Origin of the sequence: Sphingomonas sp. CFBP9019 (assembly GCF_034045155.1) — a bacterium.
GTDB lineage: Bacteria > Pseudomonadota > Alphaproteobacteria > Sphingomonadales > Sphingomonadaceae > Sphingomonas > Sphingomonas aerolata.
Genome location: NZ_JAXCWK010000001.1, coordinates 343,903 through 401,573 on the forward strand (window position 1 = coordinate 343,903; position 57,671 = coordinate 401,573).

At 66.9% G+C, this 57,671-nt stretch carries 40 protein-coding genes and 1 tRNA gene (2 of these 41 only partly in view); 18 read left to right on the top strand and 23 right to left on the bottom strand.

The window, feature by feature from the left end; genetic code table 11:
• A protein-coding gene (locus SOM18_RS01445; protein WP_031439281.1) for a TonB-dependent receptor crosses the window boundary here: on the bottom strand, positions 1-921 show its 5' end (the start). 2,136 nt of this gene lie to the left of the window's left edge; the window shows 921 of its 3,057 coding nt (coding positions 1-921); the start codon lies at positions 919-921; its stop codon lies beyond the left edge, outside the window.
• Positions 922-1,124: 203 nt separating this feature from the next.
• Here SOM18_RS01445 and SOM18_RS01450 point away from each other — a divergent pair, with 203 nt between their 5' ends.
• Together SOM18_RS01450 and SOM18_RS01455 are read left to right on the top strand one after the other, a co-directional pair.
• Positions 1,125-3,422, top strand: a complete 2,298-nt coding sequence (locus SOM18_RS01450) for a beta-glucosidase (RefSeq protein WP_320481176.1) — start codon at positions 1,125-1,127, stop codon at positions 3,420-3,422.
• Between the two features lie 83 nt (positions 3,423-3,505).
• Positions 3,506-4,729 (top strand): MFS transporter, encoded by a 1,224-nt coding sequence (locus tag SOM18_RS01455; protein ID WP_235188304.1) that lies wholly within the window; start codon positions 3,506-3,508, stop codon positions 4,727-4,729.
• 34 nt (positions 4,730-4,763) lie between these two features.
• Here the strand turns inward: SOM18_RS01455 and SOM18_RS01460 are convergent, their stop codons facing one another.
• Together SOM18_RS01460 and bamA are read right to left on the bottom strand one after the other, a co-directional pair.
• On the bottom strand, positions 4,764-5,600 hold the full coding sequence (locus SOM18_RS01460; protein WP_320481177.1) for a glycoside hydrolase family 16 protein: 837 nt from the start codon (positions 5,598-5,600) through the stop codon (positions 4,764-4,766).
• A 206-nt stretch (positions 5,601-5,806) separates the two neighbouring features.
• Complete coding sequence (gene bamA, locus SOM18_RS01465; protein ID WP_081874178.1) at positions 5,807-8,410, bottom strand: outer membrane protein assembly factor BamA; 2,604 nt, start codon at positions 8,408-8,410, stop codon at positions 5,807-5,809.
• Between the two features lie 225 nt (positions 8,411-8,635).
• Between bamA and SOM18_RS01470 the strand changes: the two genes are divergently transcribed.
• The 4 genes from SOM18_RS01470 to SOM18_RS01485 all read left to right on the top strand — a co-directional run bounded on the left by SOM18_RS01470 (position 8,636) and on the right by SOM18_RS01485 (position 13,034).
• The gene (locus tag SOM18_RS01470; protein ID WP_031394510.1) at positions 8,636-8,962 is read left to right on the top strand and encodes a hypothetical protein; all 327 of its coding nucleotides are present in this window, start codon (positions 8,636-8,638) and stop codon (positions 8,960-8,962) included.
• Positions 8,963-9,351: 389 nt separating this feature from the next.
• Positions 9,352-12,174 (top strand): TonB-dependent receptor, encoded by a 2,823-nt coding sequence (locus SOM18_RS01475; RefSeq protein ID WP_031439837.1) that lies wholly within the window; start codon positions 9,352-9,354, stop codon positions 12,172-12,174.
• A gap of 152 nt (positions 12,175-12,326) precedes the next feature.
• Entirely contained in the window at positions 12,327-12,503 is a 177-nt protein-coding gene (locus SOM18_RS01480) for a hypothetical protein (protein ID WP_156360410.1), read from the top strand.
• 27 nt (positions 12,504-12,530) lie between these two features.
• Positions 12,531-13,034 carry a Spy/CpxP family protein refolding chaperone gene (locus SOM18_RS01485; protein WP_037532176.1) on the top strand — a complete coding sequence of 168 codons (504 nt, stop codon included), beginning with the start codon at positions 12,531-12,533 and terminating at the stop codon, positions 13,032-13,034.
• 9 nt (positions 13,035-13,043) lie between these two features.
• On the opposite strand, the gene SOM18_RS01490 is transcribed toward SOM18_RS01485, so the two are convergent.
• Genes SOM18_RS01490 through SOM18_RS01500 form a run of 3 tightly spaced genes read right to left on the bottom strand, consistent with a single transcriptional unit; the run spans position 13,044 to position 15,879 of the window.
• The gene (locus tag SOM18_RS01490) at positions 13,044-13,760 is read right to left on the bottom strand and encodes a hypothetical protein (RefSeq protein ID WP_320481178.1); all 717 of its coding nucleotides are present in this window, start codon (positions 13,758-13,760) and stop codon (positions 13,044-13,046) included.
• Between the two features lie 26 nt (positions 13,761-13,786).
• Positions 13,787-15,163 carry an ATP-binding protein gene (locus SOM18_RS01495; protein WP_192008747.1) on the bottom strand — a complete coding sequence of 459 codons (1,377 nt, stop codon included), beginning with the start codon at positions 15,161-15,163 and terminating at the stop codon, positions 13,787-13,789.
• Positions 15,160-15,879: a response regulator gene (locus tag SOM18_RS01500; RefSeq protein ID WP_031441087.1), complete on the bottom strand. Its 720-nt coding sequence runs from the start codon at positions 15,877-15,879 to the stop codon at positions 15,160-15,162. Before SOM18_RS01500 ends, SOM18_RS01495 begins: the two co-directional genes overlap by 4 nt.
• Positions 15,880-16,020: 141 nt before the next feature.
• On the opposite strand from SOM18_RS01500, the gene SOM18_RS01505 reads away from it, so the two are divergent.
• Positions 16,021-16,863 carry a response regulator gene (locus SOM18_RS01505; RefSeq protein ID WP_037528420.1) on the top strand — a complete coding sequence of 281 codons (843 nt, stop codon included), beginning with the start codon at positions 16,021-16,023 and terminating at the stop codon, positions 16,861-16,863.
• 162 nt (positions 16,864-17,025) lie between these two features.
• Positions 17,026-18,876, top strand: a complete 1,851-nt coding sequence (locus SOM18_RS01510; protein WP_081874326.1) for a glycoside hydrolase family 15 protein — start codon at positions 17,026-17,028, stop codon at positions 18,874-18,876.
• A 54-nt stretch (positions 18,877-18,930) separates the two neighbouring features.
• Here the strand turns inward: SOM18_RS01510 and SOM18_RS01515 are convergent, their stop codons facing one another.
• Positions 18,931-19,167: a hypothetical protein gene (locus SOM18_RS01515; protein ID WP_037528414.1), complete on the bottom strand. Its 237-nt coding sequence runs from the start codon at positions 19,165-19,167 to the stop codon at positions 18,931-18,933.
• Between the two features lie 86 nt (positions 19,168-19,253).
• Complete coding sequence (locus tag SOM18_RS01520; protein WP_031441090.1) at positions 19,254-19,562, bottom strand: hypothetical protein; 309 nt, start codon at positions 19,560-19,562, stop codon at positions 19,254-19,256.
• Between the two features lie 214 nt (positions 19,563-19,776).
• On the opposite strand from SOM18_RS01520, the gene SOM18_RS01525 reads away from it, so the two are divergent.
• On the top strand, positions 19,777-20,268 hold the full coding sequence (locus tag SOM18_RS01525) for a nucleoside deaminase (protein WP_031441091.1): 492 nt from the start codon (positions 19,777-19,779) through the stop codon (positions 20,266-20,268).
• A 36-nt stretch (positions 20,269-20,304) separates the two neighbouring features.
• Here SOM18_RS01525 and SOM18_RS01530 read toward each other — a convergent pair whose 3' ends face one another.
• The 6 genes from SOM18_RS01530 to SOM18_RS01555 all read right to left on the bottom strand — a co-directional run bounded on the left by SOM18_RS01530 (position 20,305) and on the right by SOM18_RS01555 (position 30,698).
• Positions 20,305-21,807, bottom strand: coding sequence for a tryptophan halogenase family protein (locus SOM18_RS01530; protein WP_031441092.1), 1,503 nt, complete (start codon positions 21,805-21,807; stop codon positions 20,305-20,307).
• 11 nt (positions 21,808-21,818) lie between these two features.
• Positions 21,819-22,850, bottom strand: a complete 1,032-nt coding sequence (locus tag SOM18_RS01535) for a cupin-like domain-containing protein (protein ID WP_031441093.1) — start codon at positions 22,848-22,850, stop codon at positions 21,819-21,821.
• Positions 22,851-22,855: 5 nt separating this feature from the next.
• A complete protein-coding gene (locus SOM18_RS01540; RefSeq protein WP_320481179.1) occupies positions 22,856-23,575 on the bottom strand; it encodes a SapC family protein in 720 nt (239 codons plus the stop codon).
• 137 nt (positions 23,576-23,712) lie between these two features.
• Complete coding sequence (locus SOM18_RS01545; RefSeq protein WP_042467328.1) at positions 23,713-26,823, bottom strand: TonB-dependent receptor; 3,111 nt, start codon at positions 26,821-26,823, stop codon at positions 23,713-23,715.
• Positions 26,824-27,252: 429 nt separating this feature from the next.
• Positions 27,253-28,491: an SGNH/GDSL hydrolase family protein gene (locus SOM18_RS01550; protein WP_031441096.1), complete on the bottom strand. Its 1,239-nt coding sequence runs from the start codon at positions 28,489-28,491 to the stop codon at positions 27,253-27,255.
• 62 nt (positions 28,492-28,553) lie between these two features.
• Positions 28,554-30,698, bottom strand: coding sequence for an alpha-glucuronidase family glycosyl hydrolase (locus SOM18_RS01555; protein WP_320481324.1), 2,145 nt, complete (start codon positions 30,696-30,698; stop codon positions 28,554-28,556).
• A 166-nt stretch (positions 30,699-30,864) separates the two neighbouring features.
• Here SOM18_RS01555 and SOM18_RS01560 point away from each other — a divergent pair, with 166 nt between their 5' ends.
• Genes SOM18_RS01560 through SOM18_RS01570 form a run of 3 tightly spaced genes read left to right on the top strand, consistent with a single transcriptional unit; the run spans position 30,865 to position 35,744 of the window.
• Positions 30,865-33,234 (top strand): glycoside hydrolase family 3 N-terminal domain-containing protein, encoded by a 2,370-nt coding sequence (locus SOM18_RS01560; RefSeq protein ID WP_031441098.1) that lies wholly within the window; start codon positions 30,865-30,867, stop codon positions 33,232-33,234.
• Between the two features lie 9 nt (positions 33,235-33,243).
• Positions 33,244-34,455 (top strand): D-mannonate dehydratase ManD, encoded by a 1,212-nt coding sequence (manD, locus tag SOM18_RS01565; protein ID WP_031441099.1) that lies wholly within the window; start codon positions 33,244-33,246, stop codon positions 34,453-34,455.
• Positions 34,443-35,744 carry an MFS transporter gene (locus SOM18_RS01570; protein ID WP_235188397.1) on the top strand — a complete coding sequence of 434 codons (1,302 nt, stop codon included), beginning with the start codon at positions 34,443-34,445 and terminating at the stop codon, positions 35,742-35,744. The genes manD and SOM18_RS01570 overlap by 13 nt, the downstream gene beginning before the upstream one ends.
• A 37-nt stretch (positions 35,745-35,781) precedes the next feature.
• On the opposite strand, the gene SOM18_RS01575 is transcribed toward SOM18_RS01570, so the two are convergent.
• Entirely contained in the window at positions 35,782-36,366 is a 585-nt protein-coding gene (locus SOM18_RS01575; protein WP_235188398.1) for a globin domain-containing protein, read from the bottom strand.
• 169 nt (positions 36,367-36,535) lie between these two features.
• Between SOM18_RS01575 and SOM18_RS01580 the strand changes: the two genes are divergently transcribed.
• On the top strand, positions 36,536-38,314 hold the full coding sequence (locus SOM18_RS01580) for an IlvD/Edd family dehydratase (RefSeq protein ID WP_031441102.1): 1,779 nt from the start codon (positions 36,536-36,538) through the stop codon (positions 38,312-38,314).
• 79 nt (positions 38,315-38,393) lie between these two features.
• On the opposite strand, the gene SOM18_RS01585 is transcribed toward SOM18_RS01580, so the two are convergent.
• The 4 genes from SOM18_RS01585 to SOM18_RS01600 are packed head-to-tail and all read right to left on the bottom strand — an operon-like array spanning position 38,394 to position 42,737.
• Positions 38,394-39,839, bottom strand: a complete 1,446-nt coding sequence (locus SOM18_RS01585; protein ID WP_042467329.1) for a sugar porter family MFS transporter — start codon at positions 39,837-39,839, stop codon at positions 38,394-38,396.
• 55 nt (positions 39,840-39,894) lie between these two features.
• Positions 39,895-40,773, bottom strand: a complete 879-nt coding sequence (locus SOM18_RS01590; protein ID WP_031441104.1) for an SMP-30/gluconolactonase/LRE family protein — start codon at positions 40,771-40,773, stop codon at positions 39,895-39,897.
• Positions 40,774-40,776: 3 nt separating this feature from the next.
• A complete protein-coding gene (locus tag SOM18_RS01595) occupies positions 40,777-41,562 on the bottom strand; it encodes an SDR family NAD(P)-dependent oxidoreductase (RefSeq protein WP_031441105.1) in 786 nt (261 codons plus the stop codon).
• 23 nt (positions 41,563-41,585) lie between these two features.
• Complete coding sequence (locus SOM18_RS01600; RefSeq protein WP_031441106.1) at positions 41,586-42,737, bottom strand: fumarylacetoacetate hydrolase family protein; 1,152 nt, start codon at positions 42,735-42,737, stop codon at positions 41,586-41,588.
• A 196-nt stretch (positions 42,738-42,933) separates the two neighbouring features.
• Here SOM18_RS01600 and SOM18_RS01605 point away from each other — a divergent pair, with 196 nt between their 5' ends.
• Positions 42,934-43,269, top strand: coding sequence for a hypothetical protein (locus SOM18_RS01605; protein ID WP_107933366.1), 336 nt, complete (start codon positions 42,934-42,936; stop codon positions 43,267-43,269).
• 52 nt (positions 43,270-43,321) lie between these two features.
• Here the strand turns inward: SOM18_RS01605 and SOM18_RS01610 are convergent, their stop codons facing one another.
• Entirely contained in the window at positions 43,322-44,632 is a 1,311-nt protein-coding gene (locus SOM18_RS01610; RefSeq protein WP_031441107.1) for a metal-dependent hydrolase family protein, read from the bottom strand.
• A 186-nt stretch (positions 44,633-44,818) separates the two neighbouring features.
• On the opposite strand from SOM18_RS01610, the gene SOM18_RS01615 reads away from it, so the two are divergent.
• Positions 44,819-47,362 (top strand): PepSY domain-containing protein, encoded by a 2,544-nt coding sequence (locus tag SOM18_RS01615; RefSeq protein WP_031441108.1) that lies wholly within the window; start codon positions 44,819-44,821, stop codon positions 47,360-47,362.
• Between the two features lie 73 nt (positions 47,363-47,435).
• On the opposite strand, the gene SOM18_RS01620 is transcribed toward SOM18_RS01615, so the two are convergent.
• A complete protein-coding gene (locus tag SOM18_RS01620; RefSeq protein WP_320481180.1) occupies positions 47,436-50,885 on the bottom strand; it encodes an amidohydrolase family protein in 3,450 nt (1,149 codons plus the stop codon).
• Positions 50,886-51,494: 609 nt separating this feature from the next.
• On the opposite strand from SOM18_RS01620, the gene SOM18_RS01625 reads away from it, so the two are divergent.
• Positions 51,495-54,587, top strand: coding sequence for a TonB-dependent receptor plug domain-containing protein (locus SOM18_RS01625; RefSeq protein ID WP_320481181.1), 3,093 nt, complete (start codon positions 51,495-51,497; stop codon positions 54,585-54,587).
• 96 nt (positions 54,588-54,683) lie between these two features.
• On the opposite strand, the gene SOM18_RS01630 is transcribed toward SOM18_RS01625, so the two are convergent.
• Together SOM18_RS01630 and SOM18_RS01635 are read right to left on the bottom strand one after the other, a co-directional pair.
• Positions 54,684-56,462, bottom strand: a complete 1,779-nt coding sequence (locus tag SOM18_RS01630) for a hypothetical protein (protein WP_031441111.1) — start codon at positions 56,460-56,462, stop codon at positions 54,684-54,686.
• A gap of 292 nt (positions 56,463-56,754) precedes the next feature.
• Positions 56,755-56,844 (bottom strand) — tRNA-Ser (locus SOM18_RS01635).
• 37 nt (positions 56,845-56,881) lie between these two features.
• Between SOM18_RS01635 and SOM18_RS01640 the strand changes: the two genes are divergently transcribed.
• A complete protein-coding gene (locus tag SOM18_RS01640) occupies positions 56,882-57,259 on the top strand; it encodes a hypothetical protein (protein WP_320481182.1) in 378 nt (125 codons plus the stop codon).
• 82 nt (positions 57,260-57,341) lie between these two features.
• On the top strand, positions 57,342-57,671 hold the 5' portion of the coding sequence (locus SOM18_RS01645) for a glucose 1-dehydrogenase (protein ID WP_031441113.1). It continues 468 nt past the right edge of the window; only the first 330 of its 798 coding nucleotides appear in the window; its start codon is at positions 57,342-57,344; its stop codon lies beyond the right edge, outside the window.

Consider the following 57,671-nt stretch of genomic DNA (forward strand, 5'->3'; position numbering starts at 1 on the left):
ATTGGCGCTTTGCGGAATTTCGTAGACGTCGGTCGGGCCGGGACGGTTGGTGATGTTCGCACCGCCGGGCGTGCCGGGCTGGGCGAGCGTGCCCCAGTTGTTCTCCGCGCCGAGAAAGCCGTCGCGGAAGCCGACGCCCGCCGAATTGTTGCTCGCCTTGCGCCGCTGATACGCGCCGCTGAGCAGGACGCCGATGCGGTCGTCGGCAAAGGTGGTGGACAGGATGCCCGACACTTCGGGGGTGATCGGATCCTTGCCGTTGCGCGAGCTGTCGAGCACGCCCTTGACGGCGACGCTGCCGCGCGTGCCGGGCTTGTCGATCGGACGCGGGGTGCGGATGTTAATCGACGAGCCGATACCACCTGACGGGACCGCGGCGCGACCGGTCTTGTAGACCTCGACCGCGGCGACGCCTTCGGAGGCGAGGTTGGCGAAGTCGAACGAGCGCGAGGCGGGTGCGCTGGCCCCGTCGCCGAGCGTCGAGGTCGGCATCTGGCGACCGTTGAGCGTGACGAGGTTATATTCGGGACCGAAGCCGCGGACCGTGACGGTCGAGCCTTCGCCGTTCGAGCGATCGATCGAGACGCCGGTGATGCGCTGGAGCGATTCCGCGAGGTTGGTGTCGGGGAACTTGCCGATATCCTCGGACGAGATCGCGTCGACCACGCCCTGGCCGTTGCGCTTGATGTCGATCGCCTCGCGCAGCGATGCGCGGATGCCGGTCACGACGATGTCGTCGGTGACCGCGTTCGGATCGGCGGGCGTGGCGGGTGCGGCCTGCGGATCGATGTCGGACGGGCCGGGATTGCCGACCGTGGCTGCGGCATCCTGCGCCAGAGCGACGCCGGGAATGGCGGCGAGCGCCAGTGCCGATGTGCCGATGACAAGACGCGAAAGCGAGCGAGCCGTGAAGCCACGCATGGTAATCCTCCCTGTAGCCGACGCTATGAGTGCGCCTTCCGTGTGAACGTTCACTTTCCCTTTTCGCGATTCGTGTCAAGGATTTGGACTGCTGGTTGTGAACGTTCACTAAATATGCTGAGAACAGTGACAATGGTGCCACAGCCCGGCCGGATGCGTGTCGCAGTCTGCAGGGGGAGGCGGAAAACCGGAAGGGAATGAGGATGTCGACGGGGTATCGGGCGCTGATGCTGGGCGTATCGCTGATGGGGATCGCCGCCATGGTCGAGGCGCGCGAGACGCCTGTGAAGGTTGCTCCGCCCAAGGCGCCAGCGACGGCGGCGCAGGACGCCGGACCCGATGCGCGACGGCGGGCCGAGGCGATCGTCGCGCGGATGACGATCGACGAGAAGATCAAGCTGGCACACGGCCTGTTCCCGCCGATGGCGGCGGGCAAGACGACGGACACGCTGATCCCGTCGGCGGGTCATATCGACGGCATCGCGCGGCTAGGCGTGCCGCTGGTCCGCGAGAGCGACGCGTCGCTCGGCGTCGCCAACCAGGTGGAACAGCGCAAGGGTGACGTGGCGACCGCGCTGCCGTCGGGACTGGCGACCGCGGCGAGCTTCGACCCCGAAATCGCGCGCGCAGGCGGCGCGATGATCGGCGCGGAGGCGCGGGCGAAGCGGTTCAACGTGCTGCTGGCAGGGGGCGTCAACCTGACGCGCGATCCCTGGAACGGGCGCAACTTCGAATATCTCGGCGAGGATCCGCTGCTGGCAGGGTCGATGGCGGGAGCGCATATCGCCGGGGTCCAGTCGAACCACATCGTCTCGACGGTCAAGCACCTCGCGCTCAATGCGCAGGAGACCGGTCGCATGGTCGTCGACGCGCGGATCGGCGAGGCCGATCTGCGGATGAGCGACCTGCTCGCGTTCCAGATCGCGATCGAGCGCGGGAAACCGGGATCGGTGATGTGCGCGTACAACAAGGTCAATGGCGACTGGGCGTGCGAGAACAAGCATCTGATGACCGACGTGCTCAAGCGCGACTGGGGCTATCGCGGCTGGGTGATGAGCGACTGGGGTGCGGTGCATTCGACCGCGAAGGCGGCCAATGCGGGGCTCGACCAGCAGTCGGGACAGGAACTCGACAAGGCGATCTACTTCGGCGCGCCGCTCAAGGCCGCGGTGGCCGACGGCAGCGTATCGCGGGCGAGGCTCGACGACATGATCGTCCGCTATCTGACCGGCCTGATCGAAACCGGCGCCTATGACACGCCGATGCCCGCCGCAGAGGCGCCGATCCCCTATGCCCGTCATGCCACCGTTGCGCAGGACGCGGCGGAAGCGGGGATCGTGCTGCTCAAGAACGACCGCGACATGCTGCCGATCGCGCTCACCGCCAAACGCATCGTGCTGATCGGCGGACGAGCGGACGTCGGCGTGCTGTCGGGCGGGGGATCGAGCCAGGTCCGCTCGGTCGGTGGCGCGCCGATCGAGATCCCGCTGACATCGGGGGCGGCGATGTCGTTCGCGCGCTATACCTATCACGCCTCGTCGCCGCTCAAGGCGATCACCGCGGCGATGCCGGGCGCGGTGGTGACCTTTGTCGACGGCAAGGACACGGATGCGGCGGCGCGCGCCGCCCGCGACGCGGACATGGCGATCGTCTTTGCGACGCAGTGGACGACCGAGGCGCAGGACGTGCCGACGCTGTCGCTGCCCGACAATCAGAACGCGCTGATCGCGGCGGTGGCGAAGGCGCAGCCGCGGACGGTGGCAGTGCTCGAAACCGGCGGACCGGTGCTGATGCCCTGGATCGATGCGGTGCCGGCGGTGCTGCAGGCCTGGTATCCGGGACAGCGCGGCGGCGAGGCGATCGCGAACATCCTGACCGGCAGGGTGTCGCCGTCGGGCCGGCTGCCGATCACCTTCCCCGCCGCCGCGTCCCAGGCGCCACGCCCGGCGCCGGTCGGTCTCGACCGGCTGACGTCGGTCGAGGCGCAGGCGGCCGCCAATCCGGCGAACGCCGCCGCGATCCAGCTCGAAAGCTTTCCCGTCGACTATGTCGAGGGCGCGGACGTCGGCTATCGCTGGTACGAAAAGCAGCGCCAGCGGCCGCTGTTCGCTTTCGGTCACGGGCTGAGCTTCACGAGCTTCGCCTATCGCAACCCGGTGGTAACCGGCGGCCGGCGGCTCAGCGTGACGTTCGACGTCGTCAACACCGGGCGCCGTGCGGGCGCGGACGTCCCGCAAATCTATGTCGCGCAGGCGGCGGCGGACGGGGCGGGGACGGCGACGCCGATGCGGCTGGCGGGTTTCACGCGGCTGACGCTGAAGCCGGGCGAGTCGCGGCGCGTGACGCTGACCGCGGAGCCGCGGGTCGTCGCGCAATATGACACCGCGCTGCCGGGCTGGCGGATTGCCGGGGGCCGCTACCGCGTCGCGCTGGCGCATGATGCCGCGGACCGGTCGCAGCTGCTGACGACGACGCTCGAGCCGATGACGATGAAACCCTGACGGGGGCGTAGACCAGCCGCGGCGGCGGCGGGGGTGGTTCGGGAGTTGCCCGACGGCGGCGAGCGGGTCACAAGGGCGCCATCGTGCCGCGTACCGTTCCCTTCTCCCCGCATGGCCGGTCGCCGTCACCCGCGCCGCGACCGGCCGCTTTCCTCCTCGTCTGCGCGCTGGCTTATGCGGGGGCGGTCGTCGGCTATCTGCCGCTGCTGACGCTGCTGCTGCCGATCAAGGTCGATCAGGTCGCGGGCGACGGTCGGCTCGATCTGCTGACGGTGACGGTGATCGCGGGAGCGATCGCGGCTAGCGTGGCGAATATCGGCTTTGGCTGGCTGGGCGACCGGTTGGTCATCCGGGGCGGAGGCCGCCGCGGGATCATGGCGGGGGGCGTCGTTGCGACGATGGCGTCTTATGCGGGGCTCGCGGCCGCGACCACGCCTGCCTTGCTGGTGGCGGGGATCGTCCTGTTCCAGGTCGCGCTGAACGCGGTGATCGCGCCGCTGATGGCGATCATCGCCGAAGAGGTGCCCGATGGCCGCAAGGGGGTCGCGGGCGGGCTGCTGGCGATGGCCAATCCGGTCGCGGCGACGCTGTCCGCCGCGCTGGTCGGGGCGAGCCGGTTCGGCGAGCCGGCGCGGTTCGTGGTCATCGCGGTCACCGTTGCCATGTGCACGCTTCCGCTCGTGATCGTGCGCGGGACGCGGCAGGCGGGAGCGCCGCCGCCGGTGTTGCGGTCGATGCTGCGGCGCGATCTGCTGCTCGCCTGGACCGCGCGGCTGCTCGTGCAGGTCGCGGGCAGCGCGCTGTTCGTCTATCTGCTCTATTATTTCGAAACCGTCGCGCCGTCGGTACCGGAGTCGGTGCTCGCCGCGCGGATGGGGACGGTGATGATCGTCGCCTATAGCGTGCCGCTGCCGATCGCAGTGCTGGTCGGCCGGCTTGCCGACCGGACCGGGCGGACCAAGCCGTTCCTGTTCGCGGCAGCGCTGATCGCGGCGGCGGGGCTGATCGCGATGATGGCGGCGCGCGACTTCACCAGCGGTGCGGCGGCGTTCTGCGTCTATACGGGCGGGACGTCCGTCTTCCTGGCGCTGCACGCGGGCTTTGCGATGCAGCTGTTGCCGAGCGCGCGGCACCGGGGACGCGACCTCGGGCTGCTCAACCTCGCCAACACCCTGCCCGGGCTGCTCGGGCCGGTGATCACCTGGGCGCTGGCGACGCCGCGCGATTTCGATGCGGTGCTGGTCGTGCTCGCGGTGCTGACGCTGGGCGGGGGGATGATCCTGCTCGCCGCGCGGGGGCGGCGCTGAGGCCGATCCGGGCCCGGCCTCGGCGCAGCCGCGATCAGCGGCGTGACCGGCTCGGGGCAGGGCGCCAGTAGCGGACATAGTCGACCGCCATGCGCTGCGGGAAGGCGGTGTCGTCGATCCCCTTCTGCCCACCCCAGTCGCCGCCGACCGCAAGGTTGAGGATCAGGTCATAGGGCCGGGTGAACGGCCAGGCCGCCTTGCCGCCGGGCTGGTCATTGGCGACGCGCATGACCGCGCGGCCGTCGACGCCGATCGTGATGACATCGGCGCGCCAGTCGAGCTGATAGCGATGATAGCGGGTGCAGGCGGTCGGCACGCGCTTCTGCGCGCCGCGCTGCGTGCCCTTGGTGTGGTTGAACGCGCCGCTGTGCACCGTCGCATGGACGACGTTCGGGTCCCATCCGACCAGCTCGACGATGTCGATCTCGCCCTCGTCGGGCCAGCGGCCGCCGCTCGGCAACAGCCAGACCGCGGGCCAGCTGCCGCGACCGCAGGGCAGCATCGCGCGGACTTCGTAGAAGCCATAGCCGCGAGGCACCCGCGAGACGAGCTTAGCCGAGCTGTAGCTCTGGCCGCCCCAGTCGGGGAAGCGTGCCTTGGACAGCGTCTCGCGACGCGCCTCGATGATCAGCGAGCCCTTTTCGATCCGCGCATTCCGGGGCCGGTCCTTGGCATAATATTGGCGCTCGTGATTGGCCCAGCCCTCGGCATTGCGCGAGGTGTCGAACCGCCATTTGCGGCGATCGATCGTTCGCCCGTTGAATTCGTCGGCAAAGGCGGGCGTCGTTTTGGGTGTCGGCATCGGTGCGTCGAGCCCGTAATTGGTCGCGCCGAGCGTCGCGGCCTGCGCGGCCAGCAGCAGGAGGATCATCGTGTCACCGCCGTCGGGAAGTTCGCGGGTTTGCGCTTCGGGGCGGGGTCAAAACACATGGGGGACGCTCTCCATCATGCCCCGGATCGTCGCCGCGACGTGCGGACGCGAGCCGGTGGCGTGACGGGTCTAGGGCAGCTCCGCGGCAAGCTCAACCGGGCGGCTTCCCCACGCGCAGGGCGTTTTGCAGGAGGACGCCGTGCACACTAGAACTGGCCGCCGATATTGAAGGTGATCAGCTTGCTGTCGTCGCCATCGGCCTTGAGCAGTGCCTTGGCGAGATCGATCCGCAGCGGGCCGAACGGGGAGGCCCAGTTGACGCCTATGCCGACAGACAGCCGCGGGCTGGCGCTATTGCCCGTATAGGTCTCGCGATAGGCGCCGAGCGAATAGCTGTAGGGCGTGCCGGTGTTGGTCGTGGTGCTTGCGCCGGCGGAATCGAGATAGAGCAGATTGCCGGCGCTGTCGGTATATTGGCGGGTCGCGGCGACGCACGCGATCGAGGTCGCGTTCGCGGCGGCACAGCTGTCGGTCAGCGTCGGCGTCCTGCCGCCGAACACCGCGCCGACGTCCATGTAGACGGAGGGGCGCAGGCCGAGTTCGCGCGCGCCCGAGCCCAGCGGGAGCTCGACCTCGAGGCGGGCCTGGTAATAGGCGGTGCCGCCCAGCGCGGTCTGCGTGTTCGAACTGCTGTCGGTCGAGATCGTCGCGGGGATCGTGCTGGTGTCGTAATAGGTCCGCGTCACGCGCGGCCCAACGCCGCGGATATCGAAGCCGCGCATCTGCGGGTCGCCCAGATAGAAGCGGTCGGTCAGTCGCACCTGTTGCCCGAGCCCCCTGATATAGCCGCCCTCGGCATGCGCGGTGAGGATGAAGCGCGAGCCGAGATCGACATATTTCGAATAGTTGGCGGTGCTGCGGAGATACCGCGTGTCGCCGCCGAGGCCGGCGAAATCCTGGCTGACGCTGAATTTGCTGCCCTTGGACGGGCGGGTGCGGCTGTTGGTGCTGTCGAACACCAGCGAATAGCCGATCGACGAGGTCCAGCGATTGCCGACCGCGTCGCACAGATACTGGCCGGCAACCGCGGGATCGCACGCGCCGTTGGTGTAATAGGTGTCCGCATCGAGCGTGACCTGATCATAGGACAGGCCGTAGCGTGCGGTGGCCGACCAATATTCGGTCAACGGTACCGCCGCGCGGATCTGGAATCCGGTCGAGATCTGTTCATAGGTCGTGCTGTCGGTGTCGCCGGTGGTGCTGTACGAGCTGTAATCCCGTCGGAATATGTCGCCGCCCAGCGCGATGTTGGTGTCGAACAGATAGGGTTCGGTGAAGCCGAGATTGACCGATTTCGAATAGCTCGAATAGCTGACCCCGGCCCGTAGCTCCTGTCCCATGCCGCGGAAGTTGCGCTGGGTGATCGTGGCGGACGCGATGAAATTCTCCAGACTGGAATAGCCGGCCGAGAGCTGAAGCTCGCCGCTCGATTTTTCCTCGAGGTTGGTCTCGAGGATGACGCGATCGGGCGCGGAGCCGGGCTTCTGCTTGATCTCCGTCTTGTCCTGAAAATAGCCGAGCGAATTGATCCGGTCCTCCGAGCGTTTGACCTGGAAGCTGTTGAACGCGTCGCCCTCCGCCAGGCGGATCTCGCGCCGCACGACCTTGTCCTTGGTTTGTGTGTTGCCGTTGATCTCGACGCGTTCGACATAGGTTCGCTTGGCTTCGGCGATGTTGAGGTTGATCCCCATCGTCAGCGTGTCGGCGTCCTTCTGGAACTCCGGATTGACCTCGGTGAAGGCGTAGCCGAACAGGCCGGCGGTCTGGCTCAGGCTGTCGACCGCGTCCTCGACCTGCTTGGCGTTGTACCAGGCGCCTTTCTTGAGCGGCAGCGTCGCGGCGAGCTTGCTGCTGTCGAAGTCGCGGATCTGGCTGTCGACGGTGACGTCACCGAATGTGTAGCGTTTGCCCTCCTCGACCACATAGGTGATGATGAAGTCCTTCTTGTCCGGGGTGAGTTCGGCGACCGCGGACGTCACGCGGAAGTCGGCATAGCCCTGCGTCAGGTAGAATTGCCGCAGCTTCTGCTGGTCGTAGCTCAGGCGATCCTGGTCGTAGCTGGTTGCGGACGACAGCATGCGGCTGAGCCGTGCCTGTTTGGTCGCCATCTGCCCGCGAATTTGTGCGTCCGAAAACACGCTGTTGCCGAGGATGTTGATCTGGCGGACCTTCGATTTCGGGCCCTCGCTGACCTCGAAGACGATGTCGACGCGGTTCTGATCGAGGCTGACCATCTTCGGATCGACCATCGCGGCGAAGCGGCCCTGCCGGCGATAGAGTTCGACGATCCGCGCGACATCCTGCCGCACCGCGCTGCGCGTGAAGATCTGCCGCGGTGCGAGCCTGATCTCCTTGGTGATCTTGTCGCTCTTGAGCGCCTTGTTGCCCTCGACGACGATGCGGTTGACGATCGGGTTCTCGCGGATGCGGACGACGATATTGCCGTCCTCGACGCCGGCGATCGAATAATCGGCGAACAGGTCGCTCGCCTGAAGATCCTTGAGCGCCTGATCGAGCGTCTCCGCCGTATAGGGGATGCCGGCGCGCAATTTGGTGTAGCTCAGCACGGTCTCGGGCTCGATCCGCTGCGCGCCCTCGATGCGCAAGGTTCGGATCGTCCGGACGGCGGCACCGGCTGGTGGCGTCGGGGCGGGGGGCTTCGCATGCTGGACGGGCGCTGCGACCGCCGTGCCGCCGATCGTGCCGGCCAAGGCTAGGGCCATCGTACTGGCGCCAAATTCGAACATCATGGGGAGGTCTCCGGGTGAGACCGGGCGCCTGGGCGGGCGATGTTTCCGGCGGATGGCGCGCGCCGGCCGGATTGCAACACTGGGTCACCAACGAGCGCGACCGCGCGGTCGCCGGGACCGGCTGACACATGGAGCAAGTGGCGGGAAATGTTCGGGACATGGTCGCTGGCTAGAGCGCCGTGCGGGCCAATCGGCTCGCCCCTTCATCCTGCGAGGACCATCGCCATGCGTGTCGCCATCAAATCCGTCCCGTCATCCGCGCCGATCAGCGCGCCGACGCTGCCGCCGCTCGTCGACAATCCGTTCGCGCCCGAAGTCTTCGCCACGGGGCTCGCCGGGCTCGCCAATCTGTCGGGCGTGATCGTGCTGACGCTGGAGAGCGCGCGGTGCGATCACACGCGCGACGCGCCGTCGGTCGAGCGGGTCGTCGTCGGGCGGGTCGCGCTGACCAGCGGGGCTGCGCAGGATCTGGTCGCGGCGCTGAACCAGTTCCTCGAGCAGCAGGGGCTGAGCCCAAGCAAGGCGATGGCCGCCGGGTCGACGTTCCAATGAGCCGCGCGACCGTGCCGCCCCAAGCCGGTATCCGCGGGTCGTCGGCCACCGGCTTGGCCGTGGCGATCGAAGCGCTGCGGTTTGGCGTTCGAGTACAGAGCCGAGCTGTGGGTCAACGCGTGCGGAGCGTGACCGTCGTGTTCCGCCGACCGGCGGCGTGATGCTTGGCTGATGTCCGCGCTGCGATCAAAGACACGATACAGTCTTGCTTGCGACATGGTTTGTAACAAACCGTGGCTGCCTAACAACAGGTCGAACGCATGACGGTTCGATGACGACTTAGCCGTTGTCGACCCCGTCAAATCCCTGCAGCTTTGCCGGACGGACCATATCCGTCATCGCAAAAAATGCCGCGCAACCCAAAGTGTTGCGGCTCAGGGAGTATCACCATGCGTCTGGACTTTCGCAAACGCCTTCTGGCGTCCACGCTTCTGCTTGGCTTAAGTGCACCGGCCGTCGCGCAGACCGTCGACCCGGCTACGCAGGCGGTGCCTGACGACGCTGCGCCGGCCGATGGCGAGACGATCGTCGTCACCGGATCGCGGCTGGGCGGTCTCCAGTTGCAGCAGGCGTCACCGATCGCGGTGGTCAGCGCGCAGGACTTCGCACTGTCGGGCCAGCCCAATGTCGAGAATGTCCTGAAGGACCTGCCGCAGCTCGTGCCGAGCACGACGGGGGCGTCGAACAACCCCGGGGGCGGCGTGGCGACCGCGGATCTGCGCGGGCTGGGTTCGACGCGAACGCTCGTGCTCGTCGATAACCGTCGCTACGTCGCCTATGACTCGAACCAGGTCGTCGATCTGAACACCATCCCCGCCGGGCTGATCGAACGCGTCGACATCGTCAGCGGTGGCCGGTCCGCGGTCTATGGCTCCGACGCGATTTCGGGCGTGATCAACTTCGTCATGAAGAAGGATTTCAGCGGCGCGGAGGTGAATGCGAACTACCGCATCAACGAAGCGGGCGATGGCGGCACGTTCAACGGCAATTTGCTGCTCGGGGGCAATTTCGAGGACGGGCGCGGCAATGCGACGGTCTATTTCGATTATACCAAGCGCAACGGCATCCTTCAGTCGGCGCGCGACTATTCGCGACAGGCGCAGGTCGATGATGGCGAGGGTGGCCTGATCGCAGGCGGGTCGGGCTCGATCGAGGGCACGCGGTTCGCGATCGGCGGGGTGAACCGCAAGTTCGAACGCGACGGGAGCTTTTCCGCCTATAGCGCTGCGACCGACGCCTATAATTATGCGCCGTCCAACTATCTGCAGGTCCCGCAGGAGCGGTTCCTGATGAGCGCGCAGACGCATTACGACGTCAGCGATGCGCTGACCGTCTATGCCGAGGGCCAGTTCATCAACAACCGCGTGAAGAACCAGCTTGCGCCGACGCCGTTCACCGGGTCGGTCTCGCTCGACGCCGATTCCTCGTTTCTCTCCGCAGGCTCGCGCGCGCTGCTCCAGGGGCTCGATACGGATGGCGACGGCTATGTCACCTCGACCATCTACCGACGGCTGAGCGAGGTCGGCAATCGCGTGTCGAGCCTCGACAACACCGCCTATCGCACCGTGCTGGGCGCGAAGGGCGATATCGGTGGCGGCTGGAACTACGACGCCTATTACAGCTATTCGCGGACCAAATCGATCGAGAGCCAGACCGGCAACGTCTCGCGCAGCCGCGTGCTCCAGGCGCTGCGGACGACCTATGACACCGGCGGCAATCTGGTGTGTTCGGATACGAGCAACGGCTGCGTCCCGCTGAACATCTTCGGGGCGGGCAACATCAGCGACGCGGCCGCTGCGTTCATCACCATCCCCGTCCAGAATTCGAGCACGATCAGCGAGCAGGTCGCCAGCGCGTCGATCTCGAACCGCGAGCTGTTCGATCTGGGTGCGGGCCCGGTCGGGATCGTGTTCGGGACCGAATATCGCCGCGAACAGGGCAGCTACAATCCCGATTTCTCGCTGTCGTCGGGCGACGTGGTCGGCTTCAACGCGGGCGAAGGCCTGGGCGGCGGGTATAACGTCAAGGAAGTCTATACCGAGGTCGCGGTACCGTTGCTCGCGGATCTGCCCTTCGTGAAGAAGCTCGAGGTCAACGGCGCCTATCGCTATTCCTATTATTCGACCGCGGCGAAATCGGTGAACACCTATTCGGGTGGTGCGGTCTGGTCGCTGATCGACGACATCGCACTGCGCGGCCAATATTCGAGGGCAGTGCGTGCGCCGACCGTTTCGGACCTGTTCAGCGGCGCGTCGCAGGATTTTCCCGCCGCGACCGATCCGTGCACGACCGCGGTGGCGCTGACGAACACCAATCTGAATGCGAGCTGCCTGTCGAACGGTGTCGCGGCGTCGGTGATCGGCACCGCCTATGACGGCGGCAGCACGCAGATCCAGACGGTGAACGGCGGCAACCCCGCGCTGCGCGAGGAGACGTCCGACACCTATACCGCGGGCATCGTGCTCCAGCCGCGCTTCCTGCCCGGCTTCTCGTTCACCGCGGATTACTACAAGATCAAGATCGCGAACTATATCTCGACGGTCGGCACCACCAACCTGATCCGCGCCTGTTACGGCGACGCGGACAATGGCTACACGCCCTATGACGCGAGCTATTGCGGATCGTTGCCGCGCGACGCGAACAGCTTTGCGATCACCGATGCGGCCAACACGCTGGCCAATACGGGGGGCGTGACGACGCGCGGGGTCGATTTCGAGGCGCGCTACGGCCTGCCGCTCGGCTTCGGCGCGTTCGGCAGCGACACCAGCCGGCTCGACCTGCGCTTCAGCGGTACGCGGCTGATCGCGTTCGACTATAACCCGCTGGCGGCGATCCCCGACCTGACGATCGACTGTGCGGGCAAGTTCGGCCAGACCTGCGGCAATCCCTATGCGAAATGGCGGCTGTCGACGCGGGCGACCTATTCGACCGGGCCGATGACGGTATCGGTGCTGTATCGCCATCTGTCGGCGGTGAAGGACGACGACAGCGCGACGACCTATGCGGTCGAGCGGATCAAGGCCTATGATTATTTCGACCTGACCGCGGCGTTCCGGATCAAGGACGGCTTCACCTGGTCGGTCGGGGTCAACAACCTGTTCGACAAGCAGCCGCCGATTCTGGGCGACAACCAGCAACAGGCGAACACCTATCCGTCGACCTACGACCCCTATGGCCGTGCCTTCTTCGTCAGCACGAACGTAAAGTTCTAGGGGAGGCGAACCGTACAACTGTTAAAAGCCCCGCCATCCAGCGTGATGGCGGGGCTTTTTCCCGTCTGTCGTCCGGGGGGCAGCTCGCTGAAATATTCGGGACAAACCGCGCTGCGATATCCGGCCCGACGGAATGAACCGGGGAGCCAGCCATGTCGATGCCATCACCGCGCACCACCGATTGCAGCGTCGGGCGTCATCTGCCCCGGTCGCGGCACCGCGATGTCGCCGGCGCGTCGATCCAGCGCGCCGCCTGCCGTGGATGCGGGGCGACGATCACCAAATCCGCGCTGAGCCGGCGCTGGATTATATCCGGGATGCTCGGCTGACACCGGCGCCGGAACGGGGAAAGTACGATGACGATGATTATGACGAAACCGCGTTCGGCACGCTGGCTGGCCGCGATGCTGCTGCTCGGTGTGACCTGCACTGCCAGTGCCGAGCGCCCGCGTGGGCCGGAGCGTGGGCCCGCAAATGTCGACGCGATGCAGGCCCGGGAGGCTGACGATATCGCGCTGCTGCTGCACCTGCGGCCCGATCAGCGTGGCGCGCTCGTTGCGTTTCTGTCCGCCTGGGGGCCGCCTCCGCCGCCGCGCGATGGCGGGGAGGGGCCGAACATGCGCCCGGGCCCGTCGATGCCGGGTGGCGAGGATTTCGCCCGCCATCTCGAACGGTTCGAAGCGCAGGCGACCGCGCACGCAGCGCATGACCGGTCGCGCTTGATGGCAGCACGCAGCTTCTACGACAGTCTCGACACGCCGCAGCGCGCGGGGTTCGAGGCGCTGATGCGGCTTCGCCATGCGCCCCCCGGTCCGGGTGGGCCGGGTGGTCCGTTGGGGGCCGGGCCGCCACCCGGCTGATGCGGCATGTCAGCGCGCGGGCGTCAGCGTTGGAGTCTCGAGTTGGTCGTCGCCGTTGCGCCAGGTGTCGCCGCCCGCGCGCGGCACTTCGCGACGCCGGATCGCGCCGTCGCCATTGCGGTCGAGCGCGGCGAACCGGTCGGCGGCGGCCTTGGCGAACTCTGCCCGGTCGACGCCGCGGTTGAAATCCAGATCCGCCGACGTGACCGGCTCGGGCAGGTCGAACAGCCCGAAGCGACCCGCGCCGATCCGCAAGGTCGCGTCGGCGGTGCTGGTGCGGCGGCTGGCGGCGTTGCCACGCTTGCCGGATCCGGTGTCGGGACGTCCCCCCGATCCGCCGCGTCCTCCACCGCGGACGCGGATTTCGGGGACGAGGATGTTTTCGTACCAGGCGATGTCCTCAGGATCGATCTCGCCATCGCGGCCGCGGTCGAGATGCGCGAAGACCCGGGTCGCATCGGCCTGAAACTCCGCGCGGGTGATCCGGCCATCGCCGTCGCGGTCGGCGCCCTGGAACCATAATGCCTGCGCGGCGCCGGCCTTCTGGGTCGAGCGGAACGGCTCGCCCATCGGGCTGATGAACAGCTGGCCGCGGCCCTGTTGCGGGCGCTGCCGGGCAGGTCGCGCCGGCTCGGGGCTCAACTGCGCTGTTGCCGCGGCATTCGGGGCGGGCGCCAGCGCGGCCAGCATCCCGCCGGCGATCACGGTCCATGCGCGCATCGACATCGGTCTTCTCCTGTTTCGGCGCCGGATCATGCCGGCAGAATGACGCGCACGATCAGACCGCCTTCGGGGCGATTCTCCAGTGACGCGGCACCGCCATGCGCATGCGCCACCGCGCGGACGCTGGCGAGCCCGAGGCCAGTGCCACCGGTATCGCGGTTGCGCGACCGCTCCGCCCGGAAGAACGGCTCGAAGGCATGCGACGCATCGGCGGCGGAGAGGCCCGGACCACGATCGCCGACCTCGATCACCACCGTGTCGCGGTCGCGGTAAAGTTGGACCTCGGCATGCCCGGCATATTTGACGGCATTGTCGACCAGATTGACCAGCAACGCCTTGAGCGCGGGGGCATCGCCGTCGATCGCGAGCGACGGACCGGGAGCCAGCACCACCTGCTCGCCGCGGTCGGCATAATCATCGGTGATGCTTTCCGCGAGCGAGCGCAGGTCGAGCCGCTGGCGGCGGACATGCCGGGTCATGTCGCGGACGAACGCCATCGCCGCGCCGATCCGCTGGCTCATCTCCTGGATATCCTCCTCGCTCGCCTCGCGGATCTCGTCCGGCGCCTTTTCGAGCCGGAGCGCGAGACGCATCAGCGGCGTGCGCAGATCGTGTGCGACCGCGGCGATCAGCGTCGTGCGATCCTCGACATAGCGATTGAGCCGCTCCTGCATGACGTTGAAGGCGGTTGCGGCCTCCATGATCTCGGGCGGTCCGGTCAGCGGGATCGGATCGGCGCGGGGATCGCGACCGAGCCGGTCGGCGGCGGCGGCGAACAGCGCGACGGGCCGGGCGATGCGCCGCGCCAGCACCAGCGCGACCGGTGCCGCGACTGCCATCGCGACGAGGAACCACAGGATCAGCCGCGCCTGCCACAAGCCGAACGCCGGCCGCGCCGGGCGGATCGTCCGCCACTGGCCATCGGGGGCATGGACCCAGACGACGAACGCGCCGAACAGCGTGTTGTCGACGACCGACTGTGGCGGCATCTTGGGCATGCCCATCGGCATGGGCGGACGAAACGCGCCCGCCATCAAGGGGGGGCCATAGCGCCGCGCCTCGACGATCACCGCGCGTGCCGGCACGCCCAGATCGGCGGCGATCACCCGGCCGAGATGGCGATCACGCGCATCGCCCTGCTCGGTCGGCGGGGCGGTCGCGACCGCGATCGTCAGCAGCCCGCTCGGGTCGCGTCCGGCACGCACGACCGAGGCGATCCGGCTGGTCGAATAGACCACCGGCGTCGGCGGCGGGACGAGCAGGACGGCGGCGAAATTGAGCAGCTGGACGAGCAGGACGGTGAACAGGATGAACGCGAAGATCCGCAGGAACAGCGGCCAGCGTCGTGGATGCCCGACCCTAGCGCCGACGGGTGTCGCGCCGGCCGTGCGTGGCGGCGTGGTCACAGCCGGATCACGCGGGGAACGAAGAAATAGCCTTCGTTGCGGATCGTCCGGATGATCTCGTCCCCGCGCGAACGCAGCTTGCGTCGCAGCCGGCTGACCTGGACGTCGATCGCCCGGTCGAACGCGTCGGTGTCCGGGCCCCGCGCCGCCTCCAGCAACGCGTCGCGCGCGAGCACGCGTCGCGGACGCTCGACAAAGGCGCGCAACACCGCGAATTCGCCATCGGTCAGGTCGACGAGCATGCCGTCGCCGTCGAGCAATTCGTGCGCGGCGAAATCCACCCGCCAGCCGAGAAAGCCATAGCTGCGTCCGGTCTCGGCAGCCGCGCCATTGCGTTCACGCAGTGCGGCGCGGACCGTCGCGAGGATCTCGCGCGGGCTGCACGGCTTGGTCAGATAATGGCTCGCGCCGATCTCGAGCCCGAGAATCCGGTCGGGTTCGTCGCCCAGCGCGCTGAGCATGACGACGGGGGGGGCGCCCTTGCGGGTCAGGCGGCGACAGGCCGCCAGACCGTCCTCGCCCGGCATCATCACGTCGAGCAGGATCAGCGCGATCGGATGCCGTGCGAGCGCGACGTCCATTTCCTGCGCATTGGTCGCGGTTTCGACGCGGTACCCGTGCATCCCCAGACTCTGCGCGAGCAGCGTCCGGATCGCATGGTCGTCATCGACCACGAGCAGCATCGTATCGGCGGGTTCGGGAGCGGCGCAGTGCATCGCCGGCCACTATGCCACGTATGTGTTCGCGATGTTTCAGCGATTTCGCATCATGCCACGCCACCGCCGGTCGTTGCCGGCGCGACGGATTGCGCAACATCCAGACATATGCCGGAAAGAACTGACCTGCAGGCGAGGCGCATGATTTTGACCAACAGCGTTTCCGTCGCCGTGCCCGGCCCTGATCTCCATGCCGGCACGCGAGGGGCGGATGACAGCGCGCGGATCGTCATCGTCGACGACGATCCCGGGCTGCGCGAGTTGCTGACGGGGTTTCTGGTCGATCACGGCCTGCGCGCCGAAGCCGTGGCGAGCGGCGCCGCGCTGCGAACCCGGCTCGCGCATCGCCCCTGCGATCTCGTCGTGCTCGACATGATGATGCCCGGCGAGGACGGGCTGTCGGTGCTGCGCGCACTGACCCAGACGCAGGATCCGCCGCGGGTGATCATGTTCTCCGCGCTGTCGAGCGAGATCGACCGGGTCGTCGCGCTCGAGCTGGGCGCGGATGACTATGTCACCAAGCCGTCGAGCCCGCGCGAGATCCTCGCGCGGATCCGGTCGGTCCTGCGGCGGCAACGGGCGCAACTGGCCAGCGGCGCGTCGCCCGATCCTGCCGACCCCGCGCCGATCGAGCGACCCGTTGGCGCCGCAAGTCCCGTGCAGAGCCACGATCTGGTCGGCTTTGCGGGCTGGGCGCTGAACTGCCGGATGCGGACGCTAACCGCACCCGACGGCACCAATGTCCGGCTGACCGATGGCGAGTTCCAGATGCTGCATCTGTTCGTGGCGCAACCGCAGACGATCCATTCGCGTGACGACATGATCGCGACGCTGGGGCGCAGCGACGGCCCGGCGAAGGGACGCACGATCGACGTCAATATCAGCCGGCTGCGGCGCAAGGTGCAGCGGCACGACCGCACCGAACTGATCCGGACGGTACGTGGCAACGGCTATATCTTCATGCCGGACGTGTCCCCGCTCTGAGCGGCGGACGGACCCGGTCGGCGCGTTGCGGGCTGCGGCCAGGAAAATAGCGTTGGGGCGGGATATTGGCGCACGCCGCGACGTTCATGTCCGACCACGGCTTCCCCAGCGTCGAATACCCGGCCTGGTGGGGGGCAGAGACGCGATCGGACAGATACTTCCATGGCCAAGACCCTTGCCGCATTGGCCAGCGACGTGCTGCGCTCCACAACCCGACCCGCGCGCGACGATGTACGCGACGGGGTGCGCTATGACGGCTATCTGCGGCTGGAGGATTATGGCGCGCTCGGTGACGGGCGGTCGGTCGCGCTGTCGGGGGCGGACGGGTCGATCGACTGGTGGTGCGTGCCCAATCTCGATTCTCAGCCGCTGTTCGACCGGCTGCTCGATCCGGAGGAGGGGGGACGGTTCAGCATCACCCCGACCGAGCCGTTCACCGTCGAGCGCCGCTATCTGCCCGGCAGCAACGTGCTCGAGACGCTCTTCATCACGGATGGCGGTCGCGCGCGGCTAACCGAATCGATGAACAGCGGTACGGCCGGGCGGCTGCCCTGGACCGAACTCGCACGCCGGATCGACGGGCTCGACGGTGCCGTCCGGTTCAGAATCGAGATGCGCCCGGGGCGCAGGGCCAGCGGGGCGAGCCCCTATCAATCGAAGATCGGCGAATATCCGGTCTTCCATGTCGACCGTGTGCTGGGGCTGTTCCTGCACAGCGACGGCGTCGTCGTGAAGCGCGCTGACGAGGCGGTGACGGGCGTGCTGACGGTCGCGCAGGGGCAGCGAGAGGTCGTCGCGATCGTTGCGGGTGAGGACGAGCCGCTGGTCGTGCCGACGATCGCCGACATCGACGAGCGGATCGATATCTCCGACGCGGAATGGCGGCAATGGTCGCAGCGGATCGACTATGACGGCGAACGGCGCCCCGCGTTCATCCGCAGCGTCCTTGCGCTGAAGCTGCTGCTCTATTCACCGACCGGTGCGATCGCAGCCGCCGCGACCACCTCGGTTCCCGAAGGGATCGGCGGCAAGAAGAATTACGACTATCGCTACGCCTGGATCCGCGACGCCGGCTATACGATCAAGGCGTTCCTTGCCGCGGGGGCGCAGATGGAGGCCAAGGCGGCGTTCACCTGGCTGTTGAAGCGACTGGCCGAACACGGCCCGCGCGTCTGCTATACGCTTGAGGGCGCGCTGGTCCCCGATCTGAGCGAAATCGACGTGCCGGGATATCGGCGGTCGAAACCCGTGCAGGTCGGCAACACCGCGACCGACCAGAACCAGCACGGCGTGTATGGCGACATATTCGAGACCGCGGCCCGCTTCGTCAGTTGCGGCAATATCCTCGACGCGTCGAGCGCCGAGCTGCTGTCGCATCTCGCGGACCGGTGCGCGGACGCGTGGCGGCAGAAGGATGCCGGCATCTGGGAGCTCGAGGAGTCGCAGCATTACACCATGTCGAAGATCAGCTGCTGGCAGGCGCTGGCGCGCGCGGTCGAACTGGCGGACCAGGGGCAGTTGCCGACCACGTGCCGCGACCGCTGGTCGCGCGAACGCGACCGGATCGCGCAGTGGATCGAGGATGAATGCTGGTCCGAGACCAAGCAGGCGTTCGTCTTCTACCCCGGCAGCGACAAGCTCGACGCGTCGCTCGCGCTGGCGGTGCGGTTCGGCTTCGACGGGCGCGAGCGGCTGGAAAAGACGCTCGACGCGATCGACCGCGAACTGGGGGCGGGGCCCTATCACTATCGGTACAGCGACGTGTGGGCCGAAGAGGGGTGTTTCCTGGCGTGCACCTTCTGGATGATCGAGGCTCGTGCGCTGCTTGGCCAGCGTGATCGGGCAGAGGCGGCGCTTGCGGGCATTTCCGAGGCGCTTGATCGCGGCGTCGGGATCATGACGGAGATGGCCGATCCGAAGACGGGCATGTTTCTCGGCAACCTGCCGCAGGGACTGTCGCACCTTGCGCACGTCATGGCGCTCGACGTGCTGGGCGGACAGGACGCCTGCTAGCGGCGGGGCGGCGAGGCGTTTTGCAGCCCCGCCGTCGGCCTGTCGTCGGACGTGTCAGCCCGCGTCGACGCCCTGTTTGCGCGCGCCGGTGATCATGCGCGCGGCGATCTGACGCACGCCGGCATCATCCTTGGTCTCGTCGGTCGCCGGGTCGCCGAGATGGTCGAGGCTGGCTTCCATGAAGTCGAGCAGCCCAGGGTGCTGCGCCTCGACATATTCCATCAGTTTGAACAGCAGATGTTCGGACGCGATCTCGCGCTGGCGGGCCATGATGGCGGTAGTGTCGGTCATGTCGAATTCCATGGTGTCGGGGAGGGAGTAAAGACGGTCGCAGGGGCGGGGCGGTCACCGTGTCGTCCGCCCCGCCCTCACGGCGTTTAGCGCTCGGCCACCTCGGAGGCGTCGAACTCGGCGAATGCGGCCTTGATGTCGCTGGCGCGCCCGGCGTCGGCGATATCGACCGAGACGATGATCTTGCCCTCGAGCGCGGCGTCGGCGCGCGACGCGGGCGTGGGATTATCGCCTGCGGTGTCGGCGCCCGCGCGTTCGTCGCCAGCGCTGTTGTCCGCGCCGTCGGTCGTGATGAAGATGTCGGTCCGCTCGACCTGCATTTCCTGGACGAGACGTTCCACCGTCATCTCGGCTTCGCGGCGCGTGTCGAACTTGGCTTTGAGAGTGGTCGGCATCAATGGCTCCTCGGGATGCGAAAGGTCCTGCACGACGGGCTTTCGGCCGTCCTGCAACGCGTGATGACAACGCGCATCGCCGGATTTCGCCCAGCCGTTTCGAAGAATTTGACCCGGCGGCAAAGGCCGATCGCCGATTTAGGGCTCGCTCTGCCGAACCGGGCGAACAAGACCTGCTTCCGCGCGTTACACGGTGATTCCGGGAGGTGACGCCATGATGCAGGATGATGAACGCTGGATGCGCGAGGCGATCGCGATCGCCCGGTCGAAGGGATCGGATCCGTCGACCTCACCGCTGGGCTGCGTGATCGTGCTCGACGGCAAGATCATCGCGGGCGAACGCAACCAGACGCACGAGCTTCCCGACGCGACCGCGCACGCGGAGATGATGGCGATCCGACGCGCCTGCGAGGATACGGGCGAGCTCGAATTGCGCGGGGCGACGCTCTACTCGACGCTGCAACCCTGCGGGATGTGCACGATGGCGTCGATCTGGTCGAAAGTCGGGCGCGTCGTCTACGGCGCTGGCCGGGACGACGTGCATCCGATGTATTTCGAGGCGAAGCACGTCGACACGCTCGCCTTCATTCACGACGCCTATCGCGACGACATCGTCATCGAGGGCGGGTGCCTGAAGGCCGAATGCGCCGTGCTTTATTATGGCCCGGACGCGGAGCTGCCGACCGACGAACAGGCCAATCTCTGACCTGAGGCGATGCGTCGGGTCGGGGTTTGCCGACGCTCATGCCGCAACCTCGGTCGCGGCCTGGGCACAATAGCGATCGATGAACACCTGATGCGCGGGCAGCCGCTCCACCTGTTGCGCGATCCCCGCCTTCAGGTCCGCGAGTGACGATCCGAGCCGCTCGGGCGGCATCATCCGCGCGAGGCGATGCCAGTCGCGCGGCTCGAGCCGCTGGCCCAGCATGACCTGTGTCCAGGAGCTGACGCGGAACAGGTCGTCCGGCGACTGATAAGCCTGCGCGGCATCGGTGAACAGCGCGATGCGCTCCGCCAGCGTGTCGGGGATCGGCATTGCGGCACAGGCCTTCCAGAACGGTTCGCTGCGCTGATTCAAATGATAGTGGAGGATGACGAAATCGCGCACGCCTTCGATCTCGCGCCGGGTCTGCGCGTTGAACTGCGCGACGACCGCAGGGCTGATCCCGTCGAAGGGGAAGGCGCGGAGCAGCCGCGTCAGCGCGGTCATGACGAGGTGGATGCTGGTCGATTCGAGCGGTTCGACGAACCCGCCGGCGAGGCTCAGCGCGATGCAATTGCCCTCCCACGCGCGCAGGCGACGACCGGTCGTGAAGCGCAGCAGGCGCGGGTCGGTCAGCGGTTGGCCCTGGACGGACGCCAGCAGTCGGTCCTGGGCCGCATCATCGGAGAGGTACTCGCTCGAATAGACGATGCCGTTGCCGACGCGGTGCTGCAGTGGGATCCGCCACTGCCAGCCGGCATCGTGCGCGATCGCGCGGGTGTAGGGCCGGGCGGGCTCGACCGACGTCGTCTGCACTGCGAGCGCACGGTTGGCGGGAAGCCAGTGGCTCCAGTCTTCATAGCCGACACCCAGCGCATCACCGATCAGCAGGCCGCGAAACCCGCTGCAGTCGAGAAACAGATCGCCTGCGACACGCGAGCCGTCGGCGAGGATGACCGCATCGATATGGCCGGTCTCGGCCGAGCGATCGATCCCGGCGATCCGTCCCTCGATCCGGGTCAGCCCCGCGGTCTCGCAGCGCTCGCGCAGGAAGCGGGCATAGCGGCCCGCGTCGAAATGATAGGCATAGTTGAGCTGCGGACCCTGCTGACCGATGGTGAAGCGGCGCGCCTCTGCGGCCTGGAGTTCGAGGCAATAGTCGCCAAAGTCGCCGGCCAGACCGTTGGCGCGCGCTTCGAGCCAGAAATGCTGGAAGTCGCCCATCCAGGTGGACCGCCCGACATCGCCGAACGAATGGACATAGCGATCGTCGGGGCGTGCCCAGCCCTCGAACGCGATGCCGAGTTTGAACGTCGCGCCGGTGGCGGCCATGAACGCGCGCTCGTCGAGGCCGAGCAGTGCGTGAAAGGCCTGGACCGTGGGGATGGTCGCTTCGCCGACGCCGACGGTGCCGATTTCGTCCGATTCGATCAGCGTGACGTCGACCAGCGCGCCGAGTTGTCGCGTCAGCAGCGCCGCGGCGAGCCAGCCGGCGGTGCCGCCACCGGCGATGATCACGCGGGTCTTTGGCGGGGTATCCATCGCATATCCCTTCATCGATTGAGCCGTTGCAACAGCGTGGCGCGCAGCCTTCGCGCGGCCATCGCATCCAGCGGTGCGAGTGCGCCGCGCGCGTCTGCCGGCAGATGCGCGCCGGCGCGTGCCGCATCGCCAAAGACATAATAGTCGAACAACGCCTGCCACCCGCGCTTCTCATGCTCGGGCCGGTCGCGCAGGCTGAGCAGGCCGTGCAGCAACGTGTTCTGCGGCGTGTCCATGAAGCGCGGCGTCGGGTTCCACCAATAGTTGATCATCGCGTTGAACGGATCGAGCGCCTCGACCTGATGCCACCACAAGGCCGGGTAGATGAGCGCGTCGCCGGGCTCCATCTCCGCGACTTCGGCCACCGCCAGCGCATCGGCAAAGCCGGGATGGCGGGTGAAGTCGGGGGCGTCGAAATCGACCATCGAAACGACTTGGCCCGCGGGCGTCGGTTCGAGCGGCCCCGGATAGAGGTTGGCGACCTGATCGGGCGGGAAGAGCGTGAAGCGCCGCCGCCCGACCAACGTGACCGCAATGTTGTTCGACATGTCGTGATGCGCCGACGCGGTCGTCCGGTTGCCGATCCAGATGCTGACCAGCGGTGGATGCGCGACGAGTTCGGGATCGCCGAAGGGGAGCACTGCCTGGTCCCGGAGGCCGGGGAGATACTGATCGATGTCGGTCGAGCCGATATAGATGCTGGGTGCGGCAGGATCGTCGATGCTGGCGAGAAGCTGGTCGAGATAGGCGGACAACGACCCGCGCTCGCGAGTGAAGTTGAGCGCGGTGCAGTCGGCCGTGTATCCGAAGCGGCCGCCGATGGCGGGGTCGCCGATATAGGCCGTCACCGGCTGGCCGCCATCGAACTGCTTGAGCCAGCCGACCGCGGCCGCGGGACCCTGACGCGCCGCAGCGACGAGCGGGACGTCGCGGGCGAGCCCTCGCAGGATCGTCGGACGGCCCTCCGCGATCAGATCGGCGACGGGCAGGGTCCGCGCGTCCGCCCCTTCGATCACGCGGGTCCGGCGGGTGATGGCGGGCACCGGGGTCAACCGACTGCCGCGAGCCGCTGTTGCTTGTGTGCAATCAGCTGCTGGATATTGCCGAGCGATGACGCGGCAAGGATGGCGAGCCGCAGGATGCCCGAACGATGCAGTTGTTCGAGCGGGGCGCCGTTCAGCGCCGCAAGCTGCTCGAGGTCGACGACGAGCACGTCGGGTACGGTGTAGCGGCGCTCATCGCTGACATCGATGGTGAGCGTGACCGGCGCGAGCAGGCCGGTTTCGTCAAGCGCGGCATAGGCGGCGGGCGCGGATCCCATCCCCTCGTACAGCAGCCGCAACACGCCGGTGACGTGATCGAGATAGGGGGTGTTGCCGCCATGCTCGAGGAACAGCGGCAGGCCGGCCGGGTCACCGACGCGCGGATCGTCGAGATCGACCTGCAACATCGCCTCGCCGACATCGTCCTGTGCGGACCGGGTCATGCCGATGGAGAAGGGACCGCGCCGGTGGCTGGCGGGAACGTAGCGGCTCGTCCAGCGGTCGTCGGTGAGAAAGAGATTCTCGTCGCGGTCGAGCCCCAGCAGCGCATAGGCCTGAAGACCCTCGTCGCGGCGGCGGAACACGATTGCGAATTCGCGTTGCAGTTCCTCGAATTCGGCGGGGAAGACCAGCGCCTGATTGGCCGCGTCATTGAATGCGGCGCCCGCGCGCGGGCTGACGCGCAGGTCGGCATGATCGATATTATTGATCTGTACGGGGTTCATCCGCTCCGGTCCCTTTTTGTCCGGGTCTATCAGCCAGGCGGCGACGGACAACAGGAAAAGGCCGCGGCACGGTGCTGCGGCCCTTCCAATGTCCGATGCGGTGGCCGGCGCGCGCCGAGGCGCACGCCGGCCTGTGCTCAGAAGCGGTAGCGCGCGCCCAGATAGAAGCGCGGCTTCAGTTCCTGCACATAGACCAGATTGGTCTCGGTGCGGGCATATTGGCGGAACGGCTCGCTCGTCAGATTGACCGCCTCGAGCGAGATCGAGAAGCTCTGCGCGATGTCGTAGCTGATGCTCGCGTCGAGCGTCCCGAAGGCTGCGGTGAAGAGCGGGTTGCGGTTGCCGCCCTGGTTGGTGCCCGACAGATATTTGTCGCGCCAGTTGTACGAGACACGCGCCGAAAGCCCGTTCTTGTCATAGATGCCGGTCAGGTTCGCGCTGTCGCCGAGGCCGGTCAGTGCGAAGATGTTGACGTTGGGATCGGCATAGGGATCGACGTTCACGTCGCCATTGACCTTGGTGTACGACACCGCAAAGCCGAAGCCGGTCTGACCGAAGAAGTTGGTCCAGGCGACTTCGAACCCGTGGATGTTGCCCTCGCGGTTGTTGACCGGGCCGCTAATCGCGAACTCGAACAGGGGATCGTTGGGATCGGCAACGATATCGACCGCATTGGCCAGATCGACGACGAACTGCGTCCTCAGGCCACCCGTCGCGGGATCGATATTGTTCTGGAACGCGGCGGATGCGGCCGCCTGGTTGCCGTTATTCTGCGTCAGCAACGCGGTGTAGGAGAACAGGTTGATGTCGCTGAGCGGCAGCCCGTTGGCCTGGAGATAGGCCAGCGCGGTACCCGAGCGCGAACCGGCAGCGCCCGAACCCGGGTCACGCAGTCCGAACAGATTGCCGCTGGTGACCTGGTTGCCGATGAAGTTGCGGACGTCCTTGTTGAAGAAGCCGACCGACACGAAGCTCGTCGGCTTGTAATACCATTCGAGCGACACGTCGAAATTGTCCGAGACCAGCGGCAACAGCGCCGGATCCTGACGCGTTGCGCCCGCAGGGGCCGCACCGAGCGCGGTCGGGCGGTTCGGCGCCCCGGCGCTGACGGAGGCAAAGAGGTTGCCATAGTCGGGACGGGCGAGCGTGCGGCTGAACGAGGCGCGCGCCATGACGTTGTCGATCGGTTCGATGTTGAAATCGAGCGATGGCAACAGATTGTCGTAGCTCGCCTTGACCGTGACGGCGCCGCTGGGCGGCCCGCCATCGACCGCGAAGTCATTGTCCTGCGACCAGCGAATGCCGCTCGGCACCGACTGGATGCCGATCGACTTGACCCGCGTCTTTTCATAGCGGGCGCCGATCAGCGCATTGGCGCGGCGTCCGCCGAGTTCACCGGCCCAGGTGATCTGGCCATAGGCCGCCCAGGTCTTCTCACCGACGGTATCGTCCGAGGACGGGCTCGGCGAGACCGCGTTGCCGCGGGCGGCGTAGAAAGGCTCGAAGACGTCGAGCAGATCGACCGCGTTGGCGCGGAAGGCGACCAGTGACGAGCCTGTCGACTTCGGATCATATTTGTCGAACTTGCAGGTCAGGCAGAAGGTGTCGACGAGATCGCCGGCGAGTTCTGCGACGCGACCGGTATCCGTGATGCCCCAGTCGCCGAGGGTCTGGATCGTGTTGACCGTGGTCGAGCGCATGTTCGCGTCGATATAGTTGCCGCCGACGTTGAACTTGCTGCCCCCGCCCAGGTCCCAGGCGACGTCGCCGCCGAACTGGTTGATCCGGGCTTCCTGGGTCGACGTGATCTTCCGTGCGACCTGGCTACCCAGATCCGCGATGTCGAGCGTGTTGTTGCAGTTGCCGCCGCGACCACCGTTGGTTGCGGTGCAGTCGTTGATCGTCTCGGACTGCTGCGGGAAGCCGGTGGTGAAGTCGACCTTGTGCGAGGAGCGTACCGGCGCACCGATCGAGATCGTCGTCGCCGAGGTTCCGTTCGCGTTATCCGGATTGGTCTTCGACTTGGCATGGTTGGCGTCGAGCGTCAGTCGCAGATTGTCGGTGAAGTCCCACTTCACATTGCCACCGACTGAATAGAGCTCGGTCTTGGTCGCGAAACGCTGCTGCTCGTAACCCTTGTCCGCCTGGATCGACTCGGCGAGGATCACCGCGCTCTGCATCTGCTTGTTGTCGTCGAAGGTGACTTCGGTGAATGGGCGCTGGAACCAGTTGGTCTGCTCGCTGCGCTCTTCGCTCAGCTTGTTCCGGGCATACATGCCGTCGATCGAGATTTCGAACCGGTCGGACGGCTTGAACTGGATGTTGGCCTGGCCGTTCAGACGCTCGCGGCGGTTCTCGGAGAACTGGTACCGGCTGTCGTTCGGTATCTGGACATATTCAGTCGTCGGGCGATTGGTGATCACCGTCGTCGGCCGGATATAGGCGCCCGCCGTGTTGAGGAAATCGGCCAGCGGCACGATGTTCCAGTAATTGGGGTTGGACTGAACCGAAGCGGATTCGCGCAGCTGATAGCTGCCGAACACATTGACGCCGAAGGTTTCGTTCGGGTTCTTGTAGTTGATGAGGCCGGACAGCTCTGGCGTGATCTTGCTCAGATCGCCTTCCGCCTTCTCGACCGAGCTGTCATACAGCCCCTTGGCACCGATCGACCCCGAAAGGCCGCTCTCGCTCGACGACAGCGGTCGGCGGGTGACGACGTTGATCGCCGCACCGATGCCGCCCGACGGGATGTTGGCGCGGCCGGTCTTGTAGACCTCGAGCGTGGCGACACCCTCGGATGCGAGATTCTGGAAATCGAACGAACGACCCGTACCGGTCGCAAACGCGTTGCCGGTGCTCGTGTCGATGCTGGTCGCCGGAAGCTGGCGGCCGTTCAGGGTGACGAGGTTGAAGCCGCCGCTGAAGCCGCGGACGGCAACCTGCGAGCCTTCGCCGTTGGCGCGGCTGATCGAGACGCCGGTGACGCGCTGCAGCGATTCCGCGAGGTTGGTGTCGGGGAACTTGCCGATATCCTCGGCCGAGATGGCGTCGACGACGCCGGCCGAGTTGCGCTTGATGTCGATAGCGCGACCAAGGCTGGCGCGGATGCCGGTGATGACGATCTCGTCCCCGGGGGCCGATTGTGGATCCTGGCTCGCGGTCTGCCCTGCGTCTTGCGCGGTGGATGTCGCCGGAAGCGCTGGCTGCGCGGCAGTCGCAGGCGACCCTGTCTCGGTGCCTGGCGCCATTTGCGCGAAGGTCTGTGCCGGATTCAGCAGGCAAACGGCAACTGTGGCAATCGAACTCGAACGCACGAGTGCATTGAGTATGGACGAACCCCTCATCATTCTCTCCCCCTTTGCGGCATGACCGCAGCCCTTCCGAAACCGCTCTTATTGGCGGTGTGTGATAGGGCTACCATGGGCACGAATACTGTCAACGGTAATCTGTATTCTGTGTCGCGTATTTTAGACACAGTGGCAGTAAAGCCATAGCCGATAAAATAACTTAAATATGATTATTTAATACTTGAGACAGGGAGAGACCTGCCCCGTCATTGGAAAGCGGGGCGGGGCCTGTTCAGGCAGGTTCGGACCAACCGCAGGAACGGGCGAACTGATCACCCGGTCCGGCGGCACAGGCGGGGGACCGGCGCGACCGTCATGCCGGGCGCGTGCTCAGCGCTGCGGCGTGGTGAACAGCGCGAGCGGCACCGCGGCACCCATCGCCCGATAGCCCGCTTCGGACGGGTGAAGATGATCGCCTGAGTCGAACGCCGGCGCGAGACGGTCGGGACGGCGCGGATCGCGCATCACCCGGTCGAAGTCGATCACCGCATCGAAGACGCCCGAGTTGCGGATGAAGCTGTTGACCGCCTGGCGATCGGCCTCGAGCGCGGCGTCCGGGTGATAATAGTCATTGCCGCCGAACGGCATCACCGTGCCGCCGATGATCTTGATACCATGTGCATGCGCGCGGTCGGCCAGCTGGCGGAAGCCGGCGGTCAGTTGCGCGACGAGCGCCGCATGGTCTTCGGGCGATGCCGGAGCGTCGCGCGTCAAGACGCCGAGATCGTTCACCCCTTCGAGCAGGATCGCCCAGCCGACGCCGCTGCGCGCGATCACGTCGCGGTCGAACCGGGCAACAAGGTTGGGACCGAGCCCGTCGAGCAATATCCGGTTGCCGCCGATGCCGGCATTGACGACGCCGAGCGGGCGTGTCGCCGGTGCCGCGCGCAGCCGTTCGGCGAGGATGTCGGGCCAGCGGGTGTTGCGTTCCGGGGCGACGCCATAGCCATCGGTGATCGAATCGCCGATCGTGACGATCGTCGTCGGGCGTGCCGCGCCGGTGACCTGGGCGACGCGGGGCCCCGCCACCTCGACATCGGCGAGCGCATACCAGTGCGGTGTCGCGGTCGCGCCTGCGAGAAGCGGGTCGGCGACGTGATTGCCCGCGACCGTGAAGCTGGTGGCCCGCGCACCGGGATGCCCGGTCTGGGGCGTGGTGGGATCGGGCAGATAGAGGCTGACGGCGAGGTCGGCCCCGGGCGCGAGCGCGAGCGCGACCGGATCCGAATAAATCTCCCCACCCGCCGGGATGACCGCCGTCATCTGACCGGCAAAGCGAAGCGTCGTGCCGCCCGCGATACGCGCGGTGCCGAGAGCGGTCGGCCGTGCAATATGCGCCGCGCCGATCCTGAGCGGGTGCGTGCCGAACGCGTTGGACAGCCGCACGCGGACCTGTGTGCCGCCAGCCGACAGACGGACGACCTGTCGGAGCGTGATCGCGCCGGCGCGGTCGGCCGGCAGCGCATTGTCGCCGGTCGCGATCATCTGCGCAGAGCCCCAGCTCCCGGTCCACCGCTGAGTCGGCGCGGCGCGCTGGGCATCCGCGCCGGTCGCGAGCAATGCTGCCAACAACCACGCCGTCGGCCTGGCTACCGAAGATCCTACCGTCAGCGCTTTCTCCATAAGGCCGCTCATTGCGGGTTGCCCGGGGCAAAGGCGGCGTGCTGCGCCTTGTACCAGTCGAGGTCATGCGCGGGGGCAGCGGCGCCGGCCGGCAGCGACCGGCCGTTCACCGACATCCAATAGGCGAGGCTGGCATCGCGCCACCACCGCGCCTCGCGCTCCTGTATCCCCAGATAGGTCGCGGTCTTGGCCCAGCGTTCGGCATCGACCTGGCCGCGCAATCCGTCCCAGCGCTGGCGCATGTCCGCGACATAGCCGACGCCGCGATCATAATCATGGACCATCTCGGCCCAGAGGCTGCGCCCCGATGCCATCGGCCGGTCCCATGACACGTGATGGAACCACAGCAGGTCACGCTCCGGCGTCGTCGCTGGATCGGCCAGACGGCGGGCAAGCTCTGGCGCATATTGCGCGACGGCGTTGCTACCGGTGCGCGTCCGGTCGAAGCCGATTCCGGCCTTGTCCGCGCGGTGATAATAGACAGGATTCCATTCCGGACGCTTCAGGTCGGCGACCCACGGGCCGGGGCCATAATGATGGCCCGTCGCCATGACGTGCGCGAGCCCGAGCGGCGTCATATAGTCGACCACCGCCTCGCGCGAGCCCATCATCATGTCCGTCACCGGTGCGACGATCGCGGGGTTCGGCCCGAAGGTCATCGCCGCCCATTCGCGCGCAACCGGCTGTGCACCGATCGTCGGATCCCAGGCCATCCGCCCGAACGCGAACCAGTTCGCCTGATTGAACGTCGATCCGGCCCAGTCGCGGTCGCGGCCGATATTGGCGACCCCCGCCATGCCGGTCAGCGCGTGGCGATTGCCGCTGCCCTCGACGATCTGGGCGACCGTCGCGCGCTTGCCGCCGGCGAAGGTCTCGCTGCCCAGCGTCTCGGCGAAGAGCGGCCCGAGATAGGCGAGGTGCGTCGCAAAGCCGAGATATTCCTTCGTGATCTGAAACTCGAGCATCAGCGGTGTCCTGGGCATTGCCCCGAACAGCGGATGGAACGGCTCGCGCGGCTGAAAGTCGATCGCGCCGTTCTTGACCTGGACGATGACGTTGGCGGCGAACTTGCCGTCGAGCGGCTTGAACTCGGTATAGGCCTGTTTCGCGCGGTCGTCCGAGTCGGTGTCGGCATAGACGAACGCCCGCCACATCACGATGCCGCCACCCGGTGCGACTGCCGCTGCGAGCATGTTCGCGCCGTCGGCGTGGCTGCGGTGATAGTCGCGCGGCCCCGGCTGCCCCTCGCTATTGGCCTTGACGAGAAAGCCGCCGAAATCCGGAATCGCGCGGTAGATCTCGTCGCTCTTCGCCTTCCACCACGCCGCGACCTGCGGATCGAGCGGGTCCGCCGTCTTCAGTTTGCCAAGCTCGATCGGCGCCGAGAAGCGGGCCGACAGATAGACCTTGATGCCATAGGGGCGGAAGACATCGGCGAGCGCGGCCGCCTTGGCGATATAGCTGGCGGACAGGCTGTCGGGCTTGGCGTTGACGTTGTTGAGAACCGTGCCGTTGATGCCGATCGACGCATTGGCGCGCGCATAGTCGGTGTAGCGGGGATCCTTGAAGTCGGGGAGCGTCCACCAGTCCCAGAGCGACTGGCCGGCATAGCCGCGCTCGACCACGCCATCGAGATTGTCCCAGTGGTTCAGCACGCGCAGCTTCACTCGCGGTGCCGAGGCGAGCGCGATCCGGTCGATCCGCCCGCCGGTCTGGATGTGGCGCAGCAGCGCGAAGCTGCCGTAGAGCACGCCGCGGTCGGTACGCCCCGTCACCAGCGTGACGTCGCGGCCGCCGAGACGCACCTGCCGCACAATGTAGCCTTCGTCGCCAAGGTCGTTCAGCGGCAGCCCGAGCCGGCCGACGTCACCGTCCGCCGAGGTCGCCAGCAGGATCGGATGCGGGCTCGGACCCATGGCAAGAGCGTGTCCGGTCAGCCCCGCGAGACCGCGGCGAAGCTCGTCCGCGGCGACGCGCAACGTCGCCGACTGGCCGCGCACTTCGACCGATTCGGCATCCCGGTCGAGCGCCGTCGCCGCCTCTTTCGCCAGGGGACGGTAACGCATCCAGAGGTCGTAACCGTCCTCCGCCTGCGCCCCGGTCGTACTCGCCATCGCAACCGCGACCGCCACGCAAAGCCAACGCACTCGCATCATTCTTTCCTCTCCCGGCACAGCCTCCCGCATTGACAACGGGTCTGCTTGTCGAACATGTTATCGCTATCACGATGACGGCATCGACAGCAATGCCGCGTTTGAAGACAGGAGACGATGGGTGACCGGCACGAGTTTCAGGACAATCGCGACCAGTCGCCGCGGCATGCTCCGCTGGATGGGTTCGGCGTCGCTCGCGACTTTGACGTCCGGCCTGGCCCCTGGAATGGCCGGCGCCGCCAAGGAGTCTCCCGTCTACCGCGATGCGCGCGCGCCCGTCGACCTGCGGGTTCGCGATCTCATGGCGCGGATGACGCTCGACGAGAAGGTGGCGCAGCTGATCACGCTGTCGACGACGAAGCGCCAGGTGATGGATGATGCGCTGCGTTTCGACCCGGCGCGCGCCGATACGGCCTATCCCAACGGCATCGGCCAGATCGCGCGGCCGTCCGACCGTGGCGGTGCGGCGACCGCGGCCAACACGGCCGCCGCCGTTACCGGCCGCTGGCGTGCGCCGGCGGATACAATCGCGTTCGTCAACGCGGCGCAGCGCTGGGCGACGACCCGCACGCGGCTTGGTATTCCGATCCTGTTCCACGAGGAGGCGCTGCACGGCTTCATGGCGCCGGAGGCGACCAGCTTCCCGCAGGCGATCGCGCTGGCGGGATCGTTCGATCGCGACCTCGTCCGCCGGGTCAACGCGGTGATCGCGCGCGAGGTGCGGGCGCATGGCACGGTGCTGGCGCTGTCGCCGGTCGTCGACATCGCCCGTGACCCCCGCTGGGGCCGGATCGAGGAGACGTTCGGCGAGGACCCCTATCTGTGCGGGGAAATGGGCGTCGCGGCGGTGATCGGCCTGCAGGGCGAGGGCAAGACGCTGGCACCCGGCAAGGTGTTCGCGACGCTCAAGCACATGACCGGGCATGGCCAGCCCGAAAGCGGCGAGAATGTCGCCCCCGCACCGATCGCCGAACGCGAACTGCGCGAGAATTTCTTCCCGCCGTTTCGCGCAGTCGTCGCGCGGACCGGGATCGGCGCGGTGATGCCGTCGTACAACGAGATCGACGGTGTCCCGAGCCATGCCAATCGCTGGCTGCTGAACGACGTGCTGCGCGGCGAATGGGGCTTCGACGGCGCGATCGTCAGCGATTATGCGGCGATCGGCGAACTTGCGTCGCTGCATCACATCGCCGCGGACAAGGCTGAAGCGGCGCGCCTCGCATTGGCGGCGGGCGTCGATTCCGACCTGCCGGACGGCGAGGCCTATCGCTCGCTCGCCGATCAGGTGCGTGCGGGTCGGGTAGCGATCGAGGCAGTCGATGCCGCGTGCCGCCGGATGCTGACACTGAAGATGCGCTCGGGGATGTTCGAACAGGCGATCGTCGATCCGCAGGCGGCGGCGCGGATGACCGGCAATGCGGAGGCGCGCGCGCTGGCGCTCGAGGCGGCGCGGCGATCGATCGCGCTGCTCGTCAACGACGGTGTCCTGCCGCTCAGCCCGGGGACGCACAAGCGCGTCGCCGTGATCGGTCCGAACGCGGCCGTCGCCCGGCTCGGTGGCTATTCGTCGATCCCCAAGGCGACCGTGTCGCTGCTCGAGGGGGTTCGTGCGCGGTTGAAGGGCAAGGCCGAAGTCGTTCATGCGCAGGGCGTCTTCATCACGCAGAGCGAGGACCGCTCCGCCAACGAAGTGCTGCTGGCCGATCCGGCGCGCAACCGGGATCTGATCGCCGAGGCGGTTACCGTCGCCAGCACCGCGGACGTCATCCTGCTCGCGGTCGGCGACACCGAACAGACGAGCCGGGAGGGCTATGCCAAGACGCATCTCGGCGATCGCACCAGTCTCGACCTGCTTGGCGAGCAGAATGCGCTGTTCGCGGCGATGAAGGCGACGGGGAAGCCCGTCATCGTGGTCGCGATCAACGGGCGCCCGCCATCCTGGCCGAGCGTGACGGCGCAGGCCAATGCGGTGCTCGAATGCTGGTATGTCGGGCAGGAGGGGGGCACCGCGATCGCGGAGGCGCTGTTCGGGGACATCAACCCGGGTGCGAAGCTTCCGGTGACGGTCGCGCGGTCGACGGGGCAGCTGCCGGTCTTCTACGACGCCAAGCCTTCGGCGCGTCGCGGCTATCTGTTCGACACGACCGCGCCGCTGTTCCCGTTCGGCTTCGGGCTCAGCTACACCAAGTTCGAGATCGGTGCGCCGCGCCTGTCGTCGGCGAAGATCGGGATCGCGGCTAGTGTCACCGTCTCGGTCGACATCGCCAATGTCGGTGCGCGCGCGGGCGACGAGGTCGTCCAGCTCTATGTGCGCGATCAGGTATCGTCCGTCGCGCGGCCAATCCTCGAGCTCAAGGGCTTCGAACGCGTGACGCTGGCCCCCGGCGAGCGCCGGACGGTCCAGTTCACGCTCGGCCCGGACGCGTTCCGGTTCTTCGACATCACGATGCGCGAGGTGGTCGAGCCGGGTCTGTTCGACATTTCCGTTGGTGCCGACTCGACGCGCCTCAAGACCGTTATTCTCGAAATCGCCTGAAGGATCGTCATGCCCAGGATCGTCAATGCCCGCGTCATCGTGACATGCCCCGGGCGCAACTTCGTCACCCTCAAGATCGAGTGCGACGACGGCACCACCGGGCTCGGCGACGCGACGCTCAACGGTCGCGAACTCAGCGTCGCGAGCTATCTCAGCGATCATGTCGTGCCCTGCCTGATCGGTCGCGACGCGCACCGGATCGAGGACGTCTGGCAGTTTCTCTACAAGGGCGCCTATTGGCGGCGTGGCCCGGTCACTATGGCGGCGATCGCCGCGGTCGACACGGCCCTGTGGGACATCAAGGGCAAGCTGGCGGGCATGCCGGTCTATCAGCTGCTCGGCGGGGCCGCTCGCGACGCGTGCATGGTCTATGCGCACGCCAATGGCACGACGATCGAGGACACGATCGCGGTCGCGAAGGCGGAACAGGCCAAGGGCTACAAGGCGATCCGGCTGCAATGCGGCGTGCCCGGACTCGCCTCGACCTATGGCGTCGCGAAGCACGGCGCGCGCTACGAACCCGCCGATGCGGATCTGCCCAGCGAAAGCGTGTGGTCGACCGAGAAATACCTCCGCGTCGTCCCCGAGCTGTTCAAGGCGGCGCGCGAGGCGATGGGCTGGGACGTCCACCTGCTCCACGATATCCATCACCGGCTCACCCCGATCGAGGCGGCGCGTCTCGGCAAGGCACTTGAACCCTATAACCTGTTCTGGATGGAGGACCCGACGCCTGCCGAGAACCAGGAGGCGTTCAAGATGATCCGTCACCACACGACGACGCCGATCGCGGTGGGGGAGGTGTTCAATTCGATCTGGGACGCGAAGGATCTGATCGAGCACCAGCTGATCGACTATATCCGCGCCACCGTCGTACATGCAGGCGGCATCACGCACCTGCGCCGGATCGCCGCGCTCGCCGACCTCTATCATATCCGGACCGGGTGCCACGGCGCGACCGACCTGTCCCCCGTGGCGATGGCCGCCGCGCTGCATTTCGGGCTCTCCGTCCCCAATTTCGGGATCCAGGAGCATATGCCGCACACGGACGAGACCGACGCGGTCTTTCCGCATGCCTATCGCTTCGACGCGGGCATGATGCATCCGGGGGAGGCGCCGGGCCTCGGCGTCGACATCGACGAGGCGCTGGCCGAAACCCATGACTATCGGCGCGCCTATCTTCCGGTCGCGCGGCTCGAAGACGGCACGCTGTGCAACTGGTGAGCGCCGACGGATCGAGCCCCGCCGACGTCGTACAGCCGCGGGGCCGGGTCCGGTGGATCGTCTGCGCGCTGCTGTTCGCGGCGGTGGTGCTGAGCTATGTCGACCGGCTCGTCCTGCCGACGCTCAAGCCCGATCTGCAGCAACGCTATGGCTGGAGCGAGACGGGCTATGCCGATCTCGCCATCTGGTTCCAGGCGGCGTACGGGCTGAGCTATCTCGTCTTCGGCCGGCTGATCGACCGGCTCGGCGCGCGGATCGGGTATGCGCTCGCGGTGGCGCTGTGGACGCTTGGCCATGTCGGCCACGTCTTCTTCACCTCGACCAGCGGGATGATCCTCGCGCGGATTCCGCTCGCGCTCGGCGAGGCCGGGACCTTCCCCGCCGCGATCGCCGCGACCAACGAATGGTTTCCGCGGCGCGAGCGGGCGCTTGCGATCGGCATCTTCAACGCCGGGTCGAACGTCGGCGCGATCCTCACGCCGTTGCTGGTGCCGATCATCGCGGTGACGATGGGCTGGCGCTGGGCGTTCATCCTGACCGGGCTGCTCACGCTCATATGGCTGATCGTCTGGCTCGGCTTCTACCGCCGCCCCCGCGAGCATCCCCGGGTCACGGCCGAGGAGCTCGCCTATATCGAGAGCGAGCCGGTCGAACCCGGTCGGCCCGTCGCGTGGTGGACACTGCTGCGGCAACGTCAGACCTGGGCCTATATCCTCGGGCGGTTCCTCATCGACCCGGTGTGGTGGACGTTCCTGTTCTGGCTGCCGGACTTCTTCAACCGGCAATATGGCGTGACGATGCTCGCCTTCGGCCCGCCGCTGATTGCGGTCTATCTGCTCGCCGATGTCGGGTCGGTGGGGGGCGGCTGGTTCTCGTCGCGGTTGATCGGGCGCGGCTACAGCGTCAATCGCGCGCGCAAGACCGCGATGTTCGCCTGCGCCCTGTGTGCGGTGCCGATCGCGTTCGCGACCCAGGTGCCGAGCATGTGGTGGGCGGTGCTGATGATCGGCGTGGCCTGTGCCGGGCATCAGGGGTTCTCGGCCAATCTCTATGCGCTGCCGGGCGATTTGCTGCCGCGCTGGGCGACGGGGTCGGTGGTGGGGCTGGGGGGCCTTTCGGGCGCGATCGGAGGCATGCTGATGGCGAAGTTCGCGGGTCGCATCCTCGAGACCGTCGGCAGCTATCAACCGATCTTCATCGTTGCGGCCTGTGCCTATCTCGTCGCGCTCGCCGTCATTCATCTCGTCGTGCCGCGCTATGCGCCGGTGGCCCCGGACCGCCTGGGGTGATGCCGGCGGCGCGTGGTTCGCGACCCGTCCGGACCCGCTAGACGTGGTGCTCGTGGCTCGCTTCGATCATCACCCGCGCGACCAGATCATAGGCGTCCTGCCAGGCTCGGTCGGTATCAGGATCGAAATCCGCGCCGGCGAAATGCGCGACGACATGGCGCAACGAGTCGCCGATAATGGCGTAGTGATGATCCTTGGCGCCATACGCGACATGGCGTCGGCCCAGCGCCCTCAGTTCAGGACCCATCGCCTCGAACGCGGTCAGCCCGGTGACGATCTTGGCGAGCGTCTGCATGAAGAGCCTGCCTTGGACAATGCGGTCGTTCGTGAACAGCGCACGGGATTCCGGGGCGAGCGCGAAGAGCCGGTCGTAGAAGATCGTCGAGGCTTCGTCCGCCGCGAACAGGATATGGACGAAGCTGTCGCGGACGAGATCGATCTGCCGCGGTGTCACCGGACGAGGTTCACCAGGATGCCGGTCGACCGGGGTGGCCCGGGGATGGCGTATCCGGCACACGGCTCGCCCGACGGCGATCGTGGCGATATGGCATACATGCCTGTGACCTGTCGCATTCCGGCTCTCCCGACCCGCACGATTATGTACCGGTTTCAACAGCTTCACGATCGAGCGTCAATCCGCCATGTTGCACGCGTGTTACAATCGGCGTGAACCTCAAGTCGTCGTACGGCGATCCCGTTGCGGCGGCTGTTTCGTCGCCAAGTGTCGCGCCGAGCTTGACTGTTCGGCCGGTAAAGGTAGCGCTATCGGATTGACTTGGAGGAGAGAAGCTTTGGATCGCGTACCGGCACGGCCGTTTCGTTCGCGCGACTGGTTCGCCGACCCCGCCCGCTCGGACATGACGGCGCTCTATCTCGAACGCTTCATGAATTACGGGCTCACGCCCGCCGAGCTGCGCTGTGGCAAGCCGATCATCGGGATCGCGCAGACCGGCAGCGACCTGTCGCCCTGCAACCGCATCCATGTCGAGCTCGCCAAGCGGACGCGCGACGGGATCATCGCCGCGGGCGGGATCCCGATGGAATTCCCAACGATCCCGATCTTCGAGAATTGCCGTCGCCCGACCGCGGCGCTCGACCGCAACCTCGCCTATATGACGCTGGTCGAGACGCTGTACGGCTATCCGATCGATGCGGTCGTGCTGACCACGGGATGCGACAAGACGACCCCCGCGGGGATCATGGCGGTGTCGACCGTCGACATTCCCGCGATCGTCCTGTCGGGCGGGCCGATGCTCGACGGATGGCATGATGGCGAACTCGTCGGCTCGGGCACCGTGATCTGGCGCAGCCGGCGCAAGCTGGCCGCGGGCGAGATCGACGAGGAGGAGTTCCTGGCCCGCGCCACCGACAGCGCGCCATCGGCCGGACATTGCAACACGATGGGGACGGCCTCGACGATGAACGCCGTCGCCGAGGCGCTCGGCCTGTCGCTGACCGGGTGCGCCGCGATCCCCGCGCCGTACCGCGAACGCGGCCAGATGGCGTTCGAGACCGGACGCCGGATCGTCGACATGGCCTATGAGGATCTTCGCCCGTCGAAGATCCTGACGCGCGAAGCCTTTCTGAACGCGATCCGCGTCGTCAGCGCGATCGGTGGGTCGAGCAACGCGCAGCCGCACATCATGGCGATGGCGCAGCATGCCGGGGTCGCGCTCGACATGAGTGACTGGTCGACGCACGGCTATGACGTGCCGCTGATCGTCAACATGCAGCCGGCGGGCAAGTATCTCGGCGAGCGCTTCCACCGCGCGGGCGGGGTGCCTGCGGTGATGCACGAGCTGGCCGAGTCGGGGCTGCTCGACACGAGCTGCCTGACGATCACCGGGCAGAGCCTGGGCGACAATCTGACGGGTCGGGTGACGCGGGACCGCGAGATGATCCGCACGCTCGACGCGCCGCTGATGGAGCATGCCGGGTTCCTGGTGCTCAAGGGCAATCTGTTCGATCATGCGATCATGAAGACGTCGGTGATCTCCGACTCCTTCCGCGCGCGCTATCTCTCGACGCCGGGGGCGGAGAACCGGTTCGAGGCCCGCGCGGTCGTGTTCGACGGGTCGGACGATTATCACCACCGCATCAACGACCCCGCGCTGGGGATCGACGAGCGGTGCATCCTGGTGATCCGCGGATCCGGTCCGATCGGCTGGCCCGGATCGGCCGAGGTGGTCAACATGCAGCCGCCAGACGCCCTGATCCAGCAGGGGATCCTGACGTTGCCGACGCTGGGCGACGGACGCCAGTCGGGCACGTCGGACAGCCCGTCGATCCTTAACGTGTCGCCCGAAAGCGCGGTCGGTGGCGGACTCGCTTGGCTGCGTGACGGGGATATGATCCGGATCGATCTGGTCGCGGGGACCTGCGACGCGCTGGTCGATGCAGACGAGATCGCCCGTCGCAAGACCGAGCCTGCGCCGCCGATCCCGCCGAGCAACTCGCCCTGGGAGGAACTGTACCGTGAAAAGACGGGGCAGCTGGCGCAGGGCGGGGTGCTGGACTTTGCGGTGAAGTATCGCGGGATTGCCGCGAAGACGCCGCGGCACAATCACTAGGCGCCGAGCGCGCCACCGATAGGCCGAAAAAGGGCGGGCGGGAGGAACACCTCCCGCCAGCCCTTTTTCATGGTCCGGCTCAGCCGGTCATGTCTTCGAGTTCGCGACCCCGGGTCTCGGTGACCGCGGCGCGGACGAAGAAGAACGAGACGAGCGCGGCGATCGCATAGCCGAGATAGGTGAAGGCCAGCCCCGGCGAGAGGACGAGCGACGGGAAGCTGACCGAGATCAGCGCGTTTGCGATCCACTGCGCGAACCCCGCGACGGCGAGGGCCGAGCCGCGGATCTGCGTCGGGAACATCTCGCCCAGCATCACCCACATCACCGGCCCCCAACTGACGTTGAAGAAGATCACGTAGAGATTGGCGGCGACGAGGGCGATCAGCCCCGTATTGCCGGGCAGCGTGACGCCGACGCCCGAGGCGGCGGGCACGGCGTTCGAGAAGGCCCAGGCAACGATACCGAGCGTGACCGTCATGCCGGCCGACCCGACCAGCAGCAGCGGCTTGCGCCCGATCCGGTCGATCAACGCGATCGTCAGGAGGCAGGCACCGATCGACAGGACGCCCGACAGGATGTTGATCTGGAGCGCATTGTCCTCGGTGAAGCCGACCGCTTCCCAAAGCGTCGCGCCGTAATAGAACACGACATTGATGCCGACGAGTTGCTGGAACACCGCGAGGCCGATACCCGCCCAGAGGATCGGACGGATCTTGCCGGTGGTCTTGTCGACCAGATCGGACAGCCGCGGCTTGTGGTGATCGACCGCGAGCGAAGAGCGGATCTCGGCCACCTTGCGGCGGGCCTCGGCCGCGCCGAACAGACGGGTCAGCACCACTTCGGCGCGGGCGTCATGGCCCTTCACGACGAGGTAGCGCGGGCTTTCCGGGATGAAGAACAGCGCGACGAAATAGATCGTGGCGGGGATCACCTGAAGCCAGAACATCCAGCGCCAGGCCTGATACCCAAGCCAGAACTCGGCGGTCGAGCCGCCGGCGAACCGGGCGAGCGCGAAATTCGCGACGAACGCGCCGGTCAGGCCCGAGATGATCATCACCTGCTGGATGCTGGTCAGTCGTCCGCGGATATTGGCCGGTGCGACTTCCGAGATATAGACCGGCGAGGTCACGCTGGCGGCGCCGACGCCGAACCCGCCGATGATCCGCGCGATGATGAACAGCAACGACGAGTTCGCCGCCCCCGCTGCGAGCGCACTGACGATGAACAGGATTGCGGCCAGCATCATCGTGTTGCGACGGCCGATCACGTCGGATAGGCGGCCCGCCGCGAATGCGCCGACTGACGATCCGACCAGGATCGCGCCGACATTGATGCCGATGCCCAGTCTGCCGAGGTCGAACGCCGCCTCGATCCCCTTTTGCGTGCCGTTGATCACGCCCGAATCATATCCGAACATGAAGCCCCCGATCGTCGCCACCGCGACGATGAGGGCGATCAGCGCGCTGTTGACGCCCCCCGTATCGGTGGGTGAGCCCGTGGCCCTGGCTGTAGCCGTGCCGTTCATTAGTGACGTCCTTCCTGATGATGCACGCTCTGTTGGCGTGTTCAAGGTCTAGAGATTAAAGGTCCAAGCTGACCGGCATGACGGGAATGCCGCCAATGTCGGTCCGGAACGTGAAGATGTCGCCCGCGAGCGGTTGCGAGGCGAGGCGCTCGGCTGACAGTCCCTGTCGCGCGGTCGTCGCAAAGGCGGTGCGACCATCGTCCCCGCCCAGCGCGATCTTGGTGACGTTCGAGACGGGAAAGCGCACTTCGTCGGTCATCGTGCCATCGGGGGCGAACCGTCGTGCCGCCCAGCCGCCGTAGAATCCGACCCAAACGCCACCGCCGGCGTCGCATATCGCGCCGTCGGGATAACCCTTGCTCGCGTCGAACTTGAGGAACGGGCGACCCTCGCCGATCGTGCCGTCGAGACCGATCGGATGCGCGGCGATCGACAGGCCCAGCGTATCGACCAGATAGGCGGTGCGCCCGTCGGGCGAGATGGCAGGGCCGTTGGTGATGACGACGGGCGGCACGGCGGTCCTGCTGACGGCGCCGCGGTGCCACTGATAGATATGGCCGGTCGGGTGGACTTCCCTGTTGTCCATCGACCCGAACCAGATCCTGCCGGCGGGATCGACCGCGGCGTCGTTGAGGCGGTTGTCGGGCAGGTCCGCCTCGATGCCGTTCATCAGCGTGAAGCTGCCGTCGCGCGGATCGAAGCGGTGGAGGCCCTTGGCGAGCCCGGCGACCCACAGGCCGTCCTGCGCGGGCAGGATCCAGCCGACATGCGATGGCGCGTCGAAGCGATCGAGCGCATGCGACGCGGGATCATATCGATAGACGCAGGGCGCCTTGATATCGACGAACCACAGCGCCTTGTCGCGCGCCGACCAGACCGGGCCTTCGCCCAGTTCGGCGCCGACCGAGGCCAGCAGACGGGCTTCGCTATCCATGGTTCAGCGCCAGCCCGCATCGATGAAATAATCGTGCCCGGTGCACATCCGCGCATCGTCCGACGCGAGGAACAGCACGAGTGCTGCGACGTCGATCGGCTGGATCCGGCCATCGAGGCATTGGGCGGCGACGATCTCCGCCTCCCCCTCGGGCGTGTACCATTTCTCCTGGCGCGGCGTCTGGACATTGCCCGGGACGATCGTGTTGACCCGGATGCCGTCGCGGCCGAGGTCGCGTGCGAGGCCGCGGGTCAGGCCCTCGATCGCTGCCTTGCACGTCTGGTACAGGACCAGATCGGGCAGCGCGAGATGCCAGCTGATCGACCCGAAGTTGAGGATCGTGCCGCCGCCGGCGCGCTTCATCGCAGGGACGACGGCCTGGGCTGCAAAGAACTGGTGCCGAAGATTGACGTTCAGCCGCTCGTCCCAATAAGCGGGCGTGACCTCGTCGACGCCGTGCCGGTCGTCATTGCCCGCATTGTTGATCAGGATGTCGATCCCGCCGAGCGCCTGCTCGAGCTTACCGAAAACGTCCTTAAGCTGATCGATGTCGGTCAGGTCGCAGCGATGATAGATCGGCACATGGGCCGCATCGACAGCGAGGCGTTCGAGCAGTGCCTGGCTGGGTTCGTCGGCGACGTCGACGAACGCGACGCGCGCACCCTGGGCGACGAACGCCTCGACCAGACCCGCGCCGATGCCCGAACCCCCACCGGTCACGAGGACCCGCTTGCCGGCGAGACTGGGATAGATGGCACGGCCTTCACCGGCGCTGGTCTGCTGCAACACGGGAGTCTCCGTCTGATCGTAGGTCATGCGTTTAGAAGGTTGCGACGCGCGAGATTGGCCATCAGGCCGCCGATGCCCAGCGTCCATGCGGGCGCATCGCGCGACGTGGTGACACGGTTGACGAGCGCGCCGAGCTTCGGGTTCGAGATGGTGACGATGTCGCCCATCTTGTGCGTGAAGCCGCGGCCGGGTTCGTCGCGGTCCTTGGTGGGGGCGAACAGCGTGCCGAGGAACAGGACGAAGCCGTCCGGGTAATGATGCTCGCTCATCGCCTGCGTGACGAGATCGGTCGGGTCGCGGCTGATCTCGCGCATCGAGCTATGCCCGTCGAGCACATAGCCGTCCTCGCCCTCGATCTTGAGCGTCACGTCGCTCGCGCGGACGTCGTCGAGCGAGAAGTCTTCGTCGAACAGGCGGATGAACGGCCCGATCGAGCAGGAGGCGTTATTATCCTTGGCCTTGCTCAGCAGCAGTGCGGAGCGGCCCTCGAAATCGCGCAGGTTGACGTCGTTGCCGAGCGTCGCGCCGACGATCGCGCCGTCTGCATCGACTAGCAGCACGACTTCGGGTTCGGGGTTGTTCCACGTCGAATCGGACCGGATCCCGATCGGGCCACCCCAGCCGACGGTCGAGAGCGTCGGGCTCTTGGTGAAGATCTCCGCATCGGGGCCGATCGCGACCTCGAGATATTGCGACCACATCCCGTCCTCGATCAGCGCCGCCTTGAGCGCCGCCGCCTCGGCGGAGCCCGGCACGACCGAACGGACGCTGCCGCCGATCCGGGCTTCGAGCCGGCCACGCACTTCGACCGCCTTGGAGGCATCGCCCCGCGCACGCTCCTCGATGACGCGCTCGATCGCGGACACCGCGAACGTCACGCCGGCGGCCTTGACGCATTGCAGGTCGATCGGGCTCAGCAGGCGCGCAGGCGCATCGACCGCCGCGGACAGGTCGAGCGATTCGAGCGTGCCGAGCGACTGGCCGGCGGCAGTGTCGAACGTGCCGCCCGCGACGAGCGCCGACACGGTCGGCGCGACGCGGGACATGTCGAAGACGTCACCGCGGCTGACCAATATCGGCGTGGGGCCGTCGCCGAGATCAACCCGGCCAAGCAGCAGCGCGTTGCGCCAGTCCGCAGGCAACGCCGACAGGACCGGCGCGGCGATATGCGACATCAATTTCCCTCTCCACTCATGTTACCGCTATCGTATAGGCCATTGCCCGATCGTCAAGAGACGCGGACGAGATTGATCGTACAATAGGCTGCCCCGCTTCGGGACGAGCGGCGCGCCGTGGCCAGCGAGCGACGGACTTGCCGTGCCGAGACGCGATCGCGCTTGCCATTCGCGGGCCTGTGCCTACCGTGAGCATATGGAAAATATCGCATCGCCGCTCGATCTGCTCACCTCGCTCAAGATCGCCTTTGTCGAGCGTGACGAGGCCGCAGACGCCTTTGATGTGTTTAAGCAGGACGCGATCATGGCGCATGAACCGTCGCCCGCCGACGCACCGGCGATCAGCAGCGACGACGCCGCCGATGCTGCGGCGGGTGAGGTCGATGCGTTCGACGCGGAGGTCCGGGGGCTGCTGGCCGCGGCGTCGGATGCCGATGTAATTGCCGCCTATCGCGCGACGGAAGGCGAGGTCGGCGACCCCGCCGCCGAAGCGCTGCTCGGCGAGATCCGGCGGCGTCAACTGACCGCCTGAGCCGCTACGGCGGCGGCGCGCTCGATGCGCAGGGGCCGCCGCCGCATGACGATCACTTCGCCGCGATCGCCTTCGCCACGACTCCGCGGTGCATGACGAAATCGACCTGCGTTAGCCGGTTGACGTCGTCGAGTGGGGACCCCCGCACCGCGATGATGTCCGCGGTCTTGCCGGGCGCGAGCGTGCCGATATCGTCCCGCCCCAGCAGATCCGCCGCGCCGCTCGTCGCCGCGGCGATGGCTTGTGCGGGGGTAAGACCGTTCTGCACGAGCAGCGCGAATTCGGTCGCATTGTCGCCGTGCTTCGACACGCCGGTATCCGTACCGAAGGCGACCTTGACGCCGGCCGCATAGGCACGGCGATGGCTGGCGGCCATCGCCGCGGCGGCGGACTCGGCCTTGACGATGGTGGCCGCGGGCAGGGCGCCGCCGCGTGCCTGCGCCAGTGCCGCGACCGGTGCGATCTCGGTCGGCACCAGATAGGCGCCCCTGGTCTTGAAGAGGCGGATCGTCTCGTCGTCGAGAAACGTGCCGTGTTCGATCGAATCGACCCCCGCCTCGAGCGCGGCGCGGGTTCCCTCGGTCGCGTGGCTGTGCGCCGCGACCTTGCGGCCAAGCATGTGCGCGGTGTCGATGATCGCGCGCATCTCGTCCGGGGTCATCGCGCGGCCCAGGCCGCCGCTGACGTTCGACAGCACGCCGCCGGTCGCCGCAAACTTGATGACACGCGCACCGAGCGCAACCTGCGCCCGGACCGCGCGGCGGCAGTCGTCGGGCCCGTTGCAGACATTGACCTCGCGACCATGGACCATATCGGCGAATTCTTCGGCGAGGCCGTTGCCGCCATCGCCGTGCCCGCCGGTGACGGAGATCATCTCGCCGGCATTGGTGATGCTCGGCCCTTCGATCGCGCCCGCATCGATCGCGTCACGCAAAGCACGGATGCCGCGCGGATCGCCGCCAAGGTCGCGGACTGAGGTGAACCCTGCGGCGAGCGTCTGCCGTGCATTGGCGACTGCGGTCATCTCGTCATCGAACCGGTCGCGGGTCATCGCCTCGAGCCGCGCGCGCATCGGGTCGCCGCCGATGCCCCAGAGATGGACGTGCATGTCGACCATGCCCGGCATCACGAACGCGGTGCGCAGGTCGACGAGCGTCGCGCCCGCCTCCGGCGCCACGAACCCGTCACGCAGCGCGACGATCTTGCCGTCGCGGACGATGATCGTGGTCGCGCCGCGCGGCGCTTGGCCCGGCCGATCGAGCAGCGTGCCGGCCTGGATATAGGTCACAGCTGGTGGCGCCGTTTGCGCGTCGGCCGGAATTGCGGTCGCCGCGGCCAGCGCGACCAGTATCGCGGTCTTCATGTGTCTCTCCCCTTTTGTGCATGCTTGCCGATCCGCGACGTCCGGGCAAGCGTCGATGCGTGACGACGACCGTCCGCCAACACCCACTCAAAGCTGCACTTGAGAACCAATAGCAATACGTGATAGTGCGGCATCCGTGATCTGGGGGGGCTGAAGGCAGATGATGATCGTTCGAGACTGCGCGCAATGACGCTGCGCCGCGTGCTGTTCCAGATGCACTGGTTTCTGGGGATTACCGCGGGGTTCGTGCTCGCACTGATGGGCGTGACCGGCGCCGCGATGGCGTTCGAGGACGAGATCATGGCGGCGCTCAGCCCGGGCGTGGTGACCCTCGCACCGCTGCCGAATGGGGCGGGCGATGCGGCAAGGCTGTCGCCCGATGCTCTGGTCCGGGCCGCATCCGCGCAGCGCGACGGCAAGCGGGTGCAGGACCTGACGATCGCGCGCGATCCCGAGCTTGCGGCGCAGGTTCGCTTCGCCGCGAAGAAGGGACAGCGCGGTGGCGAGCGCAGCTATATCGATCCGCGGACCGGCCGGTTGCTCGGCACCGCCACCGGCGCGGGAGTGTTCCGCACGATCGAGAACCTGCATCGCTGGCTCGCGCTGCCGGGCGGACGCAACGGCATCGGCAGCCAGTTGACCGGTCTGTCCGCGCTGGCGCTCGTCTTCTTTGCGGTGTCAGGACTGTATCTGCGCTGGCCGCGCCACCCGCTCGACTGGCGGGCGTGGTTCGTGCTCGATCTGCGCAAGACCGGGCGCAACCTGTACCGGGCGCTTCATGCGGTGATCGGCGGCTGGGTGCTCGTCTTCTACCTGCTGAGCGCGGCGACCGGCCTCTGGTGGTCCTATGACTGGTATCAGCGGGGTGCGCGGTACATGCTGACCGGCACGACCGAGCGTCCGGAACGCGGCGGGCACGAAGGGCGCGCGCCGGGTGGCCGTCGCGGCGACCGGGGTGAGGTGGCGGAAGCGTCGCGACCGATCGCCCCGGCCTGGGCGGGGTTCCTGCGCAGCGAGGGCGCGGGTTTCGACCGGGTGACGATCACGGTCCCGCAGGGCGCGGCACCGGTGACGATGCGGATGGTGCCGTTTGGCGCGCCGTCCGACCGGATGACCGACGAGCTCCGCTTCGACGCGCGTAGCGGGGCGCTGACCAAGGCGGAGCGCTATGCCGAGCGCGGCGTCGGCGAGACGATTGCGACCAGCATCTACCCGCTTCACACGGGGGCATTCTTCGGTCTGCCCGGGCGGATCGCGTTGTTCCTGACGAGCCTGACGATGCCGCTGTTCACGGTCACCGGCCTGCTGCTGTATTTGGGCCGACGGCGGACCAAGCGCGCGCTCGCGGCGGTCGTGGTAACGGCCTCGGCCGACGGCGGGGGAGCGGACCCGGCTGGCGTGCTGGTCGTTCACGCGTCGCAGACCGGCACCGCCGAGCGTCTCGCACGCCTCAGCGCTGCGGCGTTCCCGGGCGCTGCGATCCGGCCGCTGGCGACGGTGTCGCCAGCCGATCTGCGCGATGCCGGCACCGTCCTGTTCGTCGTGGCGACCTATGGCGAGGGCGATGCGCCGGACACCGCCCGGGTGTTCGAGCGCCGCGTCATGGCCGCGCCGGCCGATCTCGACGGCGTCCGCTACGCGGTGCTGGCGCTGGGCGACCGCGAATATCCCGACTATTGCGCCTTTGGTCAGCGCGTCGACGCGTGGCTGCATGCGAGTGGGGCGCAGCGCCTGTTCGACCGGATCGAGCTCGATGCGGCCGATGCGGACGGCGAACGCCAGTGGCAGCAACAGCTTCACGCGATCGGCGCGGATCCGGCGCAGCCCGACTGGCAGCCGGCGGACTATGCCGCCTGGCCGCTGGTCGCACGGACATGGCTCAATCCCGACAGCCCGGGCGCGCCGATGTACCGGGTCGAACTCGGCATTCCCGCTGGTACGCGCTGGGCACCGGGTGCGATCGCCGAGATCGAGCCGCGTCACGATCCGGCCCGCGTCGTGCGGTTCCTGGCCAATTGCGGGATCGTCGATGACGGCCGGGTCGCGGTCGCGCTCGCCAGGGCGACGCTGCCCGATCCGGCGACGTTCGATGCCGGAGGACGGGATCCGTTGGCGCTGCCGCCGCTTGCGCACCGCGAATATTCGGTCGCGTCGCTGCCGGAGTCGGGCCGTGTCGAGCTGCTCGTGCGGCAATGTCCCGCAGCCGATGGCGGGCTCGGCATCGGCTCGGGGTGGCTGACGGAAGTGGCGTCGATCGGTGATTCTATCGCCATACGGCTTCGTGCCAATCCTGGGTTTGCGACACCGATGGATCCGGCGACCCCCCTTGTGCTGATCGGCAACGGCACCGGCCTTGCCGGGCTGATGGCGCATCTTCGCGAGCGGGCGCGGACCGGCGGCGCGCCCGCCTGGCTCCTGTATGGCGAACGCAGCAGCACATCCGATCGTCCGCTCGCGGCCGAGCTCGACGCGCTACACGCCGCGGGTACGCTCGAGCGGATCGACCGCGCCTTCTCGCGTGATGCCGGCTGCGGACGCTATGTCCAGGCGCTAGTCGCGGAACAGGCCGCCCGGATGCTCGACTGGGCGAACCGGGGGGCGGCGATCTATGTCTGCGGCAGTCTGGTCGGGATGGCCGGCGCGGTGGATGCCGAACTCCGGATCATCCTCGGCGACGACCGGGTCGAGGCGATGAGCGAGGCCGGGCTGTACCGCCGCGACATCTACTGACCGCCGTCGACCTCAGCGCCGGTTCCGATCGCGGATGTCAGTCCACCCCCAGCGCCGGTCGCGACCGGCGATGTCAGTCTACATCGCCGTGTCCGTGGCCGACGGTGATCCGGGCGCCCGTATCAGCGCCCGCACTGCCGCTCTCCCACCAATAGGTTTGGCGCTTGCGCGTGCCGGTGATCGTCTCGTTCAGCGTCGCGGCATCATAAAGGCGGCCGCCGAGCATGACCTGCGCGACCTTGTCGCTGTTGCGGATGTCGCGGGTCGGGTCGGCGGTCAGCACGACCAGATCGGCGAGCTTGCCGGGTTCGAGCGATCCGACGTCCTTGGCGTATCCCAGCGATCGTGCCGATTCGATCGTACCCGCACGCAGCGCCTCGATTGGGCTGAACCCGCCCCGGACGAAGCTCCATAGTTCCCAATGTGCGCCAAGCCCTGGCTGCTGGCCGTGCGCGCCGATCGCGACGGGCACGCCCTTGACCGCGAGCTTGCGCGCCTCGCGCGCGGTTGCGCCATCGACATAATCCTCCTCGGGCGCGATCTCGCGCCGCGCATTCTGCGCCGCGAGCAGTGCCGGCGGCGCATGGCGGGCGAGCAGCGGATGCCGCCACACGTCGCTGTGCGCGCGCCAATAGGGATCGCCCGCCGGCCCGCCATAGGCGACCACGAGCGTCGGTGTGTAGCCGACCGTCGTCTGCGACCAGAGGTCGACCACATCGGCGTAGAAATGCTCGAGCGGAACATTGTGCTCGACCGTGGAATTGCCGTCCTGCACCAGGCTCATGTCGAGCGTGAAGAGCGAGCCGCCCTCGGGCACGACTTCCATGCCTTCAGCCTGCGCGGCCGCGACGACCATCTGGCGCTGCTCGCGGCGTGGCTGGTTGTAGTTCTTCACGCTGCGAGCGCCCTGCGCCTTGAGGCGACGGACGACGGCGAGCGCGTCCTCATAGGTGTCGATCTGCGCATAGACGTCGGGCGCTTTCGCGCCATAGACGATCTCGCCGGTCGAGAAGGTGCGCGGGGCAAGCAGCATGCCGGCCTGCTGCATCTCGGCCGCCGGGAAGATTTCGGCGGAGCGCGACGACGGATCGTGGATCGTCGTGGTGCCGAGCGCGAGGTTCGCCATCGCCGACCAGTTCTGCTGCGGTACGATCTCGTCCTCGCCCTGCGGACCATGCGCATGCGCGTCGACCAACCCGGGGATAACCGTCTTGCCCGCCAGGTCGACGGTCTTCGCGCCTGCGGGAATGGCGATCGTACCACGTGGCCCGACCGCGACGATGCGGTCGCCGCGGATCAGGATCGTGGCGTCGTCGATGATCCCGCCATCGGCCTTCGCCATCGTCACGACGCGTGCGCCGGTCAGCGCCACCGTCGCGTCAGGCTTGGCGGCGGCGATGTCCATCGACAGCGAGGTGCCGGTGCGCGGCGCGACGAACTTCGGCGCGTCCTCACCCTTCGGCGTCGGCACCGCGCGGAACAGCGCCGCGGTCTCGGCCGTGTAGAGCGTCGGGCCCGCGCTCCAGTGGATCTGCCGGCCGTCGTTCGACCAGTTGATGAAGTCCGCACCGTCGCCACTGACGCGGGTGACGGGCAGGGGGCCGCCCTTGGCATCGGTCTCGACCGCCTGGCGTCCCGGCATCAGCGGCATCACGAACGCCTCGTAATTCTGACGGAAGGCGACGTAATCGCCCTGTGGTGAGATCTGATAGTCATTGACCAGCTCGCCCGAGGCATGGACGCGGCGGTCCTGTCCGTTGAGGTCGGTGCTGATCAGCTGGCGCTTGTCCTTCTCGGTCGCCATCAGGAAGACGCGGTCGTTCGCCGCCCCGAATTGCGGGCCGCTCGCCTCCTTGGCGATCCGCACCGGCGCACCGCCGCTGGCGGCGACGCGGTAGGCCCCGGCGTCTGGATTGCCCCGCGCCGCGGTCAGCCCGCCGCCGGGGCCCTGTTCGAACACGATCGTGCGCGCGTCGGGTGAAAAGCGCGGGCGGCGATAATGGCCGGCGACGGTCGTGACGGTGCGGGGCAAGCCGCCGCCTGCCGCGATCGTCCGGATCTGGCCGAGGCCCGTGTCCGCCCAGCCGACGAACACGATCTGGCGGCCGTCGCGCGACCAGCTCGGGAACAGTTCGAATTCGTCCGCGCCGCGCGTCAGCCGCGTCGCGGTGCCACCCGCAACGGGCTTGGTCCACAGCTTGCCGAGCGTCTCGAACACGACGGTGCGGCCATCGGGCGAGACACTGGCCCAGCGCGGCATCTTCGTCGCGAACCGGTCGGGTGCGACCGCGACCTGCGGATGGACCGCATCGACGATGACGCGCGTATCGTCGATGCGGAACGGGATCACCGCCGCGCCCGAGCCGTCGGGCGCCACCCGGCGCAGCTTGCCCCCCGCCCAGAAGACGATCGCCGTGTCGCCCGGCGTCCAGGCCATGTCGGGATAGACCCCGGTAACGGCCCATGTCTCCTGCACGTCGCGGTCGAGCGGACCATAGATCATCCGTTCGACGCCGGTCGCGAAGTCCTTCACCCATAATTTGGTGACGTTGTTCTCGCGCCGGACAAAGGCGATCCGCTTGCCGTCGCGCGACGGGGTCGGCCGGACCGAGCCGCCAACCCCGGAGACCGCGGTGCTGACCTCGCCGCTGTCGACGTCATAGCGTTCGATATCGAACAGGTCGGTGCGCGAATTCTGCGCATATTCGAAGATCGGGCCGGGCGAGATGTTGCGCGTGTAGAAGATGCTCTTGCCATCGGGCGCGTAGATCGGCTCGCCCAGTTCCTTCTGCAGCACCTCGCTCGCGCGCTTGACGAGCTGGACGCCGCCGCCACCCGAGACGTGATAAAGCCAGATCTCGCCCGTGCCGAGCGAGCGGCCGGTCGTGAAATGCTTCTTCGCGGCGATGAACCGGCCGTCCGGGCTCCAGCTCGGCTGGTTGAGCAGGCGGAAATCCTCGTTCGTCACCTGGCGCTTGTCGCTGCCGTCGACGTTCATCACCCAGATATTGTCGCCACCGCCGCGGTCCGACGTGAAGGCGATGCGGCGGCCGTCGGGCGAGAAGCGCGGCTGATGCTCGAACGCCAGCCCCTCGGCGATGCGTCGCGGCGTGCCGCCCGTGATCGGCATGGTGTAGAGGTCGCCGAGCAGATCGAAGGCGATCAGCCGGCCGTCGGGCGAGACGTCGACGTTCATCCAGCTGCCCTCGTCGACACGCAGGGCGACCTCGCGCGTCTTTAGTCCACGCGGCTGCATGACGTCCCAGACCGGCGGCTTGGCGGACGATTTGGATGTGGCAGCCGACGCATTGGCGGGCACGGCGGCAGTGACCGGGGCTGCGGCGACGGGCTGAGGCGACGGGTTGGGGTCGGCGCGGGTCGTCGCGGGGGTGGGCACCGTCGCCTGATTCTCGGGCGCCTGGGTCCGTTCGACGGGCCTGGCGGCCGGTGGCGGCGTGGTCTGTGCGGCCAGTTCGGTGGCGACGAGGCAAAGTGCGATGGCGGTCAGTGCGTGGTGCTTCATGGTGTAGAGATCCCCCCTTGTGCGGCAGGGTCTAACCGATTGATCGCGATCGTCACTCGCAAATTTCTTTTATCAGGTCGCTTCTCGTCCTGTCGTCGTCATTCCGCTCTCCACTGGTCCTGGACGTGTTCTTCGCCGGTCACAAGTGGATGGAAGGCGAGAGCACGTCACGCCGGGTCTAGAGCGTCGCGTCGCAAGCAAGTTTATCCGCCTTGCTTGCGCTTTGGACGCGTTGATCGACGACCTATAGCAATGACCCCAGCGGATACAGCTCCATAGGGGACGAACTCGCAACCGAAGCGGAATGGTGCGGCCTGAGGAACGCAAAGTGCTGTCATTGATACCGATTGAGACCGTTACGACACAAAATCCATACCGCGTGTCATTTCTGAAATTATTGGTATTGTTTTGATATTTGGGACGTGACAGCATGTGCCTGTCCGAGGGTCCGGATGGTGATGCCGAACAAGGTCAGCAAGGTCACGGGGCGACAGATCCCGATGAAAGGGCGTCCTGTTGTTCATCGAACGCTTCCGAACAGGGTCGGCGGCAAACGATACGATGCATCACCATCCATGTGACCCGATCGGCAACATGGGGGGTAATGGAATGGTGCTGTTCAAAGGGTTTCTGACTACGACATGTTGCGTCGCGGCGTTGTTTGCGATGCCGGCTCAGGCGCAGGCCCAGGCGTCGGATACAGGCGCGGCCGATGGTGCGCAGGAAAGCCAGACCGCGATCGGCGATCCCGTCGCCTCCGCCAAGCTCGCTGCAGATGCCGAACGCACCGGCGAACGGCGGGAAGCGTCGGACATCGTCGTCACCGGCACGCGCATCGCGCGGCCGAACAACCGGTCCGCCGCACCGATCGTGACGACGACCGCCGCGGAAATCGCGGCACAGGGCGCGACGACGATCGAGGAGGTGCTGAATCGCCTGCCGCAGGTGCAGGTGAACTCGGAACAGAATTTCAGCGATTCCGAAGGTCGTCAGCGCATCAAGCTGCGCAGCCTGGGCTATGAGCGCACGCTGACGCTGATCGACGGGCTCCGCATGGGCCTCGCCAACACGGTCGACGTCGGCATCATCCCCAACGCACTGGTCGAGCGGATCGACGTGCTCACCGGCGGTGCCTCGTCCGTTTACGGATCCGACGCAGTGTCGGGCGTCGTCAACTTCGTGCTGAAGAAGAACTTCGAAGGCATCCGGCTCGACGCGAACTACAGCTTCTACAATCACGACAATGGCAGCAACGCGGTCACCGAGGCGGCAGGTCGCGCGGGTTTCGCCGCCAAGCGCGGATTGACGAATGATGGTGGTCGTTCGGACGTCAGCCTTGCGGCGGGCACCAATTTGTTCAACGACCGGGTGAACCTCACCGGGTTCATCAATTACCGCCAGTCCAATCCGATCGAGCTGGTCGATCGCTCCTATTCGGTCTGCGAGGCGGTCCAGCCGACCAATACTTCGCCGCTCGGCTGTTCACGCGCGAGCTTCACCCCCGCCGGTACGATCATTCCGCAGTCGGGGCCGCGCGCCGGGCAGATCCTGGTCAACAATCCCAGCGGCAACGGGACCTTCATCCCGATCAACAGCGGGCCGCAGGGCTCGTCTGCCAACCCCTATGACAATTGGGCGGTCCAGCGCGCGTTCAACCGCGTCAACCTTGGCGGTTTCCTCACCGCCAAGATCACCGATGACATCGAGCTGTACGGCAACGGGCTGTTCTACCGCGACAAATCCTACAACACCCAGCTCAACCGCACCTTCAACTTCGGTGCGTACGGCTCGGACCCGTTCCGCGTGAATTGCGACAACGCGTTCCTGTCGTCCTCGCAGGCACAGGATCTGTGCGGCGCCAACGCCGGTGTTGCCGGACAATATGCGCCGATCGACGTCCGCTATCGCTTCGACGGGCTGCCACTGGTGCGGCAGCGCTTCACCAACGAGGGCTATCGTATCGTCGCGGGGCTGCGCGGTCGCGGCTTTGACGACGTGTGGTCCTACGATGTCGCGGGCATGATCTCGCGCGCGCGGCTCGACACCATCGACGTGCCGTTCGCGCGCTTCGACAACATCAACCGCTCGCTCGACGTCGTTCGGGTCAACGGCACGCCGACCTGTCGTTCGGTCGTCAACGGGACCGATCCGTCCTGTGTGCCGTTCAACGCGTTCGCGCCGTTCAACCAGGATACGGCGCTCAACCAGTATCTCTATGGTGGCGCGACCGGCGGGATCAGCACGCGCATTCCGCGCCTGTTGCAGTTCGTCGGCACCGTCAGCGGCGATCTCGGCCGATACGGCATTACCTCGCCGCTCGCGGATCAGGGCCTCGCGATCGCGCTGGGCGCGGAATATCGCGAGGAAATGGAACGCACGATCGTCAACGAGATCTTCCAGCAGAATAACGGCGGCGAGAACCAGCGCTTCACGCAAAGCATCCTCGAAGCCAATGCCGAGGTGCAGGCACCGCTGATCGAACATCGCCGCTTCGCCGAGCTGTTGCAGGTCAACGCCGGCTACCGCGTGTCGCAATATAATCGGCTCGCCGGCAAGTTCGATACCTGGAAGGTCGAGGGGCTCTGGTCGCCGGTGGCGGACATCACGCTCCGCGCCTCGTACAACAAGTCCCAGGCCGCACCGGGTGTCAGCACCGCACAGGGGGCCGCCAACATCTTCTGGAACCAGGGCTTCTATGCCGATCCTTGCGCACCGCGGATCGATCCGTCGAACCCCAATGGCGCGCGACTGGCGCCGTCGGCGACGTTGCAGCAATGCCGTAACACCGGCCTCGCCGACAATCTCTATGGCAGTGCCTCGCTGATCTGTCCTGACGATCAGTGCACCGTGCGCGAGGGCGGGTTCAACCTGACGCCCGAAAGTGCATTCACCAAGACCTTCGGCGTCGTGCTGCGCCCACGCTTCCTACCCGGCCTGACGGTGTCGATCGACCGCTGGCTGATCGATCTGAAGGACCAGCTCGACTTCCTCCAGCCGCAGAACATCATCGGCGAGTGCCTTGCGACCGGGAACGAATATTTCTGCCGCGGCATCGTCCGCAATCCCGGCACCGGCACGCTCTCGAGCTCGCCTGCGACCAGTCCGTCGACGGGCTGGGTGGCGCGCGGCTCGGCCAATGGCTACAAGTCGCAGTCGCATGGCTGGGATTTCCAGGGGCAGTATAATGTCGGTCTGGGCGGCGTCGGCCGGCTCGACATGAGCTTCAACGGGACGCTGATGACCCGCGTCGGCTCGCAATCGTCGCCCACGATCGAACCGCGCAACTGCGTGGGATATTTCGGCAATCTCTGCGGCGAGAGCATGCCGCGCTGGAAGCACCAGCTCCGCACCACCTGGACCGCGCCCGACAGCACGACCAGCCTGTCGGTCAACTGGCGCCACCGCGGCGCGATGCCGCTCGACATCTATGCGCCCGAGGACACCGGCATCCCCGCCCAGGACGCGAGCGCCCGGCGCGATCAATATCCGGGTGTCGGTTCGTACAACTGGATCGACGTCGCGCTCAGCTTCGACATCAACAAGCAGATGACGTTCCGGCTGGCCGCCAACAACATCTTCGACCGCGATCCGCCGCTCATCCCGGACAGCCGTTCGCGTATTGGGCTGCTGCGCGGCAATACCGTGATGGGGTATGACCTGCTCGGCCGGCAGCTCGTTGCGGGGGTCTCGCTGAGGCTGTAACGCTACCGACTGACGTGATCGCCGGGGTCCGGATCGGGACCCCGGCGATTTTTCGAAATGCGCTACGGTCTGCGAACGCCGGATTTTTAGCAGCCTCTAACGCCCCGGCTCCGTCGCCCCCGTTGGCGACAGCAAAGCGGCGGCGACGGGCTGTTCCGGCGTTGCGAACGCCCCTTTGGCGACCGGCAGCAGCATTTTGCGCGCTTCACTCCGAAGGTCGCGGGCGATCAGCTCCTCACCGAGTTTCAGTCTCGGACCGGGCGCGGCGGGCGCAGACTGAACGATCTTGTACAGCCCCTCCACCGCGACATCCGGGGCTTGCTCGGCCGCCGTTGCAAAGCTGTCGTGATACGCGATCAGCGCGAGGCTGCTCTCCGGGTCCAGGCGGTTGGCCCTGACGATGAAACGTCTTGCTTCCGCAAGCCGCTGCCGACGTTCGGCCGCCGGAGCGCGCATAGCCAGTTGCGTCAGCGCCGTGCCCTTCCACACCAGCGCGCGTGTTTCCGTCGGTGACTGTGCAATCGCCCTCTCAGCGGCTTCAAGACAGGCTTCGGGATTGCCGGTGCGGCATTCGGCCTCCGCCAGGAGCAAGTGGTTTTCCGTCAGGGCGGGGAAGCGGGTCGCGTTGTCGCGAAGCCGGTCGAGCCACGCGGAGCGCCGTGTGAGCGCCTTCTCACGGTCGCGGCCGGCGTCGGGCACCTCGATCCGCGCGCCGAGTTCAAGCCGGCCACGGATCAGCCCGGCCTCCGCGCGGGTCAGGCGTCGGATGCTGGGTTCCGGCGCGCGATTGGCCGGAAAGGCCATCTTCTCAGCCTGTAATTTGCGGCCTCGGTAGGTGGTCACGGCGCTTTGGAACTGGCTCGGATCGCCAAGGGCGCTCGCGGCGGTCTGCAAGTCGTCACCCCGTGCCAGGGCGTTCAGATAGCCGTGAAGCCGCGGCTTCCACGCCTCGGAGAAATACAGGAGGTGGACCAGCCGCCATGCGTGATAGGGCGTCCAGGCCCTACCCTTGCCCGAGAGATAACGCCCGTCGAGGATGTGCGTGACCGGATATAGACCGTAATGATGCATGACCTTCGCGTAGCCAGGCGGGGGGTGGCCATATTCGACGAAGTCGTCGCCGGCTTCCATTGTCGCGAACAATTCTCCGAACCCCTGCAGATACCAGCGCGGATACGCTGCCGGAAAATAGGTCATCAGGTAGTTCTGGGCGAAGGCGGCATACACGCGGGATTCGGCCCATTGGCAAAAGGCAATCTCGTTCACTGGAAGCTGTTCGAGAATCTGGTTCACGTCGTACGTCGGCTGTCCGGTCGCCGTCACCCTGGGGCTTATGTAGTAATCAACGATTGGAGGGTTTCGGTCCCGCCCGCGCGTGCAATTGCGGTTCGTCTTGCGGCCAACCGATGGCTGAAGAACCAGGTTCACGCCTTCCTCGGTCGTTGCGAGCACCGACCCTTCCTCGCGCGGATCATAGTAGATCGTCTTTTCGAACGCCTGCGGGAAGGGACCATATTGCCAGCGCAAATCGGTCAGTCGAAGCTGTTCGAACGATGCGACATCGCCGATCATCGTCACGGCGATCTTGATCGTCTCGTCAGGCTGATCCACCCGGCCATGCAGGACCGAGAGCAGGAAGTGGAGCTTTTCGAGATTGTGCGCGGTGCGTCGCAATGCCGTTTCGTCGCCCTGACTGAAAACGACGACGTGCGGCGTTTCCGCCATTCGCCAGTCGCTCATCTCCACCCTGGATTCGCGGCTTCGGTTGCCCGTGACGACGATGGTCGAGTCGCCATTCTTCACCGGTGCCGCAAGCTGCGCTTGCGCCGGGACGCTGACGGCCACACCCAGGATGAAGAGCAACCACCGCTTCATTTGTCAGAAGCCCCGCACTACCTCAAAGCATTCGGATGTACATTAAGCTCCTGACCGAACCCGAAATCAAGTCATTCCGAGACCAGGGTACCGGTACAGACGATCTTCAAGCACCGTCTGTAAGAATGCTTGCTCCCATTCTGGACCGTCGAGCTCACTCGGTGCCCTGACAGTCACGCCGATTTACTAGCGCTGTTTATGAACCGGTTCGGTTCTCCGGGGATGCGAACGCGCCGGAAACGGGGCTTGGGAGTCGTTAGGAACCCGTGTGAGGCAAGCTGAGACGAAGCTTTGGCGGAAGAGGTGGGATTCGAACCCACGGTAGAGTTACCCCTACGCTGGTTTTCAAGACCAGTTCCTTAAACCACTCGGACACTCTTCCGCACCGCATCCGCGCCGCCGCGATGGCGGAGGGGCGTGTGCGACCGGCATCTAGGTCGGGGTGGACCGTTGCGCAACTCTTTCGCACGCAGGGGGTCGGCTGTTCGACATGGCTTGCCACGATCGCCCGGCTCGGGCAGCGCTGCGTCATGGATCTCGATGCGATGCTCACCCATTATTTCGGCACGACCGATCTCGATACGCTGGATACGATCGCGATCGATGACGGTCTGGAGCGCGTCCGGATTGCGTTCGGGACGGAGCGCGAGACCGGCCGGCGGTTTGCGCTGTGGGCCGTGCTGGCGACGCTCGGCGATGCGCCCGACCCTCGTGACGCGTTCAAGACCGCGACCGAGCAACAGGCTGCGCAGGCCTATGTGCGCGCGCTGCGGACGGCGGACACGCTGGACGACTAGCCCCCCGTGGGGGCAGACGGATAGCTTTGGCAAGGCGGGCGTTGGGGACGCAACTCCCGACAGTCTAGCGAAAGCGAGCCCCATGCACATCGATCTCTCCGGACAGACGGCTATCGTCACCGGTGCAAGCTCCGGCCTCGGACGCGCCGCCGCGCTGCTCTTCGCGCAGGCCGGCGCGCGCGTCGCGGTCAATTACAACAGCAATCGCGAGGCGGCGGACGACGTGGTCGCGCGGATCGTGGCGGGCGGGGGCAAGGCGTTTGCCTGTCAGGCCGATACCGCGGACGAGGATGCCGTCCTCCGGCTGTTCGACGAGACCGTGTCGCGGTTCGGCGGCGTCGACGTCGTGTTCGCCAATGCCGGCATGCAGAAGGATGCGGGCTATGCGGACATGACGCTCGCGGACTGGAGC

Excerpts from the sequence above, each read along its gene's own strand:
- SOM18_RS01450 (WP_320481176.1), top strand. The coding sequence starts at position 1,125 with ATGTCGACGGGGTATCGGGCGCTGATGCTGGGCGTATCGCTGATGGGG.
- SOM18_RS01460 (WP_320481177.1), bottom strand. The coding sequence starts at position 5,600 with ATGATCCTCCTGCTGCTGGCCGCGCAGGCCGCGACGCTCGGCGCGACC.
- bamA (WP_081874178.1), bottom strand. The coding sequence starts at position 8,410 with ATGATGTTCGAATTTGGCGCCAGTACGATGGCCCTAGCCTTGGCCGGC.
- SOM18_RS01470 (WP_031394510.1), top strand. The coding sequence starts at position 8,636 with ATGCGTGTCGCCATCAAATCCGTCCCGTCATCCGCGCCGATCAGCGCG.
- SOM18_RS01475 (WP_031439837.1), top strand. The coding sequence starts at position 9,352 with ATGCGTCTGGACTTTCGCAAACGCCTTCTGGCGTCCACGCTTCTGCTT.
- SOM18_RS01480 (WP_156360410.1), top strand. The coding sequence starts at position 12,327 with ATGTCGATGCCATCACCGCGCACCACCGATTGCAGCGTCGGGCGTCAT.
- SOM18_RS01485 (WP_037532176.1), top strand. The coding sequence starts at position 12,531 with ATGACGATGATTATGACGAAACCGCGTTCGGCACGCTGGCTGGCCGCG.
- SOM18_RS01490 (WP_320481178.1), bottom strand. The coding sequence starts at position 13,760 with ATGTCGATGCGCGCATGGACCGTGATCGCCGGCGGGATGCTGGCCGCG.
- SOM18_RS01500 (WP_031441087.1), bottom strand. The coding sequence starts at position 15,879 with ATGCACTGCGCCGCTCCCGAACCCGCCGATACGATGCTGCTCGTGGTC.
- SOM18_RS01505 (WP_037528420.1), top strand. The coding sequence starts at position 16,021 with ATGATTTTGACCAACAGCGTTTCCGTCGCCGTGCCCGGCCCTGATCTC.
- SOM18_RS01510 (WP_081874326.1), top strand. The coding sequence starts at position 17,026 with ATGGCCAAGACCCTTGCCGCATTGGCCAGCGACGTGCTGCGCTCCACA.
- SOM18_RS01515 (WP_037528414.1), bottom strand. The coding sequence starts at position 19,167 with ATGACCGACACTACCGCCATCATGGCCCGCCAGCGCGAGATCGCGTCC.
- SOM18_RS01520 (WP_031441090.1), bottom strand. The coding sequence starts at position 19,562 with ATGCCGACCACTCTCAAAGCCAAGTTCGACACGCGCCGCGAAGCCGAG.
- SOM18_RS01525 (WP_031441091.1), top strand. The coding sequence starts at position 19,777 with ATGATGCAGGATGATGAACGCTGGATGCGCGAGGCGATCGCGATCGCC.
- SOM18_RS01530 (WP_031441092.1), bottom strand. The coding sequence starts at position 21,807 with ATGGATACCCCGCCAAAGACCCGCGTGATCATCGCCGGTGGCGGCACC.
- SOM18_RS01540 (WP_320481179.1), bottom strand. The coding sequence starts at position 23,575 with ATGAACCCCGTACAGATCAATAATATCGATCATGCCGACCTGCGCGTC.
- SOM18_RS01545 (WP_042467328.1), bottom strand. The coding sequence starts at position 26,823 with ATGGCGCCAGGCACCGAGACAGGGTCGCCTGCGACTGCCGCGCAGCCA.
- SOM18_RS01555 (WP_320481324.1), bottom strand. The coding sequence starts at position 30,698 with ATGCGAGTGCGTTGGCTTTGCGTGGCGGTCGCGGTTGCGATGGCGAGT.
- SOM18_RS01560 (WP_031441098.1), top strand. The coding sequence starts at position 30,865 with ATGCTCCGCTGGATGGGTTCGGCGTCGCTCGCGACTTTGACGTCCGGC.
- manD (WP_031441099.1), top strand. The coding sequence starts at position 33,244 with ATGCCCAGGATCGTCAATGCCCGCGTCATCGTGACATGCCCCGGGCGC.
- SOM18_RS01585 (WP_042467329.1), bottom strand. The coding sequence starts at position 39,839 with ATGAACGGCACGGCTACAGCCAGGGCCACGGGCTCACCCACCGATACG.
- SOM18_RS01590 (WP_031441104.1), bottom strand. The coding sequence starts at position 40,773 with ATGGATAGCGAAGCCCGTCTGCTGGCCTCGGTCGGCGCCGAACTGGGC.
- SOM18_RS01600 (WP_031441106.1), bottom strand. The coding sequence starts at position 42,737 with ATGTCGCATATCGCCGCGCCGGTCCTGTCGGCGTTGCCTGCGGACTGG.
- SOM18_RS01605 (WP_107933366.1), top strand. The coding sequence starts at position 42,934 with ATGGAAAATATCGCATCGCCGCTCGATCTGCTCACCTCGCTCAAGATC.
- SOM18_RS01610 (WP_031441107.1), bottom strand. The coding sequence starts at position 44,632 with ATGAAGACCGCGATACTGGTCGCGCTGGCCGCGGCGACCGCAATTCCG.
- SOM18_RS01615 (WP_031441108.1), top strand. The coding sequence starts at position 44,819 with ATGACGCTGCGCCGCGTGCTGTTCCAGATGCACTGGTTTCTGGGGATT.
- SOM18_RS01620 (WP_320481180.1), bottom strand. The coding sequence starts at position 50,885 with ATGAAGCACCACGCACTGACCGCCATCGCACTTTGCCTCGTCGCCACC.
- SOM18_RS01625 (WP_320481181.1), top strand. The coding sequence starts at position 51,495 with ATGGTGCTGTTCAAAGGGTTTCTGACTACGACATGTTGCGTCGCGGCG.
- SOM18_RS01630 (WP_031441111.1), bottom strand. The coding sequence starts at position 56,462 with ATGAAGCGGTGGTTGCTCTTCATCCTGGGTGTGGCCGTCAGCGTCCCG.